This is a genomic window from Algibacter pectinivorans, from assembly GCF_900112595.1.
In the GTDB taxonomy this organism is placed as follows: Bacteria; Bacteroidota; Bacteroidia; order Flavobacteriales; family Flavobacteriaceae; genus Algibacter_B; species Algibacter_B pectinivorans.
Window position 1 is genome coordinate 305,047 of the sequence record NZ_FOMI01000002.1, and the last position, 57,671, is coordinate 362,717.

General features: G+C 33.5%; 45 protein-coding genes and 2 tRNA genes (2 of these 47 only partly in view). 17 read left to right on the forward strand and 30 right to left on the reverse strand.

The window, feature by feature from the left end:
• The 3 genes in view from BMY96_RS04030 to BMY96_RS04040 are tightly spaced (at most 57 nt apart) and all read right to left on the reverse strand, a layout consistent with a single transcriptional unit that may run on beyond the window.
• Nucleotides 1–84: the beginning of a DUF1761 domain-containing protein gene (locus tag BMY96_RS04030; RefSeq protein WP_092849410.1), read on the reverse strand. It extends 402 nt beyond the left edge of the window; only the first 84 of its 486 coding nucleotides appear in the window; the start codon lies at nucleotides 82–84; its stop codon lies beyond the left edge, outside the window.
• Between the two features lie 57 nt (nucleotides 85–141).
• A complete protein-coding gene (locus BMY96_RS04035) occupies nucleotides 142–1,227 on the reverse strand; it encodes a TPM domain-containing protein (protein ID WP_245750536.1) in 1,086 nt (361 codons plus the stop codon).
• A 53-nt stretch (nucleotides 1,228–1,280) separates the two neighbouring features.
• Nucleotides 1,281–3,278: a glutamine--tRNA ligase/YqeY domain fusion protein gene (locus BMY96_RS04040; RefSeq protein WP_092849871.1), complete on the reverse strand. Its 1,998-nt coding sequence runs from the start codon at nucleotides 3,276–3,278 to the stop codon at nucleotides 1,281–1,283.
• A 100-nt stretch (nucleotides 3,279–3,378) separates the two neighbouring features.
• Here BMY96_RS04040 and folB point away from each other — a divergent pair, with 100 nt between their 5' ends.
• The gene (gene folB, locus BMY96_RS04045; RefSeq protein ID WP_092849413.1) at nucleotides 3,379–3,735 is read left to right on the forward strand and encodes a dihydroneopterin aldolase; all 357 of its coding nucleotides are present in this window, start codon (nucleotides 3,379–3,381) and stop codon (nucleotides 3,733–3,735) included.
• Nucleotides 3,736–3,856: 121 nt separating this feature from the next.
• Nucleotides 3,857–3,927, forward strand: a tRNA-Cys gene (locus BMY96_RS04050).
• 231 nt (nucleotides 3,928–4,158) lie between these two features.
• On the opposite strand, the gene BMY96_RS04055 is transcribed toward BMY96_RS04050, so the two are convergent.
• The 5 genes from BMY96_RS04055 to BMY96_RS04075 form a co-directional block, all read right to left on the reverse strand.
• Nucleotides 4,159–4,836 (reverse strand): LysE family translocator, encoded by a 678-nt coding sequence (locus tag BMY96_RS04055; protein ID WP_092849416.1) that lies wholly within the window; start codon nucleotides 4,834–4,836, stop codon nucleotides 4,159–4,161.
• 188 nt (nucleotides 4,837–5,024) lie between these two features.
• The gene (locus BMY96_RS04060; protein ID WP_092849419.1) at nucleotides 5,025–5,702 is read right to left on the reverse strand and encodes a head GIN domain-containing protein; all 678 of its coding nucleotides are present in this window, start codon (nucleotides 5,700–5,702) and stop codon (nucleotides 5,025–5,027) included.
• A 141-nt stretch (nucleotides 5,703–5,843) separates the two neighbouring features.
• On the reverse strand, nucleotides 5,844–6,137 hold the full coding sequence (locus BMY96_RS04065; RefSeq protein ID WP_092849422.1) for a YbjQ family protein: 294 nt from the start codon (nucleotides 6,135–6,137) through the stop codon (nucleotides 5,844–5,846).
• A gap of 218 nt (nucleotides 6,138–6,355) precedes the next feature.
• Nucleotides 6,356–8,554 (reverse strand): ribonuclease R, encoded by a 2,199-nt coding sequence (gene rnr, locus BMY96_RS04070; RefSeq protein ID WP_092849425.1) that lies wholly within the window; start codon nucleotides 8,552–8,554, stop codon nucleotides 6,356–6,358.
• A gap of 197 nt (nucleotides 8,555–8,751) precedes the next feature.
• Nucleotides 8,752–10,227, reverse strand: a complete 1,476-nt coding sequence (locus BMY96_RS04075; protein WP_092849428.1) for a T9SS type A sorting domain-containing protein — start codon at nucleotides 10,225–10,227, stop codon at nucleotides 8,752–8,754.
• 690 nt (nucleotides 10,228–10,917) lie between these two features.
• Between BMY96_RS04075 and BMY96_RS04080 the strand changes: the two genes are divergently transcribed.
• The 3 genes from BMY96_RS04080 (at nucleotide 10,918) to BMY96_RS04090 (ending at nucleotide 12,823) form a co-directional block, all read left to right on the forward strand.
• Nucleotides 10,918–11,352: an RpiB/LacA/LacB family sugar-phosphate isomerase gene (locus tag BMY96_RS04080; RefSeq protein WP_092849432.1), complete on the forward strand. Its 435-nt coding sequence runs from the start codon at nucleotides 10,918–10,920 to the stop codon at nucleotides 11,350–11,352.
• A complete protein-coding gene (locus tag BMY96_RS04085; RefSeq protein WP_092849435.1) occupies nucleotides 11,353–12,270 on the forward strand; it encodes a cation diffusion facilitator family transporter in 918 nt (305 codons plus the stop codon).
• Between the two features lie 109 nt (nucleotides 12,271–12,379).
• Nucleotides 12,380–12,823 (forward strand): GNAT family N-acetyltransferase, encoded by a 444-nt coding sequence (locus BMY96_RS04090; RefSeq protein WP_092849437.1) that lies wholly within the window; start codon nucleotides 12,380–12,382, stop codon nucleotides 12,821–12,823.
• A gap of 4 nt (nucleotides 12,824–12,827) precedes the next feature.
• Here BMY96_RS04090 and BMY96_RS04095 read toward each other — a convergent pair whose 3' ends face one another.
• From BMY96_RS04095 to BMY96_RS04130, 8 genes are all read right to left on the reverse strand, one after another.
• Nucleotides 12,828–14,183: a T9SS type B sorting domain-containing protein gene (locus BMY96_RS04095; RefSeq protein WP_092849440.1), complete on the reverse strand. Its 1,356-nt coding sequence runs from the start codon at nucleotides 14,181–14,183 to the stop codon at nucleotides 12,828–12,830.
• 6 nt (nucleotides 14,184–14,189) lie between these two features.
• A complete protein-coding gene (locus tag BMY96_RS04100; protein ID WP_092849443.1) occupies nucleotides 14,190–15,053 on the reverse strand; it encodes an OmpA family protein in 864 nt (287 codons plus the stop codon).
• Between the two features lie 99 nt (nucleotides 15,054–15,152).
• On the reverse strand, nucleotides 15,153–16,787 hold the full coding sequence (locus BMY96_RS04105; RefSeq protein WP_092849446.1) for a S41 family peptidase: 1,635 nt from the start codon (nucleotides 16,785–16,787) through the stop codon (nucleotides 15,153–15,155).
• Nucleotides 16,788–16,793: 6 nt separating this feature from the next.
• Nucleotides 16,794–17,171, reverse strand: a complete 378-nt coding sequence (gene rnpA / locus BMY96_RS04110; RefSeq protein ID WP_092849873.1) for a ribonuclease P protein component — start codon at nucleotides 17,169–17,171, stop codon at nucleotides 16,794–16,796.
• An 89-nt stretch (nucleotides 17,172–17,260) separates the two neighbouring features.
• Complete coding sequence (locus BMY96_RS04115) at nucleotides 17,261–18,166, reverse strand: LolA-like protein (protein ID WP_092849449.1); 906 nt, start codon at nucleotides 18,164–18,166, stop codon at nucleotides 17,261–17,263.
• A 300-nt stretch (nucleotides 18,167–18,466) separates the two neighbouring features.
• The gene (locus tag BMY96_RS04120) at nucleotides 18,467–20,272 is read right to left on the reverse strand and encodes a M1 family metallopeptidase (RefSeq protein ID WP_092849452.1); all 1,806 of its coding nucleotides are present in this window, start codon (nucleotides 20,270–20,272) and stop codon (nucleotides 18,467–18,469) included.
• Between the two features lie 73 nt (nucleotides 20,273–20,345).
• The gene (locus BMY96_RS04125) at nucleotides 20,346–21,953 is read right to left on the reverse strand and encodes a S8 family peptidase (RefSeq protein ID WP_092849454.1); all 1,608 of its coding nucleotides are present in this window, start codon (nucleotides 21,951–21,953) and stop codon (nucleotides 20,346–20,348) included.
• Nucleotides 21,954–21,981: 28 nt separating this feature from the next.
• Complete coding sequence (locus BMY96_RS04130; protein WP_092849457.1) at nucleotides 21,982–22,842, reverse strand: MBL fold metallo-hydrolase; 861 nt, start codon at nucleotides 22,840–22,842, stop codon at nucleotides 21,982–21,984.
• A gap of 644 nt (nucleotides 22,843–23,486) precedes the next feature.
• Between BMY96_RS04130 and BMY96_RS04140 the strand changes: the two genes are divergently transcribed.
• The 3 genes from BMY96_RS04140 to BMY96_RS04150 all read left to right on the forward strand — a co-directional run bounded on the left by BMY96_RS04140 (nucleotide 23,487) and on the right by BMY96_RS04150 (nucleotide 29,355).
• Complete coding sequence (locus BMY96_RS04140) at nucleotides 23,487–25,844, forward strand: TonB-dependent receptor (RefSeq protein WP_092849463.1); 2,358 nt, start codon at nucleotides 23,487–23,489, stop codon at nucleotides 25,842–25,844.
• 75 nt (nucleotides 25,845–25,919) lie between these two features.
• The gene (locus BMY96_RS04145) at nucleotides 25,920–27,167 is read left to right on the forward strand and encodes a PepSY-associated TM helix domain-containing protein (protein WP_092849465.1); all 1,248 of its coding nucleotides are present in this window, start codon (nucleotides 25,920–25,922) and stop codon (nucleotides 27,165–27,167) included.
• Nucleotides 27,168–27,516: 349 nt separating this feature from the next.
• Nucleotides 27,517–29,355 carry a cation:proton antiporter gene (locus tag BMY96_RS04150; protein WP_092849468.1) on the forward strand — a complete coding sequence of 613 codons (1,839 nt, stop codon included), beginning with the start codon at nucleotides 27,517–27,519 and terminating at the stop codon, nucleotides 29,353–29,355.
• A gap of 185 nt (nucleotides 29,356–29,540) precedes the next feature.
• Here the strand turns inward: BMY96_RS04150 and BMY96_RS04155 are convergent, their stop codons facing one another.
• From BMY96_RS04155 to glgA, 6 genes are all read right to left on the reverse strand, one after another.
• On the reverse strand, nucleotides 29,541–30,707 hold the full coding sequence (locus BMY96_RS04155; protein ID WP_092849471.1) for a M12 family metallopeptidase: 1,167 nt from the start codon (nucleotides 30,705–30,707) through the stop codon (nucleotides 29,541–29,543).
• A gap of 819 nt (nucleotides 30,708–31,526) precedes the next feature.
• Nucleotides 31,527–33,929, reverse strand: coding sequence for a glycoside hydrolase family 31 protein (locus BMY96_RS04160; protein WP_092849474.1), 2,403 nt, complete (start codon nucleotides 33,927–33,929; stop codon nucleotides 31,527–31,529).
• 221 nt (nucleotides 33,930–34,150) lie between these two features.
• Nucleotides 34,151–36,058 (reverse strand): 1,4-alpha-glucan branching protein GlgB, encoded by a 1,908-nt coding sequence (gene glgB, locus BMY96_RS04165; RefSeq protein ID WP_092849475.1) that lies wholly within the window; start codon nucleotides 36,056–36,058, stop codon nucleotides 34,151–34,153.
• Nucleotides 36,059–36,098: 40 nt separating this feature from the next.
• The gene (locus tag BMY96_RS04170; RefSeq protein WP_092849477.1) at nucleotides 36,099–38,036 is read right to left on the reverse strand and encodes an alpha-1,4-glucan--maltose-1-phosphate maltosyltransferase; all 1,938 of its coding nucleotides are present in this window, start codon (nucleotides 38,034–38,036) and stop codon (nucleotides 36,099–36,101) included.
• A 35-nt stretch (nucleotides 38,037–38,071) separates the two neighbouring features.
• The gene (locus tag BMY96_RS04175) at nucleotides 38,072–39,337 is read right to left on the reverse strand and encodes a glucose-1-phosphate adenylyltransferase (protein WP_092849479.1); all 1,266 of its coding nucleotides are present in this window, start codon (nucleotides 39,335–39,337) and stop codon (nucleotides 38,072–38,074) included.
• A gap of 32 nt (nucleotides 39,338–39,369) precedes the next feature.
• Nucleotides 39,370–40,572, reverse strand: coding sequence for a glycogen synthase (gene glgA / locus BMY96_RS04180; protein ID WP_092849481.1), 1,203 nt, complete (start codon nucleotides 40,570–40,572; stop codon nucleotides 39,370–39,372).
• 709 nt (nucleotides 40,573–41,281) lie between these two features.
• On the opposite strand from glgA, the gene BMY96_RS04190 reads away from it, so the two are divergent.
• Genes BMY96_RS04190 through BMY96_RS04200 form a run of 3 tightly spaced genes read left to right on the forward strand, consistent with a single transcriptional unit; the run spans nucleotide 41,282 to nucleotide 45,444 of the window.
• Nucleotides 41,282–43,636, forward strand: a complete 2,355-nt coding sequence (locus tag BMY96_RS04190; protein WP_092849484.1) for a TonB-dependent receptor — start codon at nucleotides 41,282–41,284, stop codon at nucleotides 43,634–43,636.
• Nucleotides 43,637–43,653: 17 nt separating this feature from the next.
• On the forward strand, nucleotides 43,654–44,664 hold the full coding sequence (locus BMY96_RS04195) for a sensor histidine kinase (RefSeq protein WP_092849486.1): 1,011 nt from the start codon (nucleotides 43,654–43,656) through the stop codon (nucleotides 44,662–44,664).
• A 15-nt stretch (nucleotides 44,665–44,679) separates the two neighbouring features.
• Nucleotides 44,680–45,444 carry a LytR/AlgR family response regulator transcription factor gene (locus BMY96_RS04200; protein ID WP_092849488.1) on the forward strand — a complete coding sequence of 255 codons (765 nt, stop codon included), beginning with the start codon at nucleotides 44,680–44,682 and terminating at the stop codon, nucleotides 45,442–45,444.
• Between the two features lie 180 nt (nucleotides 45,445–45,624).
• Here the strand turns inward: BMY96_RS04200 and lepA are convergent, their stop codons facing one another.
• From lepA to BMY96_RS04225, 5 genes are all read right to left on the reverse strand, one after another.
• Entirely contained in the window at nucleotides 45,625–47,421 is a 1,797-nt protein-coding gene (gene lepA / locus BMY96_RS04205; protein ID WP_092849490.1) for a translation elongation factor 4, read from the reverse strand.
• 567 nt (nucleotides 47,422–47,988) lie between these two features.
• Nucleotides 47,989–48,195, reverse strand: a complete 207-nt coding sequence (locus BMY96_RS04210; protein ID WP_245750537.1) for a hypothetical protein — start codon at nucleotides 48,193–48,195, stop codon at nucleotides 47,989–47,991.
• A 9-nt stretch (nucleotides 48,196–48,204) separates the two neighbouring features.
• Nucleotides 48,205–48,408 carry a hypothetical protein gene (locus BMY96_RS04215; protein WP_092849492.1) on the reverse strand — a complete coding sequence of 68 codons (204 nt, stop codon included), beginning with the start codon at nucleotides 48,406–48,408 and terminating at the stop codon, nucleotides 48,205–48,207.
• On the reverse strand, nucleotides 48,405–49,799 hold the full coding sequence (locus tag BMY96_RS04220) for a radical SAM protein (RefSeq protein WP_092849494.1): 1,395 nt from the start codon (nucleotides 49,797–49,799) through the stop codon (nucleotides 48,405–48,407). The genes BMY96_RS04215 and BMY96_RS04220 overlap by 4 nt, the downstream gene beginning before the upstream one ends.
• 106 nt (nucleotides 49,800–49,905) lie before the next feature.
• The gene (locus BMY96_RS04225; protein WP_092849496.1) at nucleotides 49,906–50,643 is read right to left on the reverse strand and encodes a prolipoprotein diacylglyceryl transferase; all 738 of its coding nucleotides are present in this window, start codon (nucleotides 50,641–50,643) and stop codon (nucleotides 49,906–49,908) included.
• A gap of 59 nt (nucleotides 50,644–50,702) precedes the next feature.
• Between BMY96_RS04225 and BMY96_RS04230 the strand changes: the two genes are divergently transcribed.
• From BMY96_RS04230 to dusB, 3 genes are all read left to right on the forward strand, one after another.
• The gene (locus tag BMY96_RS04230) at nucleotides 50,703–51,836 is read left to right on the forward strand and encodes a T9SS type A sorting domain-containing protein (RefSeq protein WP_092849878.1); all 1,134 of its coding nucleotides are present in this window, start codon (nucleotides 50,703–50,705) and stop codon (nucleotides 51,834–51,836) included.
• 70 nt (nucleotides 51,837–51,906) lie between these two features.
• Nucleotides 51,907–52,557 (forward strand): hypothetical protein, encoded by a 651-nt coding sequence (locus tag BMY96_RS04235; RefSeq protein WP_092849879.1) that lies wholly within the window; start codon nucleotides 51,907–51,909, stop codon nucleotides 52,555–52,557.
• A gap of 4 nt (nucleotides 52,558–52,561) precedes the next feature.
• Nucleotides 52,562–53,557 carry a tRNA dihydrouridine synthase DusB gene (gene dusB, locus BMY96_RS04240; protein WP_092849498.1) on the forward strand — a complete coding sequence of 332 codons (996 nt, stop codon included), beginning with the start codon at nucleotides 52,562–52,564 and terminating at the stop codon, nucleotides 53,555–53,557.
• A gap of 144 nt (nucleotides 53,558–53,701) precedes the next feature.
• On the opposite strand, the gene BMY96_RS04245 is transcribed toward dusB, so the two are convergent.
• The 3 genes from BMY96_RS04245 to rbfA form a co-directional block, all read right to left on the reverse strand.
• Nucleotides 53,702–54,436 (reverse strand): SDR family oxidoreductase, encoded by a 735-nt coding sequence (locus BMY96_RS04245; protein WP_092849500.1) that lies wholly within the window; start codon nucleotides 54,434–54,436, stop codon nucleotides 53,702–53,704.
• A gap of 162 nt (nucleotides 54,437–54,598) precedes the next feature.
• Nucleotides 54,599–55,804, reverse strand: a complete 1,206-nt coding sequence (locus tag BMY96_RS04250; protein ID WP_092849502.1) for an ABC transporter permease — start codon at nucleotides 55,802–55,804, stop codon at nucleotides 54,599–54,601.
• Nucleotides 55,805–55,875: 71 nt separating this feature from the next.
• Nucleotides 55,876–56,280 (reverse strand): 30S ribosome-binding factor RbfA, encoded by a 405-nt coding sequence (rbfA, locus tag BMY96_RS04255; RefSeq protein WP_092849504.1) that lies wholly within the window; start codon nucleotides 56,278–56,280, stop codon nucleotides 55,876–55,878.
• A gap of 196 nt (nucleotides 56,281–56,476) precedes the next feature.
• Here rbfA and mce point away from each other — a divergent pair, with 196 nt between their 5' ends.
• The 3 genes from mce to BMY96_RS04270 form a co-directional block, all read left to right on the forward strand.
• Nucleotides 56,477–56,881: a methylmalonyl-CoA epimerase gene (gene mce, locus BMY96_RS04260; protein WP_092849506.1), complete on the forward strand. Its 405-nt coding sequence runs from the start codon at nucleotides 56,477–56,479 to the stop codon at nucleotides 56,879–56,881.
• Between the two features lie 49 nt (nucleotides 56,882–56,930).
• Nucleotides 56,931–57,004: transfer RNA gene (locus BMY96_RS04265), tRNA-Ile, on the forward strand.
• Nucleotides 57,005–57,498: 494 nt separating this feature from the next.
• Nucleotides 57,499–57,671 carry the 5' portion of a hypothetical protein gene (locus BMY96_RS04270; RefSeq protein WP_092849508.1) on the forward strand. The gene runs 34 nt beyond the window's last position, so 173 of the gene's 207 nt are visible here — the first part of the coding sequence; the start codon lies at nucleotides 57,499–57,501; its stop codon lies off the right edge, out of view.

The window sequence follows — 57,671 nt, forward strand, 5'->3', positions numbered from 1 at the left end:
TACTTTTGGGTTATACCAAATAAAGCCAACAACTAATGCTGAAACAGCGGCAACCAAAATTGCCGGAAAATTTAGAAAATCCATAATTAAAAAATTTAGTTAGTAGTTAAATGTACAAAAAAATAAATAGCAATTACAAAGCTACCAACTACCACTTGCTCCACCGCCACCAGAACTTCCGCCACCGCCAGAAAAACTACTGCTACTACTGCTAGAATACGACCTACTGGAGCTTGTACCACTAGAAGAAAAGTTTTTGCTAATAAACGCTTTATTACTTTTTAAAAGTGAAAATTTAATAGGCTGATAACGCGTTTTAGAGCGTGTAAAATAGGCTATACCTAAAGGTATAACTACAAAGATTAAAGCTGCAAAAGCCACTGCATTAGTTATATTAATAAACGATGCGTTGTCGACATATTTAAACGGATCAAATTGAAAATCGCTATCCATCTGTGAGCCTATCATTAAACCTGCAAAAAACAAAGGCATAATAATAAATGGCAGACTAAAAACAATTGCTAATACCGAATGAATCATGTAAACAGGAAACATTAAAACGCTTACTTTTCCAGTAATTAAACCCCTAAACAAATTAATTAATCGCTTAAAACCAGAGTAGAACAAGGCACTACCAACACCAATAAAAATACCCAAAAACAAGGTTAAAAAAAGGCCTAATAAAATTTTTACCCATAAAGGTATTTTACCTTCATCTTCAATAACTTGGGCAAACTCATCGCGATATTTAGGGTCGTTAATAAGCTTAATAATTTCTGAAGTTCCAAGATCGACACCCTCATAAAAAAGCCCTTCTTTGAACTTAGGTCTCATTATCTTACTAATAATTCTAGACGCAAAAGCATCGGTAATTATTGGTTCTAAGCCTTTACCAACCTCAATTCTAAACTTTCTGTCGGTTTTCGAAATTAAAATTAAAAGACCATTGTCCTTATTTTTCTGCCCTAACTTGTTGGTATTAAACACGTGGTAAGCATAACCTTCAACTGTATTATTCCCTAAATTATTAATGGTTAAAACCACAATTTGATGAGACGTTTCGGTTTCGTAAGCCGTTAACTTTTGTCTAAGTTCTAAGGTTTCGCTTTCGCGGAAAAGAGCCGCATTATCCGTTACTATTTCGGTTAAAATAGGGTATTTTACCTGTGCATTTGAATTTTGAATACAAATGACAAGAAAGAAGAATATTAGTTTTAGTTTAATCAAATTATAACATAGAAGACCTGCTTATTTAAAAACAAACAGGTCTAAAAAAATTATTAGGAAACTGCCTTAGCTTCTTGAACCAACAGCGCATTCTTATCTTCCATAGCTTTAGAGATAAAAGCATTGATAACCTCGTTTTTCTCTAAGCCATTTTCTAACAAAACACCAAGCGTAATCATGGTTATTATACGTGTTCCAGATTTTTTAACCGATGTGTTAAATAATGGTTCAACCTCATCATAACTTACGCTTTTGGCTAGTTCTTGAATATCTGCCTTTGCTTCAGCTTGCTTATCTTCTGGTAATCTATCATACTTTTTACCATAAGACTTTATTTGCTCTATAGCTGGTCTGTTGTTTTGTTGTGGTTGTTTTTGTTGATTTTGATTCGTGTTTTGCTGTGGTTTAACTTTAGCCCAAGTATCTCGTAAACCAACAGTTTTGTTAAACACTAATTTATCTGAAGCCGAATCGTTATCCACATTAAAATACCCTAAACGTTGAAACTGAAACCTGTCTCCTACCTTAGCCTCAGTTAAACTAGGTTCTACAAAAGCTTCTATAATTTTTAGCGAATTAGGATTTACAAAATCCATAAAATCTTTGTCGGCATGACTATCTGGAGCCTCGTCGTTAAACAACCTGTCATATTCTCTAACTTCAGCTTTTAAAGCATGCGCAATAGACACCCAATGTAATGTGCCTTTTATTTTACGTTCGGTATCTTCAGAATAGGTACAATGTATCTCTGTTACCTCGCCACTAGCATCTTTCACAACACTTTCAGCCTTAATAATATAAGCGTTTTTAAGTCGTACTTCGCCTCCTAATTTTAATCTAAAAAATTTGTTTCCGGCTTCTTCCTTAAAATCTTCTTTTTCAATATATAATTCGCGAGAAAACGGTACTTTTCTAAAGCCAGCACTATCATCTTCTTGGTTATTTTCTGCATCCAACCACTCCACTTTATCCTCCGGATAATTGGTAATTACCAATTTAACAGGGTTTAAAACAGCCATAACACGTGGTGCTGTTTTATTTAAATCTTCGCGAATACAAAACTCTAATAGCGACACATCAATAATATTTTCACGTTTGGCCACACCAACGGTTTCTACAAATTTTCGAATAGCATTTGGAGTGTAACCTCTGCGTCGTAATCCAGAAATGGTAGGCATTCTAGGATCGTCCCAACCGTTTACAACGCCATCTTCAACCAATTTAAGCAACTTACGTTTACTCATTATGGTATAACTTAGGTTTAAACGGGCAAATTCACGTTGTTTAGGCCTTAATTTATCTTCCTCGACAACTTGATCCAAGAACCAATCGTAAAGCTCTCTGTGAGGCTTAAACTCTAAAGAACAAAGCGAATGTGAAATTTGCTCTAAATAATCGCTTTCTCCATGAGTCCAATCGTACATTGGGTAAATACACCAATCGTTAGCCGTTCTATGGTGATGTTTCTTTAAAACACGATACATAATAGGATCGCGCATTAGCATATTAGCATGTTGCATGTCTATTTTGGCTCGTAGTATGTGCTCGCCTTCGTTAAACTCGCCTGCTTTCATACGCTCGAACAACTCTAAATTTTCGGCTACAGTTCTATTTCTATACGGCCCATCAACACCTGGTTGTGTTGGCGTACCCTTTTGTTCTGCCATGGCTTCGCTAGATTGCGAATCGACATAGGCTTTACCTTCTTTTATTAAATAAACAGCCCAATCGTACAATTGTTGAAAATAATCGGAAGAAAATAATTCTTTATCCCACTTATAGCCTAACCAAGCCACATCTTCCTTTATAGCATCTACATATTCCTGCTCTTCTTTAGCCGGATTAGTATCGTCGAAACGAAGGTTTACCGGTGCGTTATAATATTCGCCTAAACCAAAACTAATACCTATAGCTTTAGTGTGCCCAATATGTAAATACCCATTTGGCTCTGGCGGAAAACGAAAACGAAGACTGTTTTTAGACATTCCGTTGGCTAAATCTTCTTCTATAATTTGCTCAATAAAATTGAGTGATTTTCTTTCTTCAGACATAAAATATGTTACGCTTTGGGTATAGCTCAATAAAAACAAACCCATTAAACAAAAATATTGTACAAAATTAGGTAATTTTGATGACTTAAATTGTGTGACAATGGGAATTATAAAAGTTGAAAATATTAGAGTATTTGCCCACCATGGTTGTTTAAAAGAAGAAACCAAAATTGGAAGCGATTACCGTGTTGATTTAGAGGTGAAAGCAAATTTACAAGAATCTGCAAAAACAGATAAACTTAGTGATACCGTTGACTATGTTTTTTTAAACCGCATTATAAAAGAGGAAATGGCCATTCCATCTCAGTTACTTGAAACCGTTGCAAAACGAATATTAAGTCGTATCTTTAGTGAAGACAGCCTAGTTAAAAAAGCAACTGTTTGGGTAAGTAAACTAAATCCTCCTATTGGTGGAGATGTAGCAAAAGTGACAATAAAAATGTCAGAAAAACGTTAAATATCATTTTAACTATTGTAAACTCACTTTTTTTTATACTTTTGCATCAGAATTTTGCAGAAATGTTAAACACTACTTAAAATGAGGTAGTTAAATTATTTCTATAAAATTTAAATATAATGGCGTCGTGGCCGAGTGGCTAGGCAGAGGTCTGCAAAACCTTGTACAGCGGTTCGAATCCGCTCGACGCCTCAAGAACCTTCAAGTTTTACTTGGAGGTTTTTTTGTTATAAAGTGTTTTTTTGGAAAAACTAACTTGATTTGTATGCTAATAGTTTTAATTACGTACTAAACCGCGTTAGGGATTGCAGTGGAAAGCCCAACGCCTGCCCTGAAAATAGACGAAGGGTGTGGTAACCTGCCTACCTGCAGGCAGGCGCCCAAAATACTTTACTGGCTTTAAGCTTACTCTGAAAACGTATCTTATATAGGGCTAATTTGCTCTAACTTCTCTTTGTTTTTCTCGTAAGCTTCTGGGAAAAGTCCTTGGACAAACAATAATATTCCGAAACCAAGTATTACAATGGCGATAATTTTTTTGGTTTTAAAAATAAGACGTGGTGTTAATTTTGCCTTAAGCTTTTTTGCGACTAGAATTTTAACTAAATCTGCCACAAAATAGGAGGCCAACATAGAAGCAATAAAAATAATATCGCCATGCTCCGAGTTTGTTAAGGAGTCTCCTAAAACAATAAACCCCAGCCAACCTAACAGTACACCAATATTTATAAAATTAAGTAGAAAGCCTTTAATAAATAGCTTTCCGTAGCCTTTTTTTATTTCAACTTTATGATATTCCTTAACAATTGATCGAAATGATTTTGATGTTTTTATAAATGAAATAAAACCGTATACCATTAATAAAACACCACCAAAGATTAAAAAACTGGGGTCGTTTCCTATTTTTCCTCTTAGGTTATTGGTGCTGTAAAATGCTATTACAATGAAAATAATATCGGCAAGAATAACACCTAAATCGAATATTAACGCACTACGAAAACCTTTTGTTGCACTGGTTTCTAACAGCACAAAAAATACTGGGCCAATGGTAAAGGCCAGTATAATACCAAAAGGAATAGCTGTTAAAATATCGTCTAGCATAGTGGTGAAAGGATTTCTATACAAAGAAACAAATAATTTAAAACTTATGAATTAACTAAGTACATAGTTTTAAATGTAGAATAAATAAAGGTTTAGTAAATAACACATATAAAAACTAGTTATAAAAGCTAAAAACCTTCTAAATAGAAGGTTTTTTGTGTATTTTTTTAATGTGCTTTTAGCATAAATTATTCTTCAGCTTTAGTAATACGACCACCTAAAATTTTACTTTCTTCAATTTCTTCTGGGTTTCCGTAAATTAAAATTTCGCCACCAGCTCTAACTTTAGCTATTACTTTTTTGGTTGCATTTACTTGAGCTTCGCCAGCTGCTCTAATAGACACTTCGGAAACATTAGTAGTTAAGTCTTTACCATTGTAAATACCTCCTGTATAAATAGAAATATTCTGCTTATTTGATTTACCCGATGCTATAACAGAACCTCCAGTAACGGCACGCACATTAGTATATTTAACATCGACTTTTACATCGATACTTGCACCTTCTTGCGCGTTTAAATCTATTTCGAATTGCTCAATAACATCATTAGAATGTACTTTTGCACCTTCGTTAGCATCGATAACATCTAAATTGGTGTAATATAATTTTACTTTAGTGTTATTACCATCAAAAGCTTCTTCAAGCTTCATTTTTATTTTTAAGGTACCGTTTTTATTATTTACTAAAACATCGGCAGCGTTTTTTCCGGTAATAGAAACTTTATTGATATCTGATTTGATAAGTTCTACCTCTATTAAATCGTAAACTTTTAATTCGCCAAACTCTCCAACGGTTTTTTCTATTGGGTTTTGTGCTAAACACACCGTTGTTACAAACAGTACAATTACTTTTATTAAGGTTTTCATGCGTGTTATTGTTTTTTGTTTAACGCAAAACTATCAAGATTTATTCCATAAGTTATTTACTTTATGAAAATTTTATAATTAAAGCATTAAGGCTGCTTCGCTTTTACAATTAATAACAAAACCTGGATGTAACTAAAAGTTTTACAAAACGTTTACTGCGGTTCCTGTAACAGATATAAAAAAATAGGATCCAGCTTCGGTTTCCATATCTAATTGAATGCCTACAACCGCATTGGCTTTTAAATTTGAAGCATGCTCTTTTAAATTTTGAAATGCTTCTTCTTTGGCTTTATTAATAACCTCGGACATTAAAGCATTGTTTTTTTCGGTTTTAAATGAAAAGGATGTTTTAATAACACTTGATACACCTGTTACGATACCTAAGTAATCGTTAATTTTAAAACCCTCTATTGAATGTGTTGTTGTTAATATCATGATTTCTATTTTGTTTATACACGTTGCTCGCGTTAGGGATTGAGGCTTTGTTGAAGCTCTTTTTGTGTTGTTGCACGTATGCAACACAAAAAAGCGACTGCCGAAATGTTTACATTCATGAGTTCATTAATTTATAATGAAAACTAACGAACTAAAGCCCGACCCATATAGTAACTAACCTTTCCGGCAAGCAGGCGCCTCAAATTGTTATAAAAATATTATTGTTGTGGTTTTCCTAATAGGTTAAAATCGAGGTGTTTTTTAACTAAATCGGTGTTTTTTACTTTTACGATTACCTCGTCGCCTAATTGATATACCAAACCGTTGTTTTTACCCACCATAGCGTATAGATCTTGATCGAAGGCGTAATGATCGTCCTTCATGTCGCGAACGCTTACCATACCTTCGCATTTGTTGCTTATAATTTCTACATAGATACCCCAATCGGTAACGCCGGTTATTACACCCACAAAATCTTCGTCTTTATGATCTTCCATAAAGCGAATTTGCATGTATTTAATAGAATCGCGTTCGGCTTTTGTTGCTAAATTTTCCATATTACTGGAGTGGTTGCATTTCTCTTCGTAAACGTCTTCGTTTGCCGATTTCCCGCCATCTAAATAATGTTGTAATAACCTATGAGCCATAACATCTGGATAACGACGTATGGGCGATGTAAAGTGGCTATAATAATTAAATGCTAAACCGTAATGCCCAATGTTATGCGTGGTATATTCGGCTTTACTCATGCTACGAATAGTTAAAGTATCGACTAGGTTTTGTTCTTTTTTACCGTTTACTTCTTTTAATAAATTGTTTAAAGATGCGGTTGTGCTTTTACGGTCTTTAAAATTAAGTTTGTAACCAAAACGCCCTACTACATTTTGTAATGAGGCTAATTTACTATCGTCTGGCTCGTCGTGAACCCGGTATACAAAGGTTTTTTTAGGATCTTGTTTACCAACAAATTCGGATACTTTTCGGTTTGCTAAAAGCATAAACTCCTCGATAAGTTTATTGGCATCTTTACTTGTTTTAAAGAATACACCTACCGGATTTGCTTGCTCATCTAAATTGAATTTTACTTCTACCTTATCGAAAGATATGGCGCCATCGCGCATACGTCTGCCTCTCATAATTTTAGCTAATTCGTCCATTTTTAAGATGGCATCGGCTAATTTTTGATTGGTTTGATATGTTTTTCCTGTTAATGAAACTTCGGCAGGAATGGTATTTGTTTTAGATTCTATGACTGCTTGAGCTTCCTCGTAAGCATATCGAGCATCGCTATACGTTACTGTTCTACCAAACCATTGGTTTTTAATTTCGGCTTTATCATTGATTTGAAAAACTGCCGAAAAGGTATATTTCTCCTCGTGTGGACGTAATGAACAGGCATTGTTTGATAATACTTCTGGAAGCATAGGTACCACACGATCTACTAAATATACAGAGGTGGCGCGTTCGTAAGCTTCATCGTCAAGCACAGTGCCTTCTTGTAAATAATGTGATACATCGGCAATATGTATTCCTATTTCGTAGAGTCCGTTATCTAGAACTTCAAAAGATAAGGCATCATCAAAATCTTTAGCATCTTTAGGATCTATCGTAAAAGTTAAGTCTTTACGCATATCACGACGGTTTGCTATTTCTTTTTCGGTAATTGAAGTATCTATGTTATTTGCAAATTCTTCAACCTCGTGCGGGAATTCTAATGGTAATCCGTATTCGGCTAGAATAGCATGAATTTCGGTATTGTGTTCACCTGGTTTACCTAATACTTTTAGAATTTTACCGTTTGGAGAATCTGATTTTTCTGGCCAATCTTCTAGTAAGACTAATACTTTATCGCCATCTTCGGCCTTATTAATTTTGTTATTTGGCACAAAAATATCTTTGTACATTTTATTACCATCTACTACTACAAAAGCAAAATTCTTTTTTTCGTGAATTTGAATAACGCCCACATACTCTGATTTTGCACGTTTTATTATATTGGTAATTTCGCCTTCCGATTTACCACGTTTTTTACGTTTATAAGCGTAGAATTCTACTTCGTCACCATGTAAAGCTTTATTAATATTATTGGATGCAATAAAGACATCGTCCTCAAAATCGTCGCAAATAACGTAACCGTTTCCTTTAGTGCCTAAATCTAGCGTACCAATGTGATATTCTGTATTTACTACTGCTTTAAATTTACCGCGTTCTACTTCTTCTAACTCTTGTTGAGCCGTAAGTTTAGCCAGTGTTTTTATAATTTGATTTCTGCTACTAGCATCGTTTACACCAAGTTTTGCAGCAATTTGTTTGTAGTTAAAACTTTGGTTTCTTTCTTTTTTTAATATACTTAAGATTGTATTTGTAAGGTTGGAAATGCCATTCTTTTTGGACTTTCCTTTTCTTTTTTTACTCATTTAATTATTGTAATCATTATTATTTCCTAAGGTATTGGAAATTTTGTTATTAAATAGCATTATTTATGTGAAGAATTTGCTATTTCTTTTTACAAAGCTACGTTTTTAATATTAAATGGATATTTTATTACTATTAATTTATGAAAAAAGGCTCGAAAATTACTGTGAGCCTTTTTTAAATATTGAAGAAATTAATACTATTCAATAAGTATTTTTTTAGCCGATTTACCTTGATTGGTTTCAACTTCGAATAAATACATACCACTGGATAAATGGGTAACATCTATTTTTGATTCCTTTATAGAAAATAAATATTGACTTTGTATGTTGTAAATATTAACTTGTTTTAGTTCTAACCCACTATTTAAGATTAGGTTTACCTCATTTTTTACAGGGTTTGGATAATATGAAAAATAGTCTTGATTTATGCTTGTAGATGAAAAAGTGTCTAAGTTTACATCATATACTCGAACATGACCAGAATTTTCTCCTCTAGCATCATTCAAAGGGGCACCGATAGCTACAATTTTACCATCTGCTGATAGACTTATAGATCTACCTGAGCTATCTTGAGAATTTTCACCATCTATATCGTTTCCTATTTGTATCCAACTACCATAAATATTTTTATACATACGAACATGTCCGGAATTAATACCATTATCTCCATTTTTTATTGCACCAATTGCAATAATTTTACCATCTTCAGATAAACTAACAGAAGAACCAAATCTATTAAATGCTTTTTCACCAACTATATCGTTTCCTATTTGTATCCAGTTTTCTAAGTTATTTTCAAAAACTCTTACATTCCCTGATTTTTCACCATTTCCATTATTATAAATAGCTCCAATTGCAATTATTTTGCCATCGGAAGATAAACTTATAGAACTACCAAAACTATCATAAGGGTTTTCACCATCAATATCTTTACCTATTTGAGTCCAAACACCCGAATTATTTTCAAAAATACGAACGTGTCCGGATTCTGTACCACTAGCATTATTTATAATAGAACCAATAGCTAATACATTTCCATTTGAAGACAGACTTAAGGAAGAACCTGATTGATCACCCCTAAATTCACCATCAATATCAGTTCCTATTTGTGTCCATGAACCTGAAATATTTTGATAAACTCTAACATGTCCTGAATCTGTACCATTACCATCATTTAAATATGCTCCTATAGCTAATATATTCCCGTCTCCGGATAAACTTACGGTAATGCCGGACTGATCATTATCACTTTCCCCACTAATATTATCACCTATTTGCGTCCAAATATTATTTTTATATTCAAAGACACGTACATGGCCAGAAGCCCATCCATTATCTCTATTTCCGTTTGCACCAATAGCAACTATATTTCCATTAGCAGATAAACTAACAGATTTCCCAGAAAAATCAGTGTTTCCAATTCCATCTATATCTTTACCAATCTGTCTCCAACTATTAGATTCATATTTATAAACCCTTACATGACCTGAATGTGCATTTAATCCGCTTTGATTATCGGGTGCACCAATTGCAACGATACTACCATCTGCAGATAAACTAACTGAAGTACCTGATTTATCGTTACGTGCTTCTCCATTAATATCTGAACCTATTTGTTCTTGAGAGAAAGAGAATAAGGGAGCTAGTAACAAATAAAGGAAAAAACTTCTCATTTTTTTAATTTCTTAGATTAATTAAATATTTGCAAATAAAAGAATTAACTACAAAACATATTTAAATCTTAGTAATTAAATTTTAAAAAAAAGTTTAAAATGATAGTTATCCACATATATATATATACTATCATTTTTCTTTTAAAATTTAAAAAAATAAATAGTGGTTATTATAGTGTGTTAATAGCGGTATAACTTTTTTAGTTTTTTCTTTGATAAATATCTTATAGTATTTTGTTGATACGAAATGAACAGTTTTAAAATACTTAAGTCCTTAAATTTAAAGCTATTTATAATTTCTATTAACAATTGTTAATAACAACTATTAACAACAATTTTTAATAAGTATTATAAAATTTTTGGCTAACAACTACATATTAAGTGCTTATAACTTAACTATAAATTTACATTAACTAATTTGCATGTTAACTAAAGGTTACGGATTGTAAAATTTATTGGATATTCAATGTTTTTCTTTTAAAAACTAATTAACAGTTATTAACATGTCGTGCACATAATAGTGCACATTGTTTATAACTCTAATTAGTATACCTTATTTTAAATATTTGTTTTTACGCGCATTTATTAATTAGTAAATGTAACTTGTTTATATAACACAGGTTAAGTAAATAGATAATCTAAATCCATAATTTACTACCTTTGTACGTATAAAAATCAATATACATTATAATGACTATTTCTATAGGAAACGACCACGCAGGTACGGATTATAAATTTGCAATAATAGAACTTTTAAAAACTAAAGGTTACAACGTAATTAACCATGGCACCGATGTTTTTGATAGTGTAGATTACGCAGATTTTGTACACCCAGTTGCTAACGATGTTGAAAGTAACAAAGCAGATTTTGGTATTTTAATTTGTGGAAGTGCAAATGGTGTAGCTATGACGGCTAATAAACACCAAAAAATTCGTGCTGGTATTTGTTGGACAAACGAAATAGTAGAATTAATAAGACAACACAATAATGCTAACATATTATGTATTCCTGCTAGGTTTACAGCTATACCTCAAACCTTAAAAATGGTAGAAACTTTTTTAAGTACTGAATTTGAAGGCGGCAGACACCAAAACAGAATAGATAAAATTCCGTTGTCTTGTTAAATGGAGCACCATCATGCTCATAATCACGCGCATGTTCATAGCGACTTAAAAGGTCGTAACCTTCTTATATCTATTTTTTTAAATATTATTATTACTGCAGCTCAGGTTGTTGGTGGTTTAATTTCTGGAAGTTTAGCTTTATTAAGTGATGCATTGCATAATTTTAGCGATGTTATTTCATTAATTATTAGTTATGTAGCCAATAATTTAACTAAAAAAAAGGCCTCTTTTCAAAAAACTTTCGGGTATAAACGTGCCGAAATTTTAGCCGCTTTTATTAATGCAGCCACTTTAATTGTAGTAGCTATTTTATTAATTATTGAAGCCGTAAAACGATTTCAAGATCCTCAAAAAATTGAATCTGGTTTAGTAATATGGTTGTCTTTAGTGGCTATTTTAGGGAACGGTTTTAGTGTGCTTTTACTTAAAAAAGATGCGCATACTAACATGAACATGAAAAGTGCTTATTTGCATTTATTAACAGATATGATGGCTAGTGTAGCTGTTTTAATTGGCGGCCTTTTAATGAAGTATTATCAGCTATTTTGGGTAGATAGTGTATTAACCTTTGCAATAGCAATTTACTTAGTTTGGATGGGATTTAATTTATTAAAAGATTCTACCAAAGTATTAATGTTGTTTACACCAGATACTATTCCTATAAAACAAATTGTTGAAGAAATTAATGCTTTTGAAACTGTTAAAAGTATACATCATGTGCATGTTTGGCAACTTAATGAAGACGAGGTTCATTTAGAAGCTCATATCGATTTTAATCAAGATATTACCCTATCTCAATTTGATACTATTTTACATCAAATAGAAGATTTGGTATTCGATAAATACGATATTAATCATGTAAATATTCAACCAGAATTTGGTAAAAATGATGCCAAGGATATTATTGTTCAAGATTAAGTTCCTGCGAAGGCAGGAATCTGCTTTTTTTTTTTTTAAAATTATAGATTAACCCTCAATTATAATGATTTCTACGACTTGTTACCAAAGTCTTTAATAACCGATTATCATGTTAAATATTAAAGTAAAATCTTTTAATGAACTTACCACACTCGAGTTGTATTACTTATTACAATTACGAAGTGAAGTATTTGTAGTAGAACAAGATTGCGTTTACCAAGATATTGATGGAAAAGACCAAAAATCGCTTCATGTACTTGGTATTAAGAACGAAAAAATTGTAGCTTATACTCGAATTTTTAAACCTGGCGATTACTTTGAATTAGCCAGTATTGGTAGGGTAGTGGTGGCTAAAAATGAAAGAGAGTATAAATATGGTTACGATATTATGAACGCTTCCGCGGAAGCGATAAAAACTTATTTTAATGAAACCACTATTAAAATATCGGCACAAGTATATTTATTAAAATTCTATAATAATTTAGGATTTAAAGAAACAGGCGAGGAGTATTTGGAAGACAATATACCTCATATAGCGATGATAAAAGGCTGATTTTCTAACGTTTTAAAGTAAAATAGCCGCGTAACACTTCTTTAGAGTTTAAAATAATCTCGTACCAATAGCTATCACTATTTAAAATTTGACCGTTATAGGTACCATCCCATCCTGCAGTTGTATTAGGTAAAAATTTTAATAATTTTCCGTATCGGTTATAAATGGATATGTTATTAACTAGGTTTAAACGATCGTAAACTTGCCAAACATCGTTTATACCATCATTATTGGGTGTAAAGTATTTAGGAATAAAGTAATCTTCATTATTTATAATTACAGAAAAACTAGTTTGATTGCTATAGCAAGACGTTTGGTTGTATATAAAAATAGTTTGGGTACTGTTAATAATACTTCCTGCATTTAAGGCTGTTCCCATACCATTAGGTTCGGTATAGTAATTTCCATTATTTAGTGTTGGTAAGGTATAACTTGTTCCAAAAACTGTATCTAAACTATCAACAGGAATAAAATCGCTGCAAGCTTCATTAGAATTTACATAATTAGCAAAATTTACAGGTTGCCAAGTGGTATGGTCGGCATCAGGATTATCTACCACAACACAATTTAAATCCGGATTAAATTCAAAATTAATGGACGTCATGTTTGTGTTATTCCTGTTATTTAAATTTAAACTGCAAAGCGTATTATTACTACAATCTATTTCGGTTAAATTAAAATTATTAGAAATATTTAAAGCCGAAATTGCATTTTCAAAACATAGTAATGTGGTTAATTTACTGTTATTTTCAACGTTTAAAGTCATTATATTATTCTGCTGGCACGATAAATACGATAAGTTTGTATTGATACTAACATCTAAACTAGTTAAGTTATTACTACCACATTGCAATCTGCTTAAACCCGTATTATTTGAAACATTTAAAGTGGATAAATTGTTACGTTCGCAAATCAATACATTTAAGTTAATGTTGTTTAAAGTATCTAAATTTGTTAGCAGATTATCTTCGCAGCGTAAAGAAATTAAATTTGGGTTTTGCGAAACATTAAGAGTAGATAGTTGGTTATTAAAACACCATAAAATTTGTAAATTAGTATTCGAGCTAACATCAATACTTGTTAATTGATTATTTTGAACAAAGAGTTGATTTAAGCTAGTAAAATCTTCAATACCGGTAAGATTGGAAATCATTAAGCCCGTGGTATCAAAACTTAAATCTAAGCTTGTTACAAAGGTTATGTTAGAAGTTGGTACATAATCATCTAAAGGACCAGAATCTAAGCCTAAATCGATTAAAACTTGTTCAAAATTATCATCTGGAATGAATGTGTTTTGAGAAAGGCAGCAAAAGGAAACCAAATAGAAACTAATTACAAAAAATATAGTTTTGGAGCCCATGTAAATTTAGTTGCTAGGTTTATTTACGTAGGTAATAAGAATTTCAACGCGTCTATCTAATTCTGGATCGCCACCAAGAGGAAACTTTCGGCGTAAGCCTATGTGTCTCATACGTTTTTTATCTATACCTTTTTTAGCAAAATAGTCGTAAACGTATTTGGCACGAGCTGCCGATAAATCTCTTTTTTTAGTTTGTCTATTTACAGCATCTCTACTATACTGCGTGCAACATACATGCCCTTGTATGGTAAAGTAAATATCTTCGCGTTCTAAAAGCGCATTGGCAATGGAGTCTAATATTTTTTTTGAACTTGGTGTAACCGAAGCATAACCTGTTTTAAATAAAATATTTTTAAATAAAATTTTATCGCCTTTATTACCTTCTTTTATAAGATCTTCAATACCTTTTTCTTTTTTAGGTTTTGGCGTGCTATCCACAACCTTTTTAACCACTGGTTTTGGTACTTTAGGTTTTACTATAATTTCTACTTTACGGTTTAAACCTCTTATTTTTAAAAGGTTTTCTTCCTCAACTATTTTTAAAAGTATTTCGCCTTTACCATCTACATTGGATATTAAATCTTCGCTAATTTCGTTATTTGCAAAAATAGCTTTAATGGCGTCTGCACGCTGTTGCGAGAGTAATAAGTTGTACGTGTCTGCACCTCTATCATCGCAAAACCCAAATATTGAAATAGATTCTATATCTATATCATTTAAGGTAGAAATGAATAATAATAAACGATTTTCTTCGGTGTTTGGAACCTCAAATTTATCGGTATTAAAATATACTTCGTGCGTTAGTTCTTTTTGAGAAAAAGAAAATATACTACATAAAGTAAAACATATTAATACAAATAATTTAGTCATATAGAGGTTTAAAATAGGGGATAAATATACTATTTTTAATCTAAAATCATGCCAGAAGTCAACATGTATGCGGTTTTTCGTAAATAAACGCTTTGGTTTTTATTTTAAATAACCGTGATATGTTGTTGGGTTGGCAAGTATATTTGTAGCTTTTTTTATTTCGTTATCATGTATTTCTAAATATTCATACAAACCTTCTCTGTACACATATTGTTTAACAATATCTTTAGTTAACAACTCTAATAAATAATCTTTATTCTCATCTATAATATTAGTTTTCGATGAATTTAAATTAGAAACTAATGTTTTGTAATCGTGGTCTATATTATCGTTTAATTCTTCTTTTTGCGCTATTTCATAGGCTTTTTTAAGGGCTTTTTCGGTATCGGTTTCAAACGAAAAATTATTAGTTTTTAAGTAGTTTTTAAAATCTAAAAAATCGGAATCGCTTAGTTTTAAACTGTTTATATCGCTAATATTATGACTGTAATGGTATTTTGTAGCGTAGTCGAAAATTAAATTATTATTAACAATGGCAGTTGTAATTGGCGATATTTTATACGATCCAACTTGGGCATCCGGGAAAACACCACCACCATCAAATACTTGTCTGCCATTTTTAGTTTTAAAGGCATTATAGTTTTCTTGTTTTACTTTAACGGCTTCACCTTTTTCATTTCTATTCCAATAATCTAGAGCTTGAATGCAACGTCCAGAAGGCGTGTAATATCTAGAAATGGTTATTTTAACTTGTGTACCGTACGTTAATATTTTAGGGCGTTGTACTAAACCTTTTCCAAAACTGCGTGATCCAACAATAACCGCTCTGTCTAAATCTTGAAGCGCTCCAGATACAATCTCGCTAGCCGATGCACTTTTACCATCAATTAAAATAACAAGCGGAATTTCGGTATCTATAGGTTCGTCTGTTGTAAGATAGGTACGATTGTATTTTTTTACTTTGGATTTTGTAGTTACTACCAATTGATTTTTTGGCACAAAAAGGTTTACAATTTTTATAGCTTCTCTTAGCAATCCACCAGGATTACCACGTAAATCTAAAACGATATTTTCGGCACCTTGAGCTTTTAAATCGCGTAACGCATAATTAGTTTCGGCATGCGCTTTTTTATTGAATTTACTTAAAACAATATAACCTGTTTTATCGTTAATCATAGAGAAGTGAGGTACTGCTTTTATCTCTACTTCGGCACGTTTTATGGTGGCTGTTTGAGTTTTTCCTTGGCGTTTAAAAACCACTTCTACCGAGGAATCTGGAGCACCTTTAAGTAAATCGCCAGGGTAATCCTCATAACCTTCAATTAATGTATTACCAACTTTAATAATTTCGTCTCCAGCTTTTAAACCCGCTTTATCTGCTGGGTAACCTTTGTAGGGCTCAATTATAATTAATTTATCTTTTTTAGTTTGTATTTTGGCACCAATACCTGTATAATCGCCGGTATTGTTAATTCTGGCAGCCTCAACATCTTGCTCGTTCAAAAAATTGGTATACGGATCTAAATCTGCAAGCATACTTTTTATGGCGGTATCCATTAAATCGCCAGGGTTAGTTTCGTCCACATAATTCATATTTAATTCCTTAAATAATGTGGTGAAAATCTCTATTTGTTTGGCGATTTCAAAAAAATCGTTTTTAAAAGCAGTAGTTGAAATAAACAGAACACCTGCTAGTATGGGAATTATAATTCTCTTTTTTAAAATGTTTTTCATGTTCGATTATTTTTCTGAAATTTTGCTTGAAAACTTCTCAAATAAAATTTTCATTTTAGTTTCAACGACATCTAAAGTAGGCTTATCTTTTCCAATATACAAAATCATAAACGCATGCTGCGTTGTTAAATTGTTAAAAAAGATTGATTTATTAAGCCGGTAAGCTTCTCTTAACAGACGTTTTATTCTATTTCTGTCTACTGCAGTTTTAAAGTTACGCTTACTAACCGAAACACCTGTTTTAGCTATTAAATCCTCGTTAAAAGTAGTTCCTAAATACACCAAGCGCAATGGGTAGGCCGAAACCGATTTCCCTTCAGTAAATAACTGGTCTATCAATTTTTTACTTTTAAGTTTTTCTTTATTACCGTAAGTGTAGTTCAATAGGTTTGTTTTATTTGCCAAAGGTAATAAAATATAAAAACCACTTAGTTACTAAGTGGTTTTTGAAAATTATATTTTTTGTGAACGGTTTACTCGATAACAGCAGCGCCATTTGGCATATTAAAATAAGCGTTTTCAAGTTCTGGTTTAAACGAAATATTATCTACCGTAATGGTTGTAATGTGCTCACCGGCTGTTTCATTTTTTGTTAACCAATGCGTATGATATGCCGTTGGAAACTCGATACCATTAACGGTTTGATAACCTTGTATTTCCATAAATTTTTCTGGAGAATGTTTCATTTTACCATCTTTAAAATATTCTGGGTAAGACACGATGTAACGTATAACTGCTAATTTATGTGTTGTTTTGCTAAAATAGAGGATATAATAGTCGTCTGGAGCATCGCCTGTACCTGGAGAAAATGTGACTTTAACAACATTAAAAGTTTCATCTTTATGGGTTTTATCTTCTAGTTTTTTAAAGTTTACACCTTCGCCATCAAAAACAAAAGGTTGCGATAAAAAGTAATGTGGCGTTAAGGCCCAGAAACGCATATCGAAAGGAAATGCCAAAGAGTCTTTTGTTTTTTTCCATGCTTTTTCACCGGTCCATCCAAACTCATTGGTTGGGTCTGTAAGGCTTTGGTGGCGCGCTTTATTACTCCAAGTATCGATGGTTTGATGGGTATTACGACGTGTTTTACCATCTAATGGTAAATAATCGAAATGAAATGATACTGGTCCATTACTGTACCAATTTTTAAGGCCACCATGTGCTTCCATGGCTTGCCAAATAATGTTTCCGGCTTCGGTACTTTGTAATTTTGTTTTTGCTTTTTCTACACGAGCATTAATCCAAGATTCTGGTTTTAAAGCTAAATCTTTTGTAGCAGTTTCAACGGTTGTTGTTTCGGTTTTGGCTTCTGTATTGTTTTTACAACTTGTAGCAAATATAGATGCGCTTAAGGTTAAAGTTAGTAGTATGTTTTTCATAATGTTTTCTTTTTGCGAAGTAACTATATTAATTTTTAAATTATGTTAATATAGTTTTAAATGCGGTGTACCGATTTCTTAAAGTTTTTAAACATTATCCATAAAAAAACCACTTTATTTTTAAGTAAAGTGGTTTTTTTAAGGTTTGGATACTAACAGCCTTTTAAGTTTAAAACTTTGCTAGCAAATAAGTGCGCTAGGGATTGCAGTGGAAAGCCCACAGCGCCCGAGTTTGTTTTTGAGGGTGCGAGGACTTGTAGCGGAAAGCCCGACCCTTGTGGTAGCGCCCAAATTATTGGTTTATTTTTTATTATTCTCCTTATCTATATCTGCCATTAATGCTTTTGGGTCTATTTGTACAGATTGTACTGGTTTTGCTGTTTGTAAGGTGTATGTTGGATACGCCCACGCCCAATCTTTAGCAATGGTTGCCGTGGTTGGTTTTTCGCCACGCATAATTTGTAAAGGAATGTAAAAATCTTCGGTTTTACCATCGGTGTAAGTAACAGTAAGGTCTAAAGGCATTGGCATAACCCCTATACGCTCTAGGGTAATGGCGTTACCGTCTATACTTTTTACGCCATAATCGATAGTATTTGTTGTTTGTGCAAAATCTATTAAATACCAATCGAGTTCTAGTCCCGATACTTTTTCGGCAGTTCTAATAATATCTAAAGGTTTTGGGTGTTTAAAAGCAAAGTCTGTGAAATATTTTTTAATGGTTTTTTTAAGGTTATCGTCGCCTATTACGTAGCCTAATTGCGACATAAACACGGCACCTTTACTGTAAGCAGAAATACCATAAGCTTGATTGTATGTGTAACGATCTGCATGTGTGGTAAGTGGTTGTTCTTTACCAGAGGTTGCTAAATATATATAACCTTTATAGGCATTTTCGACTGGGTTTGCTTTGCCTTCGTTAAAGATATCATTCATGGCCCAGTTACTGATATAGGTTGTAAAACCTTCGTCCATCCACTCGTGTTTAGCCTCGTTTGATGCTAATAGGAACTGAAACCATGTATGTGCCAACTCATGGGCTGTAACACCTGCCAAACTTCCAAAAATGCGTTGCCCAGTAATTAAAGTACACATAGCGTATTCCATTCCGCCATCGCCACCTTGAATTACCGAATATTGCTCGTAAGGATAGTTACCTATATGCTCTGAGAAATACTGCATCATTTCGACCGTTTTAGACTGTAATTTTTTCCAGTTTTCCTTGTGCTCTGCGCTTAATGTATTTTTATAATAGAAATTTAAAAGCGGACCATTAGGTACTTGCTTAGTATCATGAATGTAATCTGGATCTGCGGCCCAAGTAAAATCGTGTACGTTAGGTGCTTTAAAATGAAGTGTTTTTTTATTGCCTTCAACTTTTGGTTCTCCTTGTAAATAACCTGTTCCGCCTACAACGTAGTCTTTATTGATGGTTAATTTTACATCGTAATCGCCCCAAACGCCAATAAATTCGCGACCTATATAAGGATCGGCGTGCCAGCCTTCAAAATCGTATTCGGCTAATTTAGGGTACCATTGTGTCATGGAAAGCGCTACACCTTCTTTACTGTTTCTTCCAGAACGACGAATTTGAACTGGTACTTGTGCATCAAAAAGCATGTTAAAAGTTACGCTTTCTCCGGGTTGTATAGGTTTTGCTAAAGCGACTTCTAAAACAGTACCAACGGTTTGGTATTTTAAATCTACACCATTTTGTTTTAATGCGTTTACTTTAATATATCCAACTTCGTCTGGACTTAACTTGCTTATTCTGTCGCCAACTCTAGAGTCTGGATCTGCAATGGTTCTAGAACGTACATCCATTTCGCTTCCTGGTTGAAAGGCATTAAAATATAAATGATAAAACACTTTATCTAAAACGTCTGGAGAGTTGTTTGTGTAAACTAACTCTTGTTTTCCTTTGTATTGATAGTTGTTTACATCCATATCGATATCCATACTGTAGTCTACATGTTGTTGCCAATAACAAGATGTTGAGGTAGCCGGAGGCGTTGGTGTTGGTGGCGGAGATACAGCCATGGTTTTTTGACTACTACAAGACAGTAATAATGCGATACTTAGTGTGGAAAGGATATAACGATTCATAGACATGTGTATTAAAAAAGGTTGTTAAATGATGCTTTTACACCACAAAACAACCTTTATAATTTATAATTATTTATTTAGCTAATTTGGCTGCCATAATTAAAGCATTATAAGCATTTACCATTTTAGCAGATTTACTTAAATCGGCAAATGGACGGATATCTTCTGAGTTTCCTCCAACAATAACCTTAGTTTTAATGGCTAAACCAGAATCCATAATAATTTGTTTTACTTGAGCAGCGCTTAAACTAGGATATTGCGAACGAATTAATGCCGCTACACCCGCTACAGCAGGAGCAGCCATTGATGTTCCTCCTTTTGTTTGGTAATCGTTTTCTGGAGTTGTAGAGTATACGCTTGCTCCCGGAGCAAAAACATCTACATTTTGTTTTCCGTAGTTAGAAAAACCAGCAACCATAGACGATCCGTATTTTGGAGCCAAAGCACCAACTCTAATATACGTATTAGAAATCTCGTTATAGTTTACATTATCGTCTGGAAAGTTTGGTTCTGTATCTACATCTTTACTGTCGTTACCGGCAGCATGAACAAAAATGACATCTTTTTCTGAAGCGTAAGTTATAGCATCGCGTACCCAATCGCTATGCGTTGAAAAGCTTTTACCAAAACTACCATTAATAATAGAAGCACCATTATCTACAGCGTAACGAATGGCTAAGGCTACATCTTTATCGTACTCATCGCCGTTTGGTACAGCTCTAATACTCATAATCTCTACGTTATTAGCAACACCATTTGCGCCTTTACCATTGTTGCGTTCGGCAGCAATAATACCTGCTACGTGTGTACCATGACTTTCGGTTATTTTAACAGGTTTTACATTACCATTGCCGTAAAATTTAGTAGACATATCGTCTGGATTGTCTCCGTTAACACGCCCTTTAAAATCTTTATTTAGGTTATAGTTTAAACGATCGTTAATACTTTCTAAACTATTTTCAATTTCTTTTACGGCATCGGCCATAGAATCCATACCGTTATTTAGCATGTAATTTGCTATTTGTTGTGCTTGTGCTAAACTTTCGTTTTCAGGTTTTATAGCGGCAACTTCTTTTTTAGTATAGTCTTTTTTACCAAAGTGTTTCGTTAAAGTGGCATCTGCAGTTTGAATTTGCTGGTAAATTTGCTCGTACTGGGTTTTTCTACCTACCCAAGTTTCGTATTGGCTATCGTATTCTGCTTTAGCCGCAGCATAATCCGGATTACTAGTATCTCCACTAGCTAAAATTCTAACAAACTCTAATTGCTCGTTATAGCCATCTCCTAAAAAGTTCCAACCGTGCACATCATCAACATACCCATTGTTATCATCATCTTTTCCGTTGTTTGGAATTTCGTCTTTGTTGGTCCAAATAACATCGTTTAAATCTTCATGATCGATATCTATTCCACTATCAATAACAGCAACAATAACCTTGCTTCCTTTTTTATTTTTTATAATTTCAGCGTAAGCTTTATCAACACTCATTCCAGGAATGGTATCTTTTACCAAATCTAAATGGCCCCAATTATGCGCTTCGGCATCAGTAAGTGCAGATACTTTTAAAGGCGATGAATCGATGTTTTCAACAGGTGTTGACAATACAGGAGCGACACCGCCACAACCTGAAATTAAAACTGCTAGGAAAGCAGATTTTGCTATTAAATTAATTGTTTTCATTTTAATATATTGAATTAGTCATTTTGTTTTAATTAAAAATCTCCTCGCAGGTATGAAGCCCTTTTAAGCGCACACCATTTTCTGTGTTATGTACGGTTATAATTTCGTGGTGGGCGTCATGCTCTAAAAATAAATAGAAATTTTGCTCTGCCGCTATATTTAAAAAGTTTTCTTTTTCGTTTAAGGTTAATAGCGGTCTAGTATCATAACCCATAACGTAGGGTAGTGGTAAATGACCAACGGTTGGTAATAAATCGGCCATAAAGGCAATGGTTTTGTCTTTATATTTTATAAGCGGAATCATTTGCTTATCGGTATGTCCATCGGCAAAAAAGATATCGAAGCCTAGAGCTGAGTTTTTAAGTAAGTTATCTTCTGGAAGTGCTGTGAATTTTAATTGTCCACTTTCTTCCATAGGCATAATATTTTCTTTTAAAAAGGATGCCCTTTCGCGTCTATTAGGCTCGGTTGCCCATTTCCAATGGTCTTTATTACTCCAAAAATGTGCGTTTTTAAAAGCGGGTTCGTAGCCGGTTCTGTCTTTGTTCCATTGTATACTGCCACCACAATGATCAAAATGTAAATGCGTCATAAACACATCGGTAATATCATCGCGATTAAAACCTGCGGCTTTTAATGAGGCATCTAAATTATAATCGCCCCAAGGATGATAATAACTGTAAAATTTATCGGATTGCTTATCGCCCATACCATTATCAATTAAAATAAGGCGGTTGCCGTCTTCAATTAATAAGCAGCGCGTTGCAATATCTATCATGTTATTAGCATCTGCAGGATTGGATCTGTTCCATAATACTTTAGGCACAACACCAAACATAGCACCGCCATCGAGCTTTAGGTTTCCGGCATTTATAGGATATAATTTCATAGGGATGTAAAATTAAGAAATCTATATTAAACACTTAAAAAGGTTAAGAGTTTATTAAGAATAAATATAAAAATAACTTTCTTTAGAAAATTTTAGTCTATTTTTGATTCCTGATTTGTAATTTTAAGTTTATTGAAAACTTTATTTTCTTATATTTTACTTTTTTCATTGGTGTTTAGACCCATGTATAATCTAGGTTATATAGCTTATTTTGAGTTGAATATAGATTATATAGTTGAAACCTATTGTGTTAACAAAGATAAACCAAAGTTACAGTGTAATGGTAAATGTCATTTAGCAACACAATTATCAAATAATATATCCGAAAAATCTAGTGGGAGTTCGTATTTAAATACACTTTTTGAAACGTTTGTTCCAGTTTATTTTCAAATAAATACAATTAATTTTACATTTCTTTCAAATACAATTAATTTTCAAAACAATTGGTATTATTCCAATATGTTAATGTCTTTCTATCAAGTAAAGCTTGATAAACCACCACAGGTTTAATCTTCTTTTTCGGGCTTACAAATTAATTTGTTTAGATAGTTATCTGAATGGGTTAACTAGTATATAAAATTACTTTAAAAAAAGATTCATCATAATATATGATGTTTTAAATTGTTAGAATAAATTACATATAAATGAATAAAATATTAATGCTTGCTATTAGCTTAGTAAGTGTATTTACATATGCGCAAAAAGCGCACAATGGACAAATAGTTGATGAAAAAAATAACCCATTGGTAGGCGCAACGATCCAATCTCAATCAAACTCTAATAATGCTGTTATTTCTAATACAGAAGGACGTTTTTCAATTACTTTAGATAACAATAAAACTGTAATTATAAAGTATATGGGTTTTATGAGTGTAGTACAGGAGTTAACTGTTTCAAATAACATTATAAAACTTATTAAAAATGATGAAATTTTAGAAGAAATAGTTATATCTGCCAGTAGAGAAAAGCAAAGACGTAAAGAGGTACCAGCTTCAATTTCGGTTATTTCTGCTAAAGATATTACAGAAACTAAAGCATTAGGTATTGATCAATTAGTAAATGATGTTTCGGGGGTTATTATGTCTACCTCTAGAGCGGCTAGTAACGAGCAGCATTTTATGTCAGTTCGTTCTCCCATATCTACAAAATCTTTGTTTTTATATGTAGAAGATGGTTTACCAATTAGACCAACAGCTGTATTTAACCACAACGCTTTGTTAGAAATGAACGATGTAGCTTTTAGTCGTGTAGAGGTTTTAAAAGGACCGGCATCAAGCATTTATGGAAGCGAAGCCATTGGCGGTAGCTTTAACTTTTTAACTAAAAACCCAACCCGAGATTTTACAGGAGGTGTGGGTTTTCAAACAAACGATTTGGGTTTAACACGCTATGATGTTGAGCTGTCTCAATACGCAGGCGATAATATTGGCTTTTATTTAGGTGTACAGTCTGTTAAAAGAGAAGACGGCCCTTTAGAGCATAGCGATTACGAAAAATTTGCATTGACTTTTAAAAACGTAAACCATTTATCGACGACTTTAAATTGGACGAACTTTTTTAATATTATTGATTACCGGTCTGATATGTCTGGATCTTTATCTGAAGCTGATTACACAGGTGGAAATTTTGAAAGTGACCAAACGTTTACAGAGCGTGTTGCGTTTGCATTTCGTTTTAGAAGTACATTAGATAAACGTTGGAATATGAATAATAAAACAACGCTTAATTTTGCCTTTAGAAAAAACGATATGGATCAAAATCCGTCTTTTCGTGTAATACAGGGAAGAGATAGAAATACGCGCCAGTTAACAGGTGCTGGAACAGGAGAAATTAATAGTAATGAATTTATAAGTTATGTGGGTTTGCTTCAACATAAAATAGATTTTGGTTTCGCAAATTCATCTTTAATTGTTGGCGCTTCCGCGGATTTTTCTCCGCAACGTTACCAAGCCGAAACTATTGATGTTATTGTAGATACTGCAACAGGGCAAAATATAGATTTTACTTTAAATGAAGGCGATTTTATACTTAATTATGATGCCGATATTTTTAATTATGCAGGGTATTTTCAATATGAAATAAATCCAACTGAAGCTTTAAAACTTACAGCAGCATTACGTTATGATGGCTTTAAGTACGATTACAATAATTTATCGCCTAATGTTGGCGGACCTTTAGATTCTAAAAACACTTATAATAATGTGTCTCCTAAATTAGGAGTAAACTATAATTTTTCAAAAAATGTAGGTGTCTTTGCAAACTATTCTAACGGATTTACACCACCGCAAACATCGTCTTTATATAGAAATAGTTTAGTAGGTGTAGGAGGAGAAGTTTTTGATTTAAAGCCAAGTAATTATAATAATTATGAAATAGGAACTTATTTTAGTTTGGCAAGTAAAATAACCGGAGATATTGCCTTTTATGTTTTAGATGGCGACGATACTTTAGTTACTTTAAGAGATGAGAACGATGAGTTTTTTAATGCTAATGCGGGTAAAACAAGATCTTATGGTATTGAATATGGTATAACATATAAGCCTATTGATGAGGTAACTATAAGTCATAATGGTACTTATGCTAAACACAGATATATAGAGTTTTCTACTAATGCGGGTAGTACATTATTTGATTTATCGGATACAGATAGAGAAACGGCACCATCATTATCAGGAAATTCAAAAATTATTTATAAGCCAAACTACGCAAAAGGCTTATTAGTAAGTTTAACACACGAATTGATTGGAGCGTATAATACAAGTTTTGAAAACCAAATTGATAATCAAGATGGTACATTTAGTACAGCTGCATATGACGGGCACAGCATATTTAATGCACTCGTTTCGTATAATTTCAAGCATTTTGAAGTTTGGGGACATGCCTTAAACCTTTTTGATGAGTTATATTCTACTAGAGCGAGTTATAATAGGTTTAGTAGTCAAAACACCTATACCATAGGTAACCCTAGAGCATTTCATTTTGGAATTAAATATAAGTTTTAACACAAAATAAAACAACCTTAAAAAAGACATTATTTTTTCAATTGTGCTTAATGTGGCAATTAAACTAACAACCTTATGAAAAATAAAAAACTAAATCAATGGCTTTGGAAATGGCATTTTATTGCAGGACTTATAAGTCTACCATTTGTTATTTTATTAGCAATTACTGGGGGCATTTATTTGTTTAAAGATAAATATGAAGCACCAAAACAAGCGCATATTAAAACGGTAAAAGTTGAAGGTAAAGCTATGTCTTTTGACGAGCAATGGCAATTAGCAAAACCTAACCTTCATAAACCACCTTATGCAATGGTTATTCCAATAGAAGAAAACCAAGCAACGGCATTTTCTTCTGGTATGTTTAGTCATAAAACCAGCGTTTTTGTAAACCCTTATAAAGCTAAGGTGTCTGGTAAAATTAGCCCAAAATATTCCGGTATGCATACAGTAAGGAAGCTCCACGGCGAATTACTTTTAGGTAAGTTTGGCACAAAAATAGTCGAGGGTATTGCCAGTTGGATGTTTGTTTTAATTATTACAGGAATTTATGTGTTTTGGCCAAATAAAAAAGAAGGCATCAAAGGTTTTTTCAAGATTCGTTTTAAAAAAGGAAAACGCATATTATTTAGAGATTTACACGCCGTTTTTGGCTTTTGGGTATCTATTTTATTGTTAATGACCTTGGCTGGAGGTATGCCGTGGACCGATGTTTTTGGCGGTAATTTTAAATGGTTGCAAGAGGTAACACAAACAGGGTTTCCAAAAACATGGAGCGCTAGAGGCGTACAGTCTAAAATAAAAGGCGAAGCCATTACCTTGGATGATATGGTTGCACTAGCAAAATCTATGCATTTAAAAGGCGAGGTAAGTATAGGTTTGCCTAGTAACCCAAAAGGAGTGTATAGCATTTATAACACAACCTTTAATTTGGGAGCGCAAAAGCGTTTTCATTTCGATCAATATTCAGGAGAACAGCTCGTGAGTCATAATTGGGAAGATGTTGGTGTTTTAATGCGAAGCCGTATGTGGTTTATGGCATTTCATCAAGGACAATTTGGACTTTGGAATTGGGCTTTAATGCTTTTTGTTGCTTTATTATTAGCTTTTGTAGCTATGGCGGGCTTAGTATCGTATTTAAAGCGTAAAGAGTCTGGTAAGTGGGGAACGCCAAAAGTACCAGTGTCGTTTAAAGCAGGTTATGGTATTGTAGCCATTATAGTTGTTTTAGGCATTGTTTTTCCTTTATTTGGAGGTAGTGTTTTGGTTATAACTTTGGTTGAGTTTATGAGAGAAAGGAAAAAAAGTAAAGGATTAACTATATAGAAATTATAAACCTACAAGATTTTATCATTTTGTAGGTTTGTATTTTTAATCGCAACCACCACATACGGTGCAGCCACTATCGCAAGAAGACCAACCTGATGAGTCGGAAGTATCAAAAGATTGAATTTTCTCCCATATTTCCTTTTGTTTTTTCGGTCATTACTACTATTTAAGTATTAAAAGCGTATTTTATTTTTTCATGTTTTTTTGCTTTTAAAGTTTTAAAAAGACTTTAAAAGCGAATTCTTTTAATGGATGAGAAGGGTAATATAATATTTTTTAAAGTTGAGTTCAAACAATAAACCATCCGTTTTGCTTAAATTAGTCTTTTTATAGAAAAATCGATACAATGTTAGAATTAGCAGGAATTATTATTTTAGGAATATTAGCGCAGTGGGTAGCTTGGAAATTTAAAATTCCAGCTATTTTACCTTTAATATTGATTGGTTTACTAGTTGGCCCTATTGCTGCCGAATTTTTAAGTGAAGATGGTACCAAATGGATTGAGCCTATTTGGAATGGTGAAAAAGGACTGTTTCCTGGCGAAGGCCTCTATTATTTTGTTTCATTGGCTATAAGTATTATTCTTTTTGAAGGCGGATTAACATTAAAACGCTCAGAAATAAAAACAGTAGGTCCTGTTATTACTAAGCTTATAACATTAGGTTCTGCAATAACATTTTTTGGCGCAGGGATATTAGCCTATTTTACTTTTAACCTAAGTTGGGAATTATCCTTTTTGTTTTCGGGTTTAATTATTGTTACTGGCCCTACAGTAATAACGCCTATTTTACGAAACATTCCGCTTAAAAAAGATATTTCTACAGTACTTAAATGGGAAGGTATTTTAATAGATCCCATTGGTGCTTTGGTGGCGGTATTAATGTTTGAGTTTATAAGTGTTGGCGGTGGTGGCGGTTTTACTAAAACAGCTTTAATTGAGTTTGGAAAAATTATTTTATTTGGTACTTCGTTTGGATTTACATTTGCACATGCTTTAGCCTTTGCTATTAATAAAAAATTAATCCCGCATTATTTATTAAATGTAGTTTCATTATCGGTTGTATTATTGGTTTTTGTTGAATCTGAAATTTTTGCTCACGAATCAGGACTTTTGGCTGTTGTTGTTATGGGTATGGTTTTAGGAAACGGTAGGTTAGAAAGTATTAAAGAACTTCTTTATTTTAAAGAATCTTTAAGCGTTTTGTTAATTTCTATTTTATTCATTCTATTATCGGCAAACATAAATATTGAAGATTTAATGTTGTTGTACACATGGAAAACAGTTGTGCTTTTTGTTCTTGTTGTTTTTGTTATAAGACCTTTGGCCGTATTTTTAAGCACTATAGGTTCTAAATTAAAATTTAACGAAAAATTATTTATTAGTTGGGTTGGCCCGCGTGGTATTGTTGCTGCAGGTATAGCTTCACTTTTTGGTAGTAAATTACTAAAAGAAGGAGTACCCGGAGCAGAATATATTACACCATTAGTATTTATGATCGTTTTAGGTACGGTGTTGCTTAATGCTACTACGGCACGTTTATTTGCTAAAGTTGTTGGTGTATTTTTAAATAGATCTGAAGGTATTTTAATTGTTGGAGCGTCTAAAGTATCACGCTTAATTGGACGTTATTTAGAAGATAATGGGAGACATGTGGTATTAATTGATAGTAATCAAAGTAATATTCAAAAAGCTCAAAATAAAGGTTTGGAGGCTATTAATACCGATATCTATTCAGATAGTTTAGGAGATAATATAGAATTGAATGATGTTGGCTTTTTAATGTCTTTAACTGCTAGTGCCGATATAAATAAGTATGCTATAGATAAATTTAGTGATCAATTTGGAGAAAACGGATCGTTTAGATTAATTAGTGACGAAGAAATGCAAAATCCTGAAAATAATCCAAAAGAAGGATTGTTTTCGCATACTGACGATTTTATTTTACTTAATGAAGTGGCTCGTAAATACCCTGAAATACACGAAATAGAAATAAATGATAGGGCACATTATGATTCGCTTATAGAAACTATAAATAACGAGAGCGATATGATTCCGTTATTGGTAAAAGACAAGAAAGGTGTTTTAGAAATAATTTCGTCATATAATAAAGCCATCGAAAAGATTGAAAAAGGATATAAGCTAGTGTATTTAGGAAAACCTTTTAATTTAATAACAGCCGAATAATTAAGAGGGTAAACTACCTTAAAATAAAGATATGATTTTTACATCTGCTAAAGATGACGTATAAATTCTAAACACATTATTTGTTAGAAAGTACAAAATAGATAACTAAAATTTATTTACCTTAATGTAAAAAAGCGCAAATATTTAAATTTGCGCTTTTTTAGTACCTTATTAAATGCAATTGCTTAGTTACAAGAACCAAGATTGATCCAGCCTGTACTTGTTCGTTGAAATAACGTTCCTTGGTAAGTCACTTTTTCTCCAGCATAATAAATACGAGAGCTGTTAAATGCAGGAATACCAGCACAAATATTAGTTGGTGCTACAGCTCCACAAAGCCCTAAATAATCCCAGTAACCAGGATCAGCTATTCGATATAATTTTCCTTGGTAAGTCACTAATTCTCCTTTACTAAAGGTTCTAGTTCCCCACGCCGGAACACCATTACAATTATAAGTTGTTTCAGTTGTTGTGGTATTAGGGTACATTTCATTAATTCCAGCAATATCTCCAGAAGATAATACAGACGAATTCGTACTATATACTGTTCCGTTTTTTCTTAAAATAGTTGGCTGGCCATTTCTTGAAAAAGCATAAGGAGAGTACAACATAATTGAACTAAAATCAAAAGAAGAAGTATATTCTCTACCGTCTTGCCCTTGTTGCCCATAGGTATAGAAATTAAATTCTCTTCCAGGTTCAATGTTGCCAAAATTAATAGTAATAAAATTGTCTCTATCTGCTCTACTTTGTTCGTGCCATAATCCAACGGCGTGACCAATTTCATGAATTACACTGCCTGTAGTACATCCATCAGCAAGCGTAATGTTTTGTTGGCCACCTATTCTTCCAACGTTCGAAGAACAACCAGCTCCTGGTGTAAAAAACACAAAATCTGATTGGTTTGTTCGTTGTACAAATCTTACAGCGGTATTCGATTGCCAATGATTAATAGCATCCGTTACCCTTCTCTGATTTGGGAGGCTCGAACTTATTACATAATAAACGGTGTTGTTAGGCCATCTTCCACCTGTACGGCCTACACTTTTTCCCTTGCTAGACAGACCTGGAGCAGGAAAAAAGGTTGGTTCGGTTGTTAATTGGTCTAGCTCAAATACCATATCACCACCAAGAACATAAGTGTTTTTTATTTTTTCTACGGTAAGTTTGGTAGAACCATAATATAGTTCGTGTATACTTCCTTCACCATTTGAAGATGTTAATTCTGGGTCGGTTGGATCAACAGCTTCATCTGTGATTAACTGTTCTTCTTGTAAGTTTTCATTGCTTTCACACGAAGTAAATAATAGCAATAGGATAGCAAATAAAGGTAATAAATTTTTAATTGTCATAATAGTTTAATTAGTAATTAGTATTTAGTTTAAGTTGTTTAGTTTTTTTAATAATAACAAAAGGTTTGTATAAGTTATGCATAACAATACCTACATTTTATTGTAGGTTAAAACCTTGCTAATATAGGAGGTAATTCTTTATTTTCCAAAAAATAACAAGATTTTAAATTATAAGATTCTTAATATCAAGGTGTTTATAGCTATTCTATACAAGGTAAACACAGATATTCAAGTAGGAATTTTTACTAGGTGAAATCTTGTTTTTGGATAAAAAATTACATTATAAGATCATTTTTTGGACTATCGTATAAGGTATGACGTAGTTGTAGGTGTATTAGAACAAGGCAAAATTAATGTGGACTGTCCTTTTAGCAATGCATATATAGGTTTTGAAAATTATAAATTATGGGGCAAATGCTAAGGCAATTGGATTAAAGAAATTTTAAAAACTTAACAAATAGCCAACTGTTTCATTTGGAATTAAGTTTTTTAATATTCTATTGCTACGTTAAGTGCTATGTGATCATTATTATGTGTTAATATTATGAGATCTAATAATCTTTTTGTGGTTCATTATGTAGATTTACCTTTTCTTCAAAAAGTTTGTCTTTTTTTATATACCTATTTTTATCAACTTGTGTTAACAATCAATTTTCAGAATTTTTTAGAGGCAAAGTTATATATCTTAAAGTTGCAATGTAAGGCTCTTTCGGTGTTCTATATGCTGAAAGAGGTAGTTTTTAGATATTCGAGGTTTTGTCTCATAAAAAAAGCTTCCTTTTACAGAAGCCTTTTTATATTATAATGATATTTTATGTATTACCCTATAATATGAAGTTCTGTAAACTCTTTAGTAAGTCTTAATGTGTTGCTGCCATTAAGTTTAAGGTCTTCAAAAGGAATAATTACATTATCAACCTCTACTTTAGAGATTTTGAATGGTAAACCATGTAAACTTACTTTAAACGTTTTGTACGTAGTTGTAAATTTACCAGATTTATGTTGTTGAATGATTAATTCGTTTTTCTTACCAGACAGATTAAAGTCTCTTAAGCTATATCTTCCTTTGATATAATCGTAGCCATCGGTGGCATCCTCGTAAACTTGCGATGTTTCTTTACCTTCAGTGTAATACACATCTAAAGAAAGCTCATCGATGGTTTTTTCGCCTACGTACTGTTGTATTGGGTATTTAGGGATAATGGCTCCTGCTTTAACGAAAATGGGCATACTATCTAAATCGGCATTAACCCATTGTTCGGTACCACCTTCAATAATTTCATCTGTCCAGAAATTATACCATTTACCCACAGGGAAGTACATACGTCTGCCATTTTGGTTAGGACCAGTTATAGGACAGGCTAATATTTTCTCACCAAAAATAAACTCATCGTTTCTGTAATGTGTTTGTGGGTCATGCTGATCGTATAATACTAATGATTTTAAAATTGGTACACCTTCTTCGGCATATCTCCAAAAGGCTGTATATAAGTAAGGTAATAATTGATATCTTAATTCAATAAATTTTCTTACTACGTCTGTAATAGTTGTTCCGAAAGCCCAAGGTTCTTGATCGCCGTGGTCTCCAGAAGAGTGTGTTCTACAAAATGGGTGAAAAATTCCTAATTGAATCCAACGCGCATAAAGCTCGCCATTAGGTTGTTCTGCAAATCCTCCAATATCAGATCCTACAAAAGAGAATCCAGACATACACATACGTTGTGCCTGCAGGTTTGCTATAGTTAAATGGTCCCAAGTTGCAATATTATCTCCTGTCCAACTAGATGTATAACGTTGCGTACCAGAATAGGCCGCTCTGGTTATAACAAAAGGCCGTTTAGGATAAGAGAACTTTTTTAAGCCTTGATATGTAGCACGTGCCATTTGCATACCGTAAACGTTATGAGCTTTTTTGTGGCTACATTGGTTACCGTCGTAATCGTGTCTTACATCGTCAGGGAATGTTTTTCCAGGAACATCCATTACGGCTGGTTCGTTCATATCATTCCATACACCTTTAACACCTATATCTTCAACAAGTTCTTTAAATAAATTTGACCACCAGTCTCTAACCTCAGGATTAGTAAAATCTGGGAAATAACACTCCCCAGGCCAAACTTTACCTTTCATGTATGGACCATCGGCACGTTTACAGAAATAGTCCTTTTCAAGCCCTTCTTTAAACACAGAATACTCCATATCTATTTTAATACCTGGATCTATAATAACAATAGTTTTAAAACCATCGTCTGCTAATTCTTTTACCATGCGTTTAGGGTCTGGAAAATATTCTTTACTCCAAGTAAAGCATCTAAATCCTTCCATATAATCGATGTCTAAATAAATAGCATCGCATGGTATTTGTAATTCTCTAAATTTAGCTGTTATTTCTTTTACGTTCGATTCTGGATAATAACTCCATTTACACTGGTGGTATCCTAAAGCCCAAAGTGCGGGCATCTCGTGCGGCTTACCTGTTAAATCTGTGTAATTAACTACTACATCGGACATTTCTGGACCGTAAATAAAGTAGTAATTCATTTCGCCACCTTGTGCCCAAAAACTGGTAATGTTTCGGCGTTCGTTACAGAAATCGAAAAACGATCTAAAGGTGTTATCGAAAAATATACCGTAGGATTTTTTGTTGTGTAATGCTGTATAAAACGGTATGGTTTTGTAAATAGGGTCTGTATCTCTACCATAGGCATAAGAGTCTGTTACCCAGTTCTCAAAACGTTTTCCTTTTAGGTTATTATCTACTGGCTTATCGCCTAAACCATAATAACTTTCTCCGGGTTGAGCGGTTTTAGACATTTTAACAATATCGCCACCAAGTTCGTAACTTTCTTCCCAGTGAAAACCAAGTTCATCTTCGCAAATTAAAGAATTATCATTGGCATCAAACATAGATGTTCTTAAATCTAACTTTGAAATTTTACAGATAAGTTTAGATGTAGTAATGATATAATTACTATCGTCTTCTGTAACTTCTAAGTGATTATAACCCCTACTTGCATATTTGGTAATAGCATAAGAGAAATCGTTATCAAAAATTCCTGTTGTTGTATATCTAAAGCGAAGAACACTGTCTCTACGAACCGTTACTTCTAAAATTACTCCATTAGCAGTAGTGAATGAAAGCACATTAAGATTCTTTTCGTAAGAAACTATTTTTGAAGGGAACAAGTTCCCTTTATATTCTAATTCTGTATTTAATATCATATATAAATTATGTATTAATTAGTAATAACGAATTTACTAAATTTATAAGACCTTAATTGGTTCTTTTTAGTAAAAAAAAGCTAACTGTATTGCATATTAGCTAAATTTTTACTTGTTAAATTATGGATAGTATAACATTTAACTCATAGGTTGATTTGTTAATTGACCTATTTTTATTAAAAGAGAGTTAAAACCCTGAGGTAATTTGAATTACACCTTAATTACTTAAATTTAAAAATGGTAACAGCTAGTGGTGGTAAAGTAATTTCTGCCGAATATTTTTTACCGTTCCATGATGATTTTTTTATGGCTATTTCTTTAGTGTTTTTAACACCACTACCACCAAAATCTTTATCATCGCTATTAAAAATTTCAACAAGCTTACCTTTTGTTGTAACTCCAATTTTATATTGTTCTCTAACCGTTGGTGTTAAGTTACAAACTACAACTACATTGCCTTCTTCTTGATAACCTTTTCTTATATAAGAGATTACACAGTTTTCATGGTCGTCGTGACTAATCCACTCAAAACCTTCGCCACTAAAGGCTTTTTCGTAAAGTGCTGGTGTGTTTTTATAAACGGCATTTAGCGATTTGTAGTAGTTTTGTATGTCTTTATGAGGTTTAAAATCTAGTAAATTCCAATCTAAACTTTCTTGGAAATTCCATTCGTTATATTGACCAAATTCACTACCCATAAACAATAGTTTTGTACCAGGGTGTGTAAACATATAGCCATATAATAAACGTAGGTTTGCAAAACGTTGCCACTCGTCTCCAGGCATTCTTCCTAGAATAGAGTTTTTACCATAAACCACCTCATCATGCGATAGTGGTAACATAAAGTTTTCTGTAAAGGCATAGGCTAGACTGAAAGTGATATCGTTATGGTGGTACTTTCTGTAAACCGGATCTTTGCCAAAATACTCTAAGGTATCGTGCATCCAACCCATCATCCATTTCATACCAAAACCTAAGCCACCAACAAATGTAGGTTTAGAGACCATTGGAAATGCTGTAGACTCTTCGGCAATGGTTTGTACGTCTGGAAAGGATGCATATATTTCTTCATTTAATTCTTTAAGGAAACTTATAACGGCTAAGTTTTCTCTTCCGCCATAAATATTTGGTTCCCATTCGCCATCTTCTCTAGAGTAATCTAAAAACAACATAGACGCCACGGCATCTACACGTAAGCCATCGGCATGGTATTGATCCATCCAAAAAACGGCATTACTTATTAAAAATGAGCGTACTTCGTTACGTTCATAATTAAAAATTAAACTTTTCCAGTCTTGGTGATAACCTTTACGTTTATCTGGGTGTTCGTATAAATGTGAACCATCAAAGAAGCCTAAACCGTGTGCATCTTCTGGAAAGTGCGATGGTACCCAATCTAGAATAATACCTATTCCGGATTGGTGTAATTTATCGACTAAATATTTAAATTCTTCTGGATACCCAAAACGCGATGTAGGCGCAAAATAGCCTGTTATTTGGTAACCCCACGATGGGTCGTATGGAAATTCCATAATAGGCATTAGCTCAACGTGTGTAAAATTCATGTCGCTAACGTATTTTACTAAATCGTCGGCTAGTTCAAAATACGACAAAAAACGGTCTTCTTCAAGATGCCTTTTCCAAGAGCCTAAATGGACTTCGTAAACAGAATATGGAGCGTCTATAGCGTTATGCTTTTTACGCGTTTTCATCCAGTCCTTATCTTTCCACTTGTAATTATCATCCCATACTATAGATGCCGTATTTGGGTTGTGCTCAAAGCGTCTAGCGTAAGGATCGGCTTTTTCTGTTTTAATATCGTTATTGTGACTTTGTATTTTGTATTTATAAGTAGCACCTTTTCCTATTAAAGGAATAAAACCTTCCCAAATACCACTAGAATCCCAGCGTACATTTAATTGGTGTTCGCCTTCCATCCAATAATTAAAATCGCCAACTACCGATACTTGTTTAGCTGTTGGTGCCCAAACAGCAAAATAGACACCGTCAATCCCATCAACAGTTACAAGGTGAGACCCAAATTTTTCATATAATCTAAAATGCTTTCCAGCTTTAAAAAGGTTAATATCAAACTCGGTAAATAAACTGTGAACTTTTACTTGTGCCATGTTATGTTGTTTATGGTTTTTAGCAATTTAAGTGCTAATGTTATTTATTAATTTTAAAAATGTGAAATGGCATAGTAGGATGTAGCTCTACGTAACACCATTCGCTATTCCAGTTGTAACGACTATCGGTTATTAAATCGTGCATTTCAAGGTTATGTCCATGATGCACACCAATGTCGTGCAATGGCACTTGTACTGTTCCTTGTTGCGAGTTGTGCGCATCCAAACTAATAATGACTAATATTTGGCTGCTTCGGTCGTCATTCCATTTATAAAACGCTAATAGGTTGTTGTTTTCTATATGGCAAAATTTAATATTATTGGTTTGCTGTAGCGCAGGATTATTATGCCTTATATAGTTTATTTTAGCTATGATGGTTATGAGCTTATTTTTAATGTCCCAATTGTAATGTGTAATTTGGAATTTTTCTGAATTTAAATATTCTTCTTTTCCAAGAAGCGATTCGGACATCATGTATTCAAACACCGGCCCATAAATACCAATACTAGAACTTAAAGTTGCAGCAAGTGCATAACGCTGTATGTGCTTAGATTCGTTTGCGCCTTGTAAATGATGCGGGTTAATATCTGGTGTATTTGGCCAGAAATTTGGTTGCATGTATTCTTTTAATTCTGAGGTAGTTAATTCGTTAACATACTCTATAATTTCATGCTTATTTTCGCGCCAAGTAAAGTAAGTGTAAGATTGTGTATAACCTTGTTTTGCTAACTGTTTCATAACCTTTGGAGCCGTAAATGCTTCGGCTAGAAAGATAACATCGGGATGTTTGGCTTTTACATTAGTAATAATCCAATTCCAGAAATAGAATGGTTTTGTATGCGGATTATCAACCCTAAAGATATTTATACCACAATCTATCCAATACATTAAAATATCTAGACATTCTTGCCAAAGGTTTTTATAGTCTTCGCTTTCCCAATAAATAGGAAGTATATCTTGATATTTTTTAGGTGGATTTTCGGCATATTGTACTGTGCCATCTGGTCGCCATTTAAACCACGATGGATGCTCTTTTACCCACGGATGGTCTGGTGCAGCTTGTAGCGCATAGTCCATGGCAATTTCAAGGTTATTGTCTTTAGCCTTTTGTATTAATGATTTAAAATCATCTAAAGTACCTAATTGCGGATGTATATCTTTATGTCCACCGTATTGCGAACCAACGCCCCAAGTAGAACCAACATCGCCTTCTTTAGCTTCGGTGGTATTGTTTTTTCCTTTTCTATTTACTTCTCCAATAGGATGAATTGGTGGTAAATATACCACATCGAACCCCATGTTTTTAACCCTAGGAAGTAAACGCTCGCAGTCTTTAAAAGTACCATGAACTCCAGGATGCTCTGATGCAGAACGCGGAAAAAATTCGTACCAAGTACTAAATCTTGCCTTTTTTCTATCGACGTATACTTGATATTCTTTTGAATTGTTTTCTAATATTTTTACAGGGTTGTTATAGAAAATTTGGTATAACCTATCGTTTGTAGCTTCGGTTATGGCTTCACCATAAGAATCTTCATTTTTAAAAAGTTTATAAAGGTGCTCTAAATATGCTTTATCATCACCAGAAACTTTATTTAAAATGGCTTTAATGTATTCTGCACCTTCAAGTAATTCTGAAAACACGTGTTGTCCATCGTTAATTTTTCTAATTAAACCATAACGCCAGTTTAAGGCATAATCTACCCAAGCTTGAACTTTATAGGAATAAAACCCTTGAGTATCGACCGTAAAAGCGGCTTTCCACTCATCATTAGAGGTTAGCACCATTCGGGTTTCTCTCCAGGCTTTTGCTTTTTCTGGTTTATATAAAATAGATGCGCCTAAAACATCGTGGCCATCGGCCATAATATGGGCATCTACATTTACAATTTCATTTATAACACGTTTAATATAAAACTCGCCACAATTTACACTAGGTGAAACGTGGTCTATTACAACTCTTCTTTGGTCTTGCATTTTGATTAATTATAATAAGAAAAATAAAAGGTTATTTATATTACAGTACCTTTTGGTATGGTTACACCGTGTTTAATAACTACAATGCCATCTCTAACACAATACGTATCGGTTTCTGTGTCTTTTAAATGTTTACCTCCATTAATTCTAACATCATCACCAATACGGCAATTTTTATCTAGAATACAATTCTTTATAAAGCACCGTTCGCCAATGCCCATTAAATTTTCAATTTTATTGCTTTGCATATCTTCAAGAGATTCGTAATAATCTGCACCCATCATATACGTGTTTATAACAGTAGATTCTTTACCAATTCTAGAGCGTATACCTATTACTGATTTTTCAATTTTTGCAGCACCAATAATACAACCTTCTGATACTACAGCTTTGTCTAACGATGTACCAGCAATTTTAGTTGTAGGTAACATTCTGGCGTGTGTGTATATGCGTTTATCTTTATTGTATAAATCAAATTTAGGGATATCGTCTGTTAATCCTAAATTAGCTTCAAAAAAGGATTCTATAGTTCCAATATCGGTCCAGTATCCTTCGTATTGGTAACTTAATGTTTTGTGTTTCTTTATGGCTTGTGGTATAATTTCTTTACCAAAATCGTTAGTATCTGGATTTTTCATTAAATCAACAAGTAAATCTTTGTTAAAAACATAAATACCCATGGAAGCTAGGTAGTTACGGCCTTGTGCCTTCATATCGTTACCCACTTCCGATGTCCATTCTGGTAATAAACTAGCGTCTGGTTTTTCAATAAAAGATGTGATTGTACTTTCGTTATTAGCTTTAAGAATTCCAAAGCCTGTAGCATCTTTGGCTGTTACAGGAATGGTTGCGATAGTAATTTTGGCCCCACTTTTTTCATGAGCTTCAATCATTTTATCATAATCCATTTGGTATAGTTGGTCGCCAGATAGTATTAAAGCATATTCAAAATCGTGTTGTAAAAAATGATGCATACTTTGTCTTACAGCATCTGCCGTTCCTTGAAACCAAGTTTTACTTTCTGGTGTTTGTTCTGCCGCAAGTACATCAACAAAGGCACTACTAAAAAAACTAAAATGATAAGTGTTTTTGATATGTTTGTTTAAGCCTGCAGAATTGAATTGGGTTAAAACAAAAATACGTTTAATATCGGCATTTATACAGTTGGAAATAGGAATATCTACTAGCCTGTACTTACCCGCAATTGATACTGCTGGTTTAGATCGACGGTCTGTTAGGGGATATAGTCTAGAACCTTGTCCACCACCCAGTACAATGGATAAAACTTTATTGTTAATCATATCTTTTGGTTTTTATAGTTTCCTTAGTTAATTTATATTATTGATTTATATAAGGCTTCAACTTGTTTTGCAATCGCTATCCAATCGAAATAATCCTCAACACGTTTTCTGCCATTTTTTGCCATATTTTCTCTTATGGATTTATCATTAATAACTGTATTAATACCGTTAGCTAGGTCTCTTGAAAATTTGTTTGGATCAATAGGTTCAAAAGGGGCTTCGGTTTGTTGTTCTAGCGGAATAAGTAATCCAGTTTCGCCATGCACAACCACTTCTTTAATGCCGCCAACAGCACTAGCAACCACTGCGGTGTTACATGCCATAGCTTCAATGTTTATAATACCGAAAGGTTCGTAAATGGAAGGGCAGCAAAAAACATCGGCATGCGAGTATAGTTGAATAATTTCTTCTTTGGTTACCATTTTATCTATCCAAATAACATTGTTACGTGTTTTTTGAACTTCGGCAACAGCATCTTGCATTTCCTTTCCAATTTCTGGAGTGTCTGGGGCACCTGCACAAAGTACTATTTGAGTGTCTGGATCTATATATTTTATAGCGTTTACTAAATGAATAATACCTTTTTGGCGTGTAATTCTGCCTACAAAAAGCACGTATGGTTTGGTTTTATCAACGCCGTATTCATCTAAAGTAGAGGTTTCAGGAGTGGTTACATACTGTTGCAGGTTTATACCGTTATATATTACGTGTACTTTACTTTCATCAACATTAAAATGTTTCAAAACATCTTCTTTAGTTTCTTCGGAAACAGCAATAAGTGCATCGGCCATTTCAATAGCTGTTTTTTCTACCCAGGATGAGGCATCGTAACCACGACCTAATTGCTCGCGTTTCCAGGGGCGCAAAGGCTCTAGGGAGTGCGTAGTAATAACTAATGGTGTACCGTAGCATAGTTTTGCAACTATACCTGCAAAATGCGCATACCAAGTATGGCAATGCACTACATCGGCATCAATAGGCTCTGCATTCATTTGAATACAGGTGCTCAAGGTTTTAAATACAGACTTTAATTTATCGTCGGCACCATCAAAAACCGGGTTTTCAAAAGGGAAACCTTTAACTGTTAAATTGTTTGATGTTACATCTTGATCTCCAAAACACCTTACGTCCATATCTATTAATTTAGCTAATTCTTCGGCTAAATATTCAACATGTACACCTGCTCCTCCATAAACATATGGCGGAAATTCTCTTGTGTAAAAAAGTGCTTTCATAGTAATAAAAAGTGTAAAAAAGTATTCTATTTATACAAAAAAATGAAAATTGACTAGTAGTAATAACTTTTCAATATGATTAATTTTAAAAATTACTAAAACTACTTTTTAAAGGCTAGTTTATTGTAAATCAGTCAAAAGTCACTTAAAAAAATACTAATTTGTTAATAAAAATTGTTGCTAAAAAATGCTAAAAGAACATGTTTTGAAAATTAAGTAAATAGGCACTATTAAAGTGTTTAAGGCTCCTTTAGCTCTTAATTGTGTTTACTTTGTTATAAACATACAAAATATTTATTAACATTTTTTGCGATGTTTTATTTTTATGAAAAATTAGGTGTTTATAGAATTAAAAGCGATTATCAATAAAAAAAATATGGAAAACAGCTCTTTTGCTTTTAATCATTCAAATAAACAAAAGAATACTAGTATTAACTTTATTGAAGATAGTACGTTTATACACATTTTAATTATCAATTTTATAAAAAACTTAGTTTTTAATTGTAACCTTCTAAAATGAGCTTGCTGTTATGCGAAATAAAATAGCTCTTTCCTTACTTAGATATCTTATTTTTTACTTTTACTACTGTTTTTTTTTATAGGTAAAAAAAGGAAGTTTCAACCTTTTTTTAGCCCAATTCGGCAGAAATGGTTTCAAATTACTTGATAATGATTATAGGTTTGTCTTATCAATGTAAAACAAACAGTTATGAATGTACAAATCAAAATCGTTGTAATTTTTCTTTTAAGTGTAGTTTCACTAAGTGCGCAAAATCAAATTTCAGGTTTAATTTCAGAAAACAACCAGCCTTTAGAGTTCGCAAATGTTATTTTGTATAATAGTTTATCTAAGGAGGTTATAACTGGTGTTATTTCCAACGAAAGCGGAACCTATCTTTTTACCAATGTGGAAAATGGCACCTATTATATTAGTGTTTCTATGTTAGGCTTTAAAACAAAAAAATCTGAACCTTTTGAGCTTTTAGCAAATAAAACGTTAGACTTCAACTTAATAGAAGCGAATGAAAATTTAGATGAGGTTGTTATAACAACTAAACGTCCTGTAATAAGACAAACCGCAGAAAAGCTTATTGTAGATTTAGAAAAATCTGAAATGATTAATGCCAACCTACAAGATGTTATGAAAGGCGTTCCTGGGGTTTTAGTTACCAACAACGGTATTAGTTACGCTGGGCAAAGTAATATTAGAATCCTTATAAATGGAAAAACTACCGATTATATGGATATGGACACCTTATTACGCGATATGCCAGCAGATAATATTGCTAAGGTAGAATTGGTAGAGCAACCTGGAGCAGAATTTGATGCCGAAGGCTCCGGACCAATTATTAATATTATTTTAAAGAAAAACGTTAAACTAGGCACACATGGTAGTGTAAACACTTGGTTTGGCGAAGACGAGGGTTTCGAGTATGGCACAAGCGCCTCCATAGCGAGCTATAAAAACAAACTAAATTGGCAGGCAAGCGCTGGCTATTCTGCTCCAACATGGCGAGAAGATTTATTTCTTAAACGAAGTATTGGCGATGAAACCTATAACCAAGCCACCATAGAGCCTTATGATCCTAAAAGTTTAAGAGCTAGTGCAAGTATCGATTATTATTTAAATGATGCGCACTCGGTAGGTATAGCGGTTAGGAAAACCAATACCAATTCTGATAGAGACTCCCGAAGCACTAACACGATTACAACACCAAGTACAACCGATTTATTATTGTCTAAAAACAGTTTTAATCGCGACCAACAAGTTTTTAATGTAAACCCTTACTATGAGTTTAAAAATGACGCTCATAAGTTTACAGCCGATTTTAATTTTGTAGATTATATAAACGATAATATTAACACCATTTCGTCGCTTCCAGAAAGCACTATCGATTATACAAACCAACGTTATTTACAAGATGCTAAATATCAAATAAAAACTTACAAGGCCGATTATACTAGATTCTTTTCAGAGGATTTTAAACTAAGCTTAGGTTTTAAAGACTCGCAAGTAAATACCGATAGCGATTTAAAATCTTTTAACCAAAACGATAATGGAGATTTCGATTTTGATGCCAATGCCAGTAATCGTTTTTTTGTGGACGAGCATATATTTGCCCTGTACACCAAAGTAAATGTTACACAAGGTGCGTGGTCGTTTTCTGGAGGAATACGATTTGAGAATAGTAACACCCAAGGCACCTCTAGTAGTAATAACGAAACTCGCAATCGTAAAATCTCTAAACTCTTTCCTAGTGCATCAATTAGCAGAAAATTAAACGACCATTTAGGGGCAAACTTAGCGTACAGTTACCGTATTCGTCGTCCTAGTTACAACACATTAAATTCTTTTGTAACGTATTACGATCCTTTATCGTCTGAGGTTGGAAACGAAAACTTAAAACCGTCTTTTACCAACAGGTATCAATTTAATTTAACCTTCGATGGCCAACCTTTTTTTACTATTGGCTATAGCGAAACTAAAGACGCCATGTTTCAATTTGTATCGCAAGACAACGATACCGCGCAAATAGAGCGTAAAACCATTAACTTAAACGATAGTAAAAACTGGAATTTTAGGTTGTTCGCACCACTTAATGTTATAAAAGGGCTAGAAGGTTATACAGGTTTTATTGTTAATTATAATAATTTTGAGTCTAATCCAAATAATTTAAATTTACAGAAGTGGAGTTTAATGTGGTTTACACAAGCCAATTATGAATTGCCATGGGAAATTAATGCCGAATTAAATGGGCATTATGGAACAGGTGCTTTAGAAGGTGGTATTGATGCCGACTGGTTTGCCGATATAGGACTATCGTTTAGTAAAAAGTTTATGGACGAAAAATTAAAAGTAAATCTTGGTATTAATAAATTACTAAACAGAGGGTTTATTGGCGTTATCGACTATAATAATTTATATGCCGAAGTAGAAAGTAACCAATCCAGACAAAATGTTCAATTGCGATTATCTTATAGTTTTGGCTCTAAATTTGGAAAAAAGAAAGCGCGTAAAAATGCCTCGCAAGAAGAAGAAAACAGAATTAATGACAATAATTAAACAAGTTTGTACAAACAATGAATACCAAGCTTAACATATCAGATTTTATAATATTAGGCATTTACTTTTGTATTTCCTTTATTATTCAGGGTATTGATTATTATGATAGAGGCGCCTTATTACGCGAGTATTTCTTCGATTTCACCATCGAGTTAATCTGCGTTTGTAGCTTAATCCTTTTATTTATTTATTGGCTAATTCCAAAGTTTGTAATGGAAAAAAAATACGTTCTGTTTTTTGCTTTGGCTATAATATTAATGGTTTCTATTTCGGCAGTAGATTATACCATTGGCTTTTGGTCTGGAGATAACGACTGGAGCAAATACCCTAAAGGCCTAAGTTTTGTGTTATTAATGATTAATATAAGTTCGCAACAAATGGCTTTTCCGTTTGCCTTATTGCTAACTAAAAAGTTTTACGAAGGACAAAACCAATATTTAAAAATTGAAAAACAGCAAAAAGAAAACGAACTTAAGCTTCTGCGCTCTCAAATAGATCCGCATTTTTTATTTAACAACCTAAATACGCTCGACTCTTTAATAGATAGCAATACCGATAAAGCCAAAGAGTATATTAACAGACTGTCCTTAATTTATCGCTATTTAATAAAAACAAAAGATGCCGAGGTTATGGAACTATCAGAAGAACTACAACTTGCCGAAAACTACATGTTTTTAATAAAAACACGCTTTCAAGATGATTACGATTTTAAAATAGATATCCAAACCAGTATTCAAGAAAAGTTTATACCAACAGGCGCCATACAAACGCTTCTAGAAAATGTGGTAAAACATAATAAACCGCTTAGCGGAAAAGCTATAAAAACAATTATTTCTATAGGCGAAAACGAACTAAATATTTGTAATACAAAATCGAATATTCAATCTAAAAACGAATCTTTTGGCACGGGGTTAGAAAACTTAAAAACCCGTTATAAATTACTCTCAGACAAAGAAGTTGTAATTATTAATACCGAGCAAGAATTTAAAATATCTATTCCAATTATTAAATTAATCGAAGAAAGTTAAATCTAAAATAACATTATGAGAATTTTAATTTTAGAAGACGAAATTCCAGCATACCAAAAACTTGTATCCTTTATAAAGGACTATTTTCAAGACGATATACCGCACGATTGGGCACGTTCCAATGCCGAAGGCAAACTATATCTGCAAAAAAACACCTACTTCTTTATACTATCGGATATTCAATTGCTAGACGGTTTGTCTTTCGATTTGTATAACGAAGTAAACACACAAGTACCAATAATTTTCTGTTCGGCACACGACGAGTATTTGTTTCAAGCCTTTAACACCAACGGTATTGCCTATATTTTAAAACCTTATACTCAGGCAGATTTTAAAAAAGCCATGGAAAAGTACCAAGCACTATTTCAAAAAGGCACCTATAATATATTAAACACGAGCACAATTAACGAGCTAAAATCGGCTTTAAAAGACGAGTCAACCTCTTATAAAAAACGATTTGTAATTAAAAAAGCAAAGGGCATTCAGTTACTAAATGTTTCAGAAATAAGTAAAATAGAAGCGAATGGCGATTTTTGTATAGCCACAGATTTAAAAGGAAAACGACATACCATTTCTCAAAATTTAGGCAGTATTCATCAGCAATTACAACCTAATAAATTCTTTAAAATAAACCGCAGCGAAATTATTTGTATCGATGCCATTCAGCAAATAGAAAGTCATTTTAAAAACCGCTTACTAATCACCTTAACAGGCATTAAGGACAAGGCTATGACCAGCTCATCCACAACATCCGATTTTAGAAAATGGCTAGAAGAATAATTTTTTTGGCGCATGCCTGCCGGTAGGCAGGTTACCACACCCTTCGTCTATGCTCAGGGCAGGCGGTCGGGCTTTACGCTGTACCTGCCTGCCGGCAGGCAGGTCTTTTTTTGCCATTTATGGCAGCAAAAAAAGGATGCCGCTTCAATCCCTAACGCAACTTATCCGCTAGTAAAGGCGTTAATCATTCAGCTTCAAAACAGCCATAAAAGCTTGCTGTGGTATTTCTACATTACCAACTTGACGCATACGTTTTTTACCTTTTTTCTGTTTTTCAAGCAGTTTACGCTTACGCGAAATATCACCACCATAACACTTAGCAGTAACATCTTTACGTAAGGCTTTAACGGTTTCTCTTGCTATAATTTTAGCACCAATTGCCGCCTGAATTGGAATATCGAATTGCTGCCTCGGAATAAGTTCTTTAAGCTTTTCGCACATTTTTTTACCAATATTATGCGCATTATCCGTATGAATTAAAGCAGAAAGCGCATCAACAGGTTGCGAGTTTAATAACACATCCAAGCGAACTAATTTAGAGGTTTTCATGCCTATTGGATGATAATCAAAAGAGGCATAACCTTTTGATACTGTTTTTAAACGATCATAAAAATCAAAAACAATTTCAGCTAGAGGCATTTCAAAAATTAACTCCACACGTTCTGGAGTTAAATAGGTTTGGTTAACAATCATACCGCGTTTCTCAATACAAAGCGACATAACGTTACCAACAAAATCGGCTTTTGTAATTATAGTAGCTTTAATAAAAGGTTCTTCCACACGATTTACACTAGATGGTTCTGGTAAATCCGATGGGTTATTTACTATAAAAGCTTCATCTGGGTTTTTGTTTGTAAAGGCATGGTAAGACACATTGGGAACCGTAGTAATAACAGTCATGTCAAATTCGCGCTCCAAACGCTCCTGTATAATTTCCATGTGGAGCATACCTAAAAATCCACAACGGAAACCAAAACCTAATGCCGCCGAACTTTCTGGTGCAAAAACCAACGAGGCATCATTTAATTGTAATTTTTCCATCGAGGCACGAAGCTCTTCGTAATCTTCCGTATCTACTGGATAAATACCAGCAAAAACCATAGGTTTCACATCTTCAAAACCTTCAACAATATTGGTAGTAGGGTTTGCAAAATCGGTAATAGTATCTCCTACTTTTACTTCTTTTGCGGTTTTAATACCTGTAATTAAATAACCAACATCGCCAGTTTTTACGCTTTGTTTGGCTACTTGTGTTAGTTTTAAAGTACCAACTTCGTCTGCAAAGTATTCTTTATTGGTGGCAACAAATTTAATTTTTTGCCCTTTTTTTATTTCGCCGTTAAATACTCTAAAATAGGTTTCAATACCTCTAAAAGTGTTATAAACCGAATCGAAAATTAATGCTTGTAATGGCGCATTAGGGTCGCCTTTTGGCGCAGGTACACGCTTAATAATAGCTTCTAAAATATTATCTACACCAAAGCCTGTTTTTCCACTGGCATGTATAACTTCGCTAGGGTCGCAACCTAATAAATCAACTATATCGTCGGTAACTTCTTCTGGATTAGCACTTGGTAAATCGACTTTATTTAAAACAGGAATAATTTCCAAGTCGTTTTCTAAGGCTAAATATAAATTAGAAATGGTTTGTGCTTGTATACTTTGTGCAGCATCCACAATTAGTAAAGCGCCTTCGCAGGCAGCGATAGATCGAGATACTTCATATGAAAAATCCACGTGACCAGGCGTGTCAATTAAGTTTAACACATATTTTTCGCCTTCAAATTCATAATCCATTTGTATGGCGTGAGACTTTATGGTTATACCGCGTTCGCGCTCCAAGTCCATACTATCTAGTAATTGCGCTTGTTGCTCTCTAGCAGTTACCGAGCCTGTAAAATCTAATAAACGGTCTGCAAGTGTGCTTTTACCGTGATCTATATGTGCAATAATGCAAAAATTTCTAATGTTTTTCATAGTCAACAATCTTCATAAAAAGATTCTGCAAATATAGATGTTTTAAATGAGGCTTTAATATGCAATACATGGAAATTGTTTGATGTCCCCTTTTACGTGTATTATTAGAGGTAAAAAGGCCGAAATTACCTTTGTTGTATCCTTAATTTATTAGTAAGGTGTTTAATAAAAGTTATAGATACAGTGCTATAAGAAATGCGTAGTTTGCGCTGATAATTGATGGCCTTTCCTGGTGTAGTAGCAGTATTTATAGATGTCTTAGAAAACTAAAATATTGTATAAATTAAGTACAAGTATTCATTTAATTGAACCCTATTCCCAAAAATTTATCTAAATAGTATTAAAGTAAAGCAAAATATAGGAAATATTTGTTTTAATAAAAAAGTATCTATTGAAAAAAATCTTGAGAGTTAAGATATAACTCAACCCAATTTGTTGGATAAAGCATTACATTTTATAAAAAGAACGTCTAGTTAATAATAAAGTTTTTTGCTATTTTAATTAAATAGTATAGCAGGCGATAGTATTGTAGTTAAAATTAAATATTGCATTATTCAAAAAGAAACATTACGCCATCATACTACCACAAATTCCTAGGCTTACAATGACATAAACGGCAGCCAGTATAAATAAAACTTTTGCTGCTTTTTTACTTTTTTTAAGTACCGCAAAACCAATAATGGCTAGTAAAATTGCAGGTCCAAACATAATGGCAAGGATTAAGTAAATCAAACCATCTAAATTCATATTTGGACTAGTAAGTAATTGAATCATAACCCATATTTAAAACATTAAACTGCCACAATATCCTAAGCCTACAATGGCGTAAATTGCTGTTAAAATTAAAATAATATTTGATGCTTTTTTTCTTTTAGTTCTTATAGCTAAAGCAAGTATTATTAAAAGAACAGGAATTCCAAAGGGCAGAGTTATTAATAGAATAATGTACCAACCAATTGCATCTCCTTCTAAAATTAAATTAGTCATACCATATCCTTTCTTAATTCTTCTAATCGCGCTTTTTTATCGTCTCTGTAAAACAAATTCATAGTTTCAAAAGGGATAATTTTATTGTCTTTATTTACAATATGCACACACGATTTTTTAATGGCGCGCACATCAAAGTTATAAGCATCAATAAATTGCATTATAATAATACGAAATAAATTATCGTAACCCAAGTTAGGAGCATCAATATTGGGCAAGCAACACATAATAGATTTTAGGTTTTCTTCGGCAACCTCAACCGAGTTTCCTGTGCTAAACAACTCAATCATTTTATCTTGTAACTGCGAATCCTGTTCGTAAATAATGGTGTTTTTACTATTGTCTAGTAAATCGTTGGGGTTAATATATCGTGTTAATGGGAATACTTCATTATCAAGTTTTAAAGCATAACCCATAACCAATGCATCTGGGTTACAAGGTACAGGGAGCAAATCGTCCGGATTAAAAATATTGGTTTGTTCCATTATTTTACGGCGTACTTCGGTAAGTGTCATTCTATCCGTTTCGGGGTTAAAGTTATCTAAACGGCCTGCAATTTGGGTGGGTTGCAGTGTAACACCTCGTACGCACTTTTGCTTTAAAGAGTAATTTATAATTTTTCCAATTTCGCCATCATTAAGCCCTTTTTGTAAAGTAACTACTAGGGTTGTCGATAGGTTTACAGCATTTAAATTTTCAATGGCTTGTTTACGTATATGGTTTAAATCGGCGCCACGAAGTTCGCGTAATACGCTATTTTCAAAAGAGTCAAATTGTAAATAAATTTCAAAATCTGGCGCGTAGGTTTTTAGTCGTTCCGCGAAAGCGATATCCTTTGCAATTTTAATCCCGTTAGTATTCAGCATTAAATGCCTAATGGGTAGGGATTTTGCATAGTCCATAATTTCCCAAAACTGCGGGTGTATGGTAGGTTCGCCTCCCGAAATTTGTACCACATCTGGCTCTTTTTCGTTCCTAACAATGGTGTCTAACATGGCTTTTACCTCCTCTAAAGTACGATGTCTGCCATAGGTTGGCGACGACCCCGCGTAACAGGTTGGGCAAGTTAAATTACACCTGTCTGTAACCTCTACAACTGTTAGGCAACTGTGTTGTTCATGATCGGGGCACAAGCCACAATCGTAAGGGCAACCATAGTGGGTTTGTGTATTAAATTTATAGGGTGTTTCGCTAGGTTTATTGTAGTTTCTAATGTTTTTGTAATATTCAATATCGTCTGCAATAAGCACTTTACTATTTCCGTGCTCGTTACAACGCTTAAGCATATAAACATTGCTGTTTTCAAACACAATTTTAGCATCAACACGCTTTAAACATTCGGGGCAAAGGCTTAAAGTAAAATCGTAATAGGTGTAATTTCTAACGGGCATAGTTTAGTTTTTTTATGTTTTGTGCGTTACCACAAGGGTCGGGCTTTCACTACTCGCTCTCTGCGAGGAGCTCAAACAAACCGTTCAATCCCTAACGCTGTGTCTCTCAGCTAAATTTAGCTTTAACGATGGTATTCCTGTAATACAGCAAACAAATTATGCATAATATTTGAATTATACTTAATCCAAATACATAGAACACATTGGGTTTTAAAAACTCAATAAAAAACCTAAAGGAGAAATATAGAATCATAAACCATTTAAAAAGGTCGCCATTTTTTAGCTTTTCTGTTTTCTGTACATGTTTTAAGCTAATAAATAATACGACTAAAAACAACAGTTCGTATAAAGAGGTAGGATGCCTAAGCAAGCCGTCGCCTAAATCCATTCCTAAAAATGTAGTTGTTTGTTTGCCATAAGTAAACTCATTTATTCCAGATAAAAAACAGCCAACTCTACCAATAAAAATGCCTAGAATAATGGGAAACGTAAACAAATCGCCCGACGATTCCGTTTCGCCAATTCGTTTTTTAGCAAACTCAACACCTAACAAACCACCAAATAAACCGCCCATTATGGTTTTAGTGTTTAATAACTGTATTACATTTTCTTGCGAAAATTCAATCATTGGGTTTTCTAAAAAACCAACCAATCGGGAGCCAATTAAAGCCCCTAAAGCAGCGCCAAGTATAATAGATAGCCTATTATTGCTCGAAATTACATCGTTACTTTTTCGTCTTAAAAACACATAGTACCTAAATGCTATAAAAAAGGCGAGGTATTCTAAAACCAAATGTACATTTATGTTATAACCAAACAGTTGTGGCTCGAAAGGGATTTGCAAAAGCTTAATTTTTTATAAATATATGCGATTTTATGGTACATTTGGAACTTTTAAGACCTATGAAAGCTATAATTTTAATACCCTTTTTTATTTTAAACGTTTTTGGAGCTTTTGCGCAAATAAGCAATGTTCAAGAAGAATTTTTACTGCCTGCTAGTTTATCTGAATCTTCGGGTATTATCTATTTTAACAATAAATTAATTACGCATAACGATTCTGGAGGCGAAAACAAGCTTTACGAAGTAGATGTTAATACCCAGCAAATTAGCAGAGCGGTTACCATAAGTAACGCTACAAATGCAGATTGGGAAGATATAACCCAAGACGATACATCCATTTTTATTGGCGACATAGGTAATAATAACGGCAACCGAACCAATTTAAAAATCTATAAAATTAGTAAAGCAGATTATACCGCTTCTACAACGGTTACTGCCGAAATAATAGCATATAGCTATGCCGATCAAACCGATTTTACAGCAAACCCTAATAACAATATTTGGGACGCCGAAGCATTGGTGTCTTACAACGCCGATAATTTAATGTTGTTTACAAAAAATTGGGTAGATGGTGTAACCAAGGCTTATATAATACCTAAGCTCCCGGGTTCGCATTCGGTAAGTCCACAAGCTACAACCTTAAATAGTAACGGACTTATTACCGGTGGAACCTATAATCCATTAACGGAAAAATTATATTTGGTTGGCTACACCGAAGCCTTATTTCCTTTTGTTTGGCAGTGTGAGGGTTTTTCTCAAGCAGATGTGTTTTCTGGAACAAACTTTCAAACACAACTATCCTCTTTAGGTCAAGAACAAGCTGAGGCTATCACATTTATAGACGAAAACAGTTATTATTTAACTTCGGAATCTTTTTCTCAAACTTTTGGTGGTTTTACATTTGCAGACGATGCTAAACTCATTTCATTTTCAACTAACGATGAGGCTTTGTCCAATACCAAAAACTCAACCAGCACGGTAGTTTCGTTATACCCTAATCCAGCAACAAATGTTTTAAATCTTGACACTAACAACGCATTTTTGTCGGTCGAAATTTTTAATTCGCAGTTCAAAACGCTTTATCAAGGTCAAGAAGCGAAAATTAACGTGGCCGCATTTAGTCCAGGTCTTTATTTTGTAAAAGTGCAATTAAACACCAATTTGTTTGTGGTTAAAAAGTTTGTAAAGCAATAGGTATTTGCCTTGGTTGTGTTGTTTTAATACTTCATTGTATATTTGTGCCCAATTAATGTATTTAAAAGTTATGTTTAAAAAATCGCTAGCACTCCTTTTGGTGCTTTTTGTAATGTGTTCTTGCTGGAAAGATAAAAGTCCAGAAGATTTAATTCGTTTAAAAGACAAGTTTAAATCGCAAGTATCAACATTCGAGAGTAAAAAGGAAGTTGCTAATAAAAATGTAACTAAAGGATTAACATCTTTAGGCGCATTAAAAGCAGCTTTAGAAGATGCAAAAAACGAAGACAGAGAGTTTGCAAAAGTTTATGGCGATTGGGAAAAAGTAAACAAACGCGTAAATAATTTAAACAAGGAGTATGAGGATTTAAAAACCAAAGCAGCAAACCTTTTTACTGCCATGGAAACCCAAACCAATAGTTTAAGCGACCAGAAAAGCAGAACCACGCTTTTAAAAGCCATAAACAAAGCAAAAACAAAGTATAACGGTACATTGGCAAATACGGCCGATGCCATTGGCAAACTACGCCTTTTACATAACGATGCTGTGGAGGTTGTAAAAGCGCTTGAGGTTGCTGCAGCTTTAAATTCGTTCGATTCTATAAACGGACAAATGAAAAGCATTGAAGACCGTGTAGATGGTATTATGCAAGAGCTAAACTTAGCTGTTGTAGAAAGCAAAAAGCTTTACGAGAAAAAAATAACAGAATTAAGCGAATAATATTTTGGTAAAGATAGACAACATAGAACTTCCGGATTTTCCATTGCTTTTAGCGCCCATGGAAGATGTTAGCGATCCACCATTTCGCGCATTGTGCAAAGAACAAGGTGCCGATGTGGTGTATACCGAGTTTGTATCTAGCGAAGGCTTAATACGTAACGCAGCAAAAAGCGTTATGAAACTCGATATTTACGAAAAAGAGCGTCCGGTAGGCATCCAAATTTTTGGAGCTAACCTAGATAGTATGTTACAAACCATCGATATTGTTGCCGAGTCTAAACCAGATATTATCGATATTAATTTTGGTTGTCCCGTTAAAAAAGTAGTAAGTAAAGGCGCAGGCGCAGGTATTTTAAAAGATGTCTGTTTAATGGAGCAACTAACTGCCGAAATGGTAAAACGCACCAACATTCCAATAACGGTAAAAACCAGATTAGGTTGGGACGATAACTCTATACGCATTGTTGAAGTTGCAGAGCGCTTGCAAGATGTAGGCTGTAAAGCCATAGCCATACATGGCAGGACGCGTGCACAAATGTATAAAGGCGATGCCAACTGGAAACCCATTGCACAAGTAAAAAACAATCCACGCATGCACATTCCAGTGTTTGGAAATGGCGATGTTACAAGTCCGGAGCGCGCCATGGAAATGCGAGACGATTACGGGTTAGATGGCTGTATGATTGGGCGAGCAACTATTGGAAACCCTTGGTTTTTTAAGCAAGTAAAACACTTTTTTAAAACAGGCGAGCATTTAGCACCCATTTCATTAGAAGAACGCGTAGAGGCGGCTCGTCGTCATTTGCAAATGTCTATCGACTGGAAAGGCGAAGTTTTAGGCGTTTTCGAAACCCGACGCCACTACACCAACTACTTTAAAGGCATACCACATTTTAAGGAATACCGCATGAAAATGGTAACTTCGGATCATTCCGAAGATGTTTTTGCAGCCTTCGATGAGGTACTAGAAAAATTTGCAGGCCACCAATTTACCGAGTAGTTTGTTTCTATTTATGGCAAATGGCAAGCCACCGCGCTATCCGCTATACCTGCCTGCCGGAAGGCAGGTCTTTTTTTGCCATTTATGGCAGCAAAAAAAGGATGCCGCTACTATCGCTTTTGCACCAATCTGCTAAAGTAGTTTTTAAACCATAGCGCCGTTTGCACCAATAACCTGTCCAGAAATCCATTTCGATTCATCACTGGCTAAAAACACAACCACATTGGCAATATCAATAGGTTTTGCAAGCCTATTAAAAGCGTTCATGCTACTTAATCTATCAATAACTTCATCCGATTTCCCTTTTAAAAACAACTCCGTTTCGGTAGGACCAGGAGCAATGGCGTTTACCGAAATGCCGCGGCCAATTTCTTTAGAGAATACACGTGTCATTTGTTCCACAGCAGCTTTAGTTGCAGAGTAAATACCATAGGTAGGAAACATTAACTTTGCCGTACTAGATGATATGTTAATAATGTTTCCGTTGTCTTCCAATTTGCTGTCTGCCTCTTGTAACATGTTAAAAACACCACGTACATTAACATCAAATTGGTTTGTAAAATCTTCCTGAGTGTTATCCTTAATTAATTTAGATATCATAATACCAGCATTATTAACCAAAACATCAACCTTACCATAGGTTTCTATAGCTTTGTCAAATAAATGGGTAACATCTGCCTTAATACTAACATCTGCTTTAATAGCAACAGCTGAACCACCATTTTTTATAATGGTATTTACGGTGTTTTGGGCTTCTTTTTCGCTATTAGAGTGGTTAACTATAACTTTAGCTCCGTTTTTCGCTAATTGAGTAGCAATCGCTTTACCAATACCTTTCGATGCGCCTGTAACAATAATTACTTTATTATTTAAGCTCATAAGTTTACGTGTTTAGGGTTTAAAAAAAACATTTTGGTTTCGTGTATTTAAAGTATAAAAAAAACACCAAACACCATGCTGTTTTAGTTGATTTAACTCTTTTTTAATAGATTGACTAACAATTGTTTAGGGTTGTAAAAAAAGGCTAGGTGAGTATAGCTGTTAAAAACCTTTAACAAGGCTTTTTGTAATTCGCGCAGATGCAATTTTTGAGGCTACCACACCTAAAACAGAAATGGTTAGAAACACTAAAATAATGTTTTCAAACTTTATGGTAACAGGGTAAGCTAGCGTTGGGGTAATCATAACTAAACTAAATGCTTTTTGTAAACCTGTAATTATAAGCGCTAAAATTAAACCAATAATACCACCTACAATACTCATTAAACTACCTTGGTAAAAAAATATTTTCTTAATGTCTTTAACTGTGGCGCCTATGTTAAATAAGGTATTTAAGCTGCGTTTTTTGTCCAGCATCATCATAATTAAGGACCCAATTACGTTAAAAAAGGCAATTATCAATACAAGTGTAAAAATGAGATAAACGGCCAAATTTTCGGTGTTTAACATTTTATATAGGGCGTCGTTTAATTGCGCTCTGTTTTTTAAAATAACTTTGTCGCCTAAAATAGCTTTTATTTTAGCTTTGGCTTGGGTTTCATCTACACCAGACTTTAACCTAAACTCTAAATCTGTAATTTGGTTTGGTTTGTAATTTAGTAAGTTTATCACTAAATCTATAGGCGCATAAACGTATGCATCGTTTAACTGCTCGTTTATATTAAACACACCCACGCTAATAGCTTTTACAGTGTTAAATGCATTTTTAGTAGATGTTATTTGCGATTTTCCGGGCTTAGGAACATAAACCGAAATGGGTTTGCTAAAATCTAATACACCTAAAGATAAACTATTGGAAATGCCCCAGCCTAAAACAAGCTGATTTGATTTTTGCTCAAACCAACTACCATGATCTAAGGTGGAGTCTATAGCCACCACATCTTGATAATGTTCATCGACACCCTTAATAACCGCAAAGGTGTTTTTATCATCAACAGTTAAAAAAACGCGTTCTTCTATAATTTTAGAGTAGCTAGCAATATCTGTTAAAGCGTCGAGTTTTAGGGTTTCTTCTTCTGTTAGTATAAACGATTTTCCTAGTGTGGTTTCAGCTTTTAAATCTGGATCCACTTGGCTCGTAAACTGTAATGTAAAATCTTTTAATCCTGCAAAGCCAGAGAGTACAACAAATAAGGATGCAGACCCTAAAATAACCCCAATAATAGCAATGTAAGTTATAAAGTTTATCGCGTTATTAGAGCTCTTAGAGCGCAGGTAGCGTTTGGCTATGTACAGTGAAACATTCATAACTGTAATATTATGATTTTTTAATTACAAAATGAGTGTTAATACAAACCATTAAAAAGGTAATATATAGCTTATTTCTTTTTTCGTTTTTCTAAAATAGAAGGGTCTTTAATTGGGTTTTCTTTTCCTTTTAAAGATTTTTCTATCTGGTCTATATATTCTAAAGAGTCGTCAATAAAAAATTCTAAATTAGGCATACGGCGCAGTTGGTGTCTGGTACGTTGCGCTAATTCATGTCGAATGGCAGGTGTGTTAAATTTAATACCTTCAAGTAATTCTTTAGCTTTATCATTAGGAAAAATGCTTAAATAAACTTTTGCAACGCCCAAATCTACAGTAACTTTTACTTTCGATACAGAAATTAAAACACCTCGCATACCGCCTTCTGTGGCAGCTCTTTGTAATACATCAACCAAATCGGTTTGTAATACAGACCCTATTTTCTTTTGTCTTTGACTTTCTTCTATGTCGCTCATTATTTAATACCTGTTAAAGGTTTAGATTGCAAAAATAACGGTTATTTAAAGATTATGTTACTTTTAGTGCGCTATTTTCGTATTTTGATATGGATATTAGGTTGAAGTTAGAGGTTTTCCTTTTTTTAAGTTAATAACAAAAAGATTATTTTTAAAAGATTTCTGCCTTCATGGAAATGAAGAAAATCAATTTACAATGAATAAAATAGAACATATAGGAATAGCCGTAAAAAATCTTAAAGATTCAAATGATTTGTTTTCGAAACTATTTGGAAAACCACATTATAAAACCGAAGAAGTAAAAAGTGAAGGTGTAAACACCTCTTTTTTTAAGGTTGGCGAAAATAAAATTGAATTATTAGAGGCTACTAAAAAAGACAGCGCTATTGCAAAATTTTTAGAAAAAAAAGGCGAAGGCATTCATCATATTGCTTTCGATGTTGATGATATAGTGTCTGAAATTAAGCGACTTAAACAAGAAGGTTTTACAGTGTTAAACGAAACACCAAAGCAAGGTGCCGATAATAAATTGGTAGCTTTTTTACACCCAAAAACTGCAAACGGAGTATTAATTGAGTTGTGTCAAGAGATAAAGCAATAATTTTTCTTGCTAACAATTAAAATAAGTAGTAATATTGCACTCCAATTTCGGTCCTATAGCTCAGTTGGTTAGAGCACCTGACTCATAATCAGGTGGTCCATGGTTCGAGTCCATGTGGGACCACTTAGAAATTGTAAAGCCTTTCATGTATTTTGAAAGGCTTTTTTTGTTTTAGTATAACTGTATATAAACTATTTGTACTTCTTATTATTTCTAGCTTTTTTGTTAGAACATGGGTATTCTTTTTTCAACAATACCAGAGGATAAAATATTTCCACTATTTAAGCGTTAAAAGGAAATGAAATCGTGTTAGTGTGCTTATAAGTTGTTTTTAGCTAACCTAAATAAAATAGGGTATTTACCGTCACCAAATGATTTGAATACTAAGGGTATAATATTCTTTTTGGTTTACCTTAAAATACATATATTTACGCTGTAAATAAAAAGAGAGAGAAACTATTTATTTAATATGTTCGCGATGTTCTTACAGAATGTTAATGAAAATACTGAGAAAACAGGCGTTTCATCGATGTTTTTAGTGTTTTCGTGGATGTTTTTAAGTTAATTCAACGAAATATATTTTGATAGCACTCTTTTTTTTATACATTTGCAACCCAATGATAATACAAAATAAAAGAATTTTTGCCTCAATCTTATTTGTATTAATAAGTTTTGTTTGTGCAGCTCAGTCCGTTCCAGAGCCTCCAGTTCCAGGACCGCCACCACCAGTAGGTCTTCCTATTGATGGAGGAATCTTTGTAGGAGTAGTTTTTGCCTTAATATATGGTGG

Bases quoted from the DNA above. Each gene is read 5' to 3' on its own strand.
- BMY96_RS04140 (WP_092849463.1), top strand. From the start codon at position 23,487: ATGAATAAAATATTAATGCTTGCTATTAGCTTAGTAAGTGTATTTACA.
- BMY96_RS04040 (WP_092849871.1), bottom strand. From the start codon at position 3,278: ATGTCTGAAGAAAGAAAATCACTCAATTTTATTGAGCAAATTATAGAA.
- rnr (WP_092849425.1), bottom strand. From the start codon at position 8,554: ATGAGTAAAAAAAGAAAAGGAAAGTCCAAAAAGAATGGCATTTCCAAC.
- BMY96_RS04250 (WP_092849502.1), bottom strand. From the start codon at position 55,804: ATGAATGTTTCACTGTACATAGCCAAACGCTACCTGCGCTCTAAGAGC.
- BMY96_RS04170 (WP_092849477.1), bottom strand. From the start codon at position 38,036: ATGCAAGACCAAAGAAGAGTTGTAATAGACCACGTTTCACCTAGTGTA.
- BMY96_RS04055 (WP_092849416.1), bottom strand. From the start codon at position 4,836: ATGCTAGACGATATTTTAACAGCTATTCCTTTTGGTATTATACTGGCC.
- mce (WP_092849506.1), top strand. From the start codon at position 56,477: ATGAATAAAATAGAACATATAGGAATAGCCGTAAAAAATCTTAAAGAT.
- BMY96_RS04235 (WP_092849879.1), top strand. From the start codon at position 51,907: ATGTTTAAAAAATCGCTAGCACTCCTTTTGGTGCTTTTTGTAATGTGT.
- rbfA (WP_092849504.1), bottom strand. From the start codon at position 56,280: ATGAGCGACATAGAAGAAAGTCAAAGACAAAAGAAAATAGGGTCTGTA.
- BMY96_RS04230 (WP_092849878.1), top strand. From the start codon at position 50,703: ATGAAAGCTATAATTTTAATACCCTTTTTTATTTTAAACGTTTTTGGA.
- BMY96_RS04145 (WP_092849465.1), top strand. From the start codon at position 25,920: ATGAAAAATAAAAAACTAAATCAATGGCTTTGGAAATGGCATTTTATT.
- BMY96_RS04160 (WP_092849474.1), bottom strand. From the start codon at position 33,929: ATGATATTAAATACAGAATTAGAATATAAAGGGAACTTGTTCCCTTCA.
- glgB (WP_092849475.1), bottom strand. From the start codon at position 36,058: ATGGCACAAGTAAAAGTTCACAGTTTATTTACCGAGTTTGATATTAAC.
- BMY96_RS04190 (WP_092849484.1), top strand. From the start codon at position 41,282: ATGAATGTACAAATCAAAATCGTTGTAATTTTTCTTTTAAGTGTAGTT.
- BMY96_RS04065 (WP_092849422.1), bottom strand. From the start codon at position 6,137: ATGATATTAACAACAACACATTCAATAGAGGGTTTTAAAATTAACGAT.
- BMY96_RS04215 (WP_092849492.1), bottom strand. From the start codon at position 48,408: ATGACTAATTTAATTTTAGAAGGAGATGCAATTGGTTGGTACATTATT.
- BMY96_RS04155 (WP_092849471.1), bottom strand. From the start codon at position 30,707: ATGACAATTAAAAATTTATTACCTTTATTTGCTATCCTATTGCTATTA.
- BMY96_RS04150 (WP_092849468.1), top strand. From the start codon at position 27,517: ATGTTAGAATTAGCAGGAATTATTATTTTAGGAATATTAGCGCAGTGG.
- folB (WP_092849413.1), top strand. From the start codon at position 3,379: ATGGGAATTATAAAAGTTGAAAATATTAGAGTATTTGCCCACCATGGT.
- BMY96_RS04175 (WP_092849479.1), bottom strand. From the start codon at position 39,337: ATGATTAACAATAAAGTTTTATCCATTGTACTGGGTGGTGGACAAGGT.
- BMY96_RS04085 (WP_092849435.1), top strand. From the start codon at position 11,353: ATGGAGCACCATCATGCTCATAATCACGCGCATGTTCATAGCGACTTA.
- BMY96_RS04115 (WP_092849449.1), bottom strand. From the start codon at position 18,166: ATGAAAAACATACTACTAACTTTAACCTTAAGCGCATCTATATTTGCT.
- BMY96_RS04130 (WP_092849457.1), bottom strand. From the start codon at position 22,842: ATGAAATTATATCCTATAAATGCCGGAAACCTAAAGCTCGATGGCGGT.
- BMY96_RS04195 (WP_092849486.1), top strand. From the start codon at position 43,654: ATGAATACCAAGCTTAACATATCAGATTTTATAATATTAGGCATTTAC.
- glgA (WP_092849481.1), bottom strand. From the start codon at position 40,572: ATGAAAGCACTTTTTTACACAAGAGAATTTCCGCCATATGTTTATGGA.
- BMY96_RS04200 (WP_092849488.1), top strand. From the start codon at position 44,680: ATGAGAATTTTAATTTTAGAAGACGAAATTCCAGCATACCAAAAACTT.
- BMY96_RS04220 (WP_092849494.1), bottom strand. From the start codon at position 49,799: ATGCCCGTTAGAAATTACACCTATTACGATTTTACTTTAAGCCTTTGC.
- BMY96_RS04080 (WP_092849432.1), top strand. From the start codon at position 10,918: ATGACTATTTCTATAGGAAACGACCACGCAGGTACGGATTATAAATTT.
- BMY96_RS04100 (WP_092849443.1), bottom strand. From the start codon at position 15,053: ATGACTAAATTATTTGTATTAATATGTTTTACTTTATGTAGTATATTT.
- BMY96_RS04090 (WP_092849437.1), top strand. From the start codon at position 12,380: ATGTTAAATATTAAAGTAAAATCTTTTAATGAACTTACCACACTCGAG.
- BMY96_RS04095 (WP_092849440.1), bottom strand. From the start codon at position 14,183: ATGGGCTCCAAAACTATATTTTTTGTAATTAGTTTCTATTTGGTTTCC.
- BMY96_RS04210 (WP_245750537.1), bottom strand. From the start codon at position 48,195: ATGATTCAATTACTTACTAGTCCAAATATGAATTTAGATGGTTTGATT.
- BMY96_RS04075 (WP_092849428.1), bottom strand. From the start codon at position 10,227: ATGAGAAGTTTTTTCCTTTATTTGTTACTAGCTCCCTTATTCTCTTTC.
- lepA (WP_092849490.1), bottom strand. From the start codon at position 47,421: ATGAAAAACATTAGAAATTTTTGCATTATTGCACATATAGATCACGGT.
- BMY96_RS04245 (WP_092849500.1), bottom strand. From the start codon at position 54,436: ATGAGCTTAAATAATAAAGTAATTATTGTTACAGGCGCATCGAAAGGT.
- BMY96_RS04125 (WP_092849454.1), bottom strand. From the start codon at position 21,953: ATGAAAACAATTAATTTAATAGCAAAATCTGCTTTCCTAGCAGTTTTA.
- BMY96_RS04120 (WP_092849452.1), bottom strand. From the start codon at position 20,272: ATGAATCGTTATATCCTTTCCACACTAAGTATCGCATTATTACTGTCT.
- BMY96_RS04060 (WP_092849419.1), bottom strand. From the start codon at position 5,702: ATGAAAACCTTAATAAAAGTAATTGTACTGTTTGTAACAACGGTGTGT.
- BMY96_RS04105 (WP_092849446.1), bottom strand. From the start codon at position 16,787: ATGAAAAACATTTTAAAAAAGAGAATTATAATTCCCATACTAGCAGGT.